At 64.6% G+C, this 43,382-nt stretch carries 38 protein-coding genes; 18 read left to right on the top strand and 20 right to left on the bottom strand.

Annotation, left to right across the window (positions count from 1 at the left end; genetic code table 11):
- From RUH75_RS14570 to RUH75_RS14560, 3 genes are all read left to right on the top strand, one after another.
- Window positions 1-418 (top strand): helix-turn-helix domain-containing protein (locus RUH75_RS14570; RefSeq protein WP_313807196.1); only part of this gene is annotated, 418 nt, incomplete at its 5' end.
- A 48-nt stretch (window positions 419-466) separates the two neighbouring features.
- Window positions 467-664 (top strand): hypothetical protein, encoded by a 198-nt coding sequence (locus RUH75_RS14565; protein ID WP_313807194.1) that lies wholly within the window; start codon window positions 467-469, stop codon window positions 662-664.
- Window positions 661-897: a hypothetical protein gene (locus tag RUH75_RS14560; RefSeq protein WP_313807192.1), complete on the top strand. Its 237-nt coding sequence runs from the start codon at window positions 661-663 to the stop codon at window positions 895-897. Before RUH75_RS14565 ends, RUH75_RS14560 begins: the two co-directional genes overlap by 4 nt.
- 58 nt (window positions 898-955) lie before the next feature.
- On the opposite strand, the gene RUH75_RS14555 is transcribed toward RUH75_RS14560, so the two are convergent.
- The 4 genes from RUH75_RS14555 to maiA form a co-directional block, all read right to left on the bottom strand.
- Complete coding sequence (locus tag RUH75_RS14555) at window positions 956-1,840, bottom strand: XdhC family protein (RefSeq protein WP_313807190.1); 885 nt, start codon at window positions 1,838-1,840, stop codon at window positions 956-958.
- A 194-nt stretch (window positions 1,841-2,034) separates the two neighbouring features.
- Window positions 2,035-2,583 carry a pseudouridine synthase gene (locus tag RUH75_RS14550; protein ID WP_313807205.1) on the bottom strand — a complete coding sequence of 183 codons (549 nt, stop codon included), beginning with the start codon at window positions 2,581-2,583 and terminating at the stop codon, window positions 2,035-2,037.
- A 41-nt stretch (window positions 2,584-2,624) separates the two neighbouring features.
- Window positions 2,625-3,770 (bottom strand): cupin domain-containing protein, encoded by a 1,146-nt coding sequence (locus RUH75_RS14545; protein ID WP_313807203.1) that lies wholly within the window; start codon window positions 3,768-3,770, stop codon window positions 2,625-2,627.
- Window positions 3,771-3,833: 63 nt separating this feature from the next.
- Window positions 3,834-4,469 carry a maleylacetoacetate isomerase gene (gene maiA / locus RUH75_RS14540; protein ID WP_313807201.1) on the bottom strand — a complete coding sequence of 212 codons (636 nt, stop codon included), beginning with the start codon at window positions 4,467-4,469 and terminating at the stop codon, window positions 3,834-3,836.
- Between the two features lie 239 nt (window positions 4,470-4,708).
- Here maiA and RUH75_RS14535 point away from each other — a divergent pair, with 239 nt between their 5' ends.
- The 5 genes from RUH75_RS14535 (at window position 4,709) to RUH75_RS14515 (ending at window position 11,268) form a co-directional block, all read left to right on the top strand.
- Window positions 4,709-6,622, top strand: coding sequence for a TonB-dependent receptor plug domain-containing protein (locus tag RUH75_RS14535; protein WP_313807188.1), 1,914 nt, complete (start codon window positions 4,709-4,711; stop codon window positions 6,620-6,622).
- Window positions 6,610-7,254: a YfiR family protein gene (locus RUH75_RS14530; protein ID WP_313807186.1), complete on the top strand. Its 645-nt coding sequence runs from the start codon at window positions 6,610-6,612 to the stop codon at window positions 7,252-7,254. The genes RUH75_RS14535 and RUH75_RS14530 overlap by 13 nt, the downstream gene beginning before the upstream one ends.
- Window positions 7,251-9,008 (top strand): ATP-binding protein, encoded by a 1,758-nt coding sequence (locus tag RUH75_RS14525; protein WP_313807184.1) that lies wholly within the window; start codon window positions 7,251-7,253, stop codon window positions 9,006-9,008. The genes RUH75_RS14530 and RUH75_RS14525 overlap by 4 nt, the downstream gene beginning before the upstream one ends.
- A gap of 80 nt (window positions 9,009-9,088) precedes the next feature.
- Window positions 9,089-10,645, top strand: a complete 1,557-nt coding sequence (locus RUH75_RS14520; protein WP_313807182.1) for a right-handed parallel beta-helix repeat-containing protein — start codon at window positions 9,089-9,091, stop codon at window positions 10,643-10,645.
- A gap of 59 nt (window positions 10,646-10,704) precedes the next feature.
- Window positions 10,705-11,268, top strand: a complete 564-nt coding sequence (locus RUH75_RS14515; RefSeq protein WP_313807180.1) for a DUF4337 domain-containing protein — start codon at window positions 10,705-10,707, stop codon at window positions 11,266-11,268.
- Between the two features lie 40 nt (window positions 11,269-11,308).
- On the opposite strand, the gene RUH75_RS14510 is transcribed toward RUH75_RS14515, so the two are convergent.
- From RUH75_RS14510 to RUH75_RS14485, 6 genes are all read right to left on the bottom strand, one after another.
- Complete coding sequence (locus RUH75_RS14510) at window positions 11,309-12,247, bottom strand: Gfo/Idh/MocA family oxidoreductase (RefSeq protein WP_313807177.1); 939 nt, start codon at window positions 12,245-12,247, stop codon at window positions 11,309-11,311.
- Between the two features lie 22 nt (window positions 12,248-12,269).
- Complete coding sequence (locus RUH75_RS14505; RefSeq protein WP_313807175.1) at window positions 12,270-13,115, bottom strand: class III extradiol dioxygenase subunit beta; 846 nt, start codon at window positions 13,113-13,115, stop codon at window positions 12,270-12,272.
- Window positions 13,115-13,519 (bottom strand): protocatechuate 4,5-dioxygenase subunit alpha, encoded by a 405-nt coding sequence (gene ligA / locus RUH75_RS14500; RefSeq protein WP_313807171.1) that lies wholly within the window; start codon window positions 13,517-13,519, stop codon window positions 13,115-13,117. The genes RUH75_RS14505 and ligA overlap by 1 nt, the downstream gene beginning before the upstream one ends.
- 26 nt (window positions 13,520-13,545) lie before the next feature.
- A complete protein-coding gene (locus tag RUH75_RS14495; protein WP_313807169.1) occupies window positions 13,546-14,568 on the bottom strand; it encodes an amidohydrolase family protein in 1,023 nt (340 codons plus the stop codon).
- A 52-nt stretch (window positions 14,569-14,620) separates the two neighbouring features.
- A complete protein-coding gene (locus RUH75_RS14490) occupies window positions 14,621-15,490 on the bottom strand; it encodes a DUF1932 domain-containing protein (RefSeq protein WP_313807199.1) in 870 nt (289 codons plus the stop codon).
- A 64-nt stretch (window positions 15,491-15,554) separates the two neighbouring features.
- A complete protein-coding gene (locus RUH75_RS14485; RefSeq protein ID WP_313807167.1) occupies window positions 15,555-16,706 on the bottom strand; it encodes a LysR family transcriptional regulator in 1,152 nt (383 codons plus the stop codon).
- A gap of 106 nt (window positions 16,707-16,812) precedes the next feature.
- Between RUH75_RS14485 and ligK the strand changes: the two genes are divergently transcribed.
- The 3 genes from ligK to RUH75_RS14470 are packed head-to-tail and all read left to right on the top strand — an operon-like array spanning window position 16,813 to window position 19,455.
- On the top strand, window positions 16,813-17,487 hold the full coding sequence (gene ligK / locus RUH75_RS14480; protein WP_313807165.1) for a 4-carboxy-4-hydroxy-2-oxoadipate aldolase/oxaloacetate decarboxylase: 675 nt from the start codon (window positions 16,813-16,815) through the stop codon (window positions 17,485-17,487).
- On the top strand, window positions 17,480-18,574 hold the full coding sequence (locus RUH75_RS14475; RefSeq protein WP_313807162.1) for a 4-oxalomesaconate tautomerase: 1,095 nt from the start codon (window positions 17,480-17,482) through the stop codon (window positions 18,572-18,574). Before ligK ends, RUH75_RS14475 begins: the two co-directional genes overlap by 8 nt.
- Window positions 18,571-19,455 (top strand): amidohydrolase family protein, encoded by an 885-nt coding sequence (locus RUH75_RS14470; RefSeq protein ID WP_313807160.1) that lies wholly within the window; start codon window positions 18,571-18,573, stop codon window positions 19,453-19,455. The genes RUH75_RS14475 and RUH75_RS14470 overlap by 4 nt, the downstream gene beginning before the upstream one ends.
- Window positions 19,456-19,513: 58 nt before the next feature.
- On the opposite strand, the gene acs is transcribed toward RUH75_RS14470, so the two are convergent.
- The 5 genes from acs to RUH75_RS14445 all read right to left on the bottom strand — a co-directional run bounded on the left by acs (window position 19,514) and on the right by RUH75_RS14445 (window position 26,896).
- Window positions 19,514-21,478, bottom strand: a complete 1,965-nt coding sequence (acs, locus tag RUH75_RS14465) for an acetate--CoA ligase (RefSeq protein WP_313807158.1) — start codon at window positions 21,476-21,478, stop codon at window positions 19,514-19,516.
- 9 nt (window positions 21,479-21,487) lie between these two features.
- Window positions 21,488-21,955, bottom strand: coding sequence for a pseudoazurin (locus tag RUH75_RS14460; RefSeq protein ID WP_409592367.1), 468 nt, complete (start codon window positions 21,953-21,955; stop codon window positions 21,488-21,490).
- A 91-nt stretch (window positions 21,956-22,046) separates the two neighbouring features.
- Window positions 22,047-24,329 carry a TonB-dependent receptor domain-containing protein gene (locus tag RUH75_RS14455; RefSeq protein WP_313807154.1) on the bottom strand — a complete coding sequence of 761 codons (2,283 nt, stop codon included), beginning with the start codon at window positions 24,327-24,329 and terminating at the stop codon, window positions 22,047-22,049.
- A 90-nt stretch (window positions 24,330-24,419) separates the two neighbouring features.
- Window positions 24,420-25,799, bottom strand: a complete 1,380-nt coding sequence (locus tag RUH75_RS14450; protein ID WP_313807151.1) for a porin — start codon at window positions 25,797-25,799, stop codon at window positions 24,420-24,422.
- 140 nt (window positions 25,800-25,939) lie between these two features.
- Window positions 25,940-26,896, bottom strand: a complete 957-nt coding sequence (locus tag RUH75_RS14445; RefSeq protein ID WP_313807149.1) for a PQQ-dependent catabolism-associated beta-propeller protein — start codon at window positions 26,894-26,896, stop codon at window positions 25,940-25,942.
- 150 nt (window positions 26,897-27,046) lie between these two features.
- Between RUH75_RS14445 and pedF the strand changes: the two genes are divergently transcribed.
- The 7 genes from pedF (at window position 27,047) to RUH75_RS14410 (ending at window position 34,684) form a co-directional block, all read left to right on the top strand.
- A complete protein-coding gene (pedF, locus tag RUH75_RS14440; RefSeq protein WP_313807147.1) occupies window positions 27,047-27,472 on the top strand; it encodes a cytochrome c-550 PedF in 426 nt (141 codons plus the stop codon).
- Between the two features lies 1 nt (window position 27,473).
- Entirely contained in the window at window positions 27,474-28,325 is an 852-nt protein-coding gene (locus RUH75_RS14435) for an ABC transporter substrate-binding protein (protein WP_313807145.1), read from the top strand.
- 132 nt (window positions 28,326-28,457) lie between these two features.
- On the top strand, window positions 28,458-30,197 hold the full coding sequence (locus tag RUH75_RS14430; protein ID WP_313807143.1) for a methanol/ethanol family PQQ-dependent dehydrogenase: 1,740 nt from the start codon (window positions 28,458-28,460) through the stop codon (window positions 30,195-30,197).
- 12 nt (window positions 30,198-30,209) lie between these two features.
- On the top strand, window positions 30,210-30,980 hold the full coding sequence (locus tag RUH75_RS14425; RefSeq protein WP_313807141.1) for a response regulator transcription factor: 771 nt from the start codon (window positions 30,210-30,212) through the stop codon (window positions 30,978-30,980).
- 517 nt (window positions 30,981-31,497) lie between these two features.
- A complete protein-coding gene (locus RUH75_RS14420) occupies window positions 31,498-31,962 on the top strand; it encodes a YbaK/EbsC family protein (RefSeq protein ID WP_313807139.1) in 465 nt (154 codons plus the stop codon).
- 197 nt (window positions 31,963-32,159) lie between these two features.
- Entirely contained in the window at window positions 32,160-34,376 is a 2,217-nt protein-coding gene (katG, locus tag RUH75_RS14415) for a catalase/peroxidase HPI (protein ID WP_313807137.1), read from the top strand.
- A gap of 113 nt (window positions 34,377-34,489) precedes the next feature.
- Window positions 34,490-34,684 (top strand): hypothetical protein, encoded by a 195-nt coding sequence (locus RUH75_RS14410; protein WP_313807135.1) that lies wholly within the window; start codon window positions 34,490-34,492, stop codon window positions 34,682-34,684.
- Here RUH75_RS14410 and RUH75_RS14405 read toward each other — a convergent pair whose 3' ends face one another.
- The 5 genes from RUH75_RS14405 to adh form a co-directional block, all read right to left on the bottom strand.
- Window positions 34,685-37,342: a GAF domain-containing protein gene (locus RUH75_RS14405; RefSeq protein ID WP_313807133.1), complete on the bottom strand. Its 2,658-nt coding sequence runs from the start codon at window positions 37,340-37,342 to the stop codon at window positions 34,685-34,687.
- Between the two features lie 293 nt (window positions 37,343-37,635).
- Window positions 37,636-39,837: a NahK/ErcS family hybrid sensor histidine kinase/response regulator gene (locus RUH75_RS14400; RefSeq protein WP_313807130.1), complete on the bottom strand. Its 2,202-nt coding sequence runs from the start codon at window positions 39,835-39,837 to the stop codon at window positions 37,636-37,638.
- Window positions 39,834-40,991, bottom strand: coding sequence for an FIST N-terminal domain-containing protein (locus RUH75_RS14395; protein WP_313807128.1), 1,158 nt, complete (start codon window positions 40,989-40,991; stop codon window positions 39,834-39,836). Before RUH75_RS14395 ends, RUH75_RS14400 begins: the two co-directional genes overlap by 4 nt.
- 36 nt (window positions 40,992-41,027) lie before the next feature.
- Window positions 41,028-41,426 carry a DUF779 domain-containing protein gene (locus RUH75_RS14390; protein ID WP_313807126.1) on the bottom strand — a complete coding sequence of 133 codons (399 nt, stop codon included), beginning with the start codon at window positions 41,424-41,426 and terminating at the stop codon, window positions 41,028-41,030.
- A 117-nt stretch (window positions 41,427-41,543) separates the two neighbouring features.
- Complete coding sequence (gene adh / locus RUH75_RS14385) at window positions 41,544-43,064, bottom strand: aldehyde dehydrogenase (protein ID WP_313807124.1); 1,521 nt, start codon at window positions 43,062-43,064, stop codon at window positions 41,544-41,546.
- Window positions 43,065-43,382 lie beyond the last annotated feature (318 nt).

Here is a 43,382-nt window from a genome sequence, read left to right as displayed (position 1 = left end):
GCGCGCGGCGGTGGAAGCGGCCTTGCTGTCGGTGATGGTGCTGGCGCTGCGCCACGGCGCGCTGGCCCCGCAGAGCCATGGCGGCAGCGCGCGGCAGGCGGCGCTGGTCGCGCGGCTGCGCGAGCGGATCGAGCAGCGCTTCCGCCAGCGCGAGCCGGTGGGCGACCATGCGCGGGCGCTGGGGGTGAGCCTGACGGCCCTGCGGCAGGCCTGCGCGCAGGTGGCGGGGACGTCGCCCGCCGCGATGCTGGACGAGCGGGCCTTGCTGGAAGCACGGCGCCTGCTGCTTTATTCCAACCTTTCGGTGACGGAGGTGGCCTATGCGGTGGGATTTGAGGACCCGGCCTATTTCTCGCGCTTCTTCTCCCGGCATGTGGGACAACCGCCGCGCGGCTATCGGACAGCCAATGAAAGTTGAAACCGCCACGGCGCGTGCCTATCAGCGGACCATGGCACGGCGCGCATCATGACGGACGGGATCAGGGACATTCTCGACCGTTTGCGCGCGCCCGCCGACAATGTGGTGACACGGGCGCGGCGGATGGTCGAAGCCCATGTGCCGGAGGAACGGCGCGGGCCCGGATGGGACCGGCACTGGCGGGAACTGGAGGCCTATCTGGATCTGCCGGGCCAGTGGTCATCCGGGGACAAGGAAAAAGAATGACGACCGACAAGCTTATCGACCTGATCGTGGCGCGGCTGGTGCGCGATCATGGACGGAGCAAGCACCACTGGCGCAAGGTAGTGGGGCCGATCCGGCTATATGCCCGTGAAACCCATCCGCATTGCAACTGGACCGCCAATCCGAACGGAACCTTTCAGGAAATCGCGGCGATTGAATCGATGCTGGACGATTTGCGCATGTGCTATCCGCTGCTCTCCTCTACTGTCGCCTGAATGGGCGATCCGCGGCTCATGCGACCATCTGCCCGACCGATGATCCTGCCATAGTGGGTCACCCGATTCCGGCGCGGTCCCGCCCTTCTTCATGGAAGGCAACGACTTCGGCCAGCACCGACAGGGCCAGGGTGCGGGCGTCCCTGGCATGCGGGACCAGCCCGATCGGGCTCCGCACGCGGGCAACGGCTTCTTCGCCATGGCCGGAAGCCTCAAGCGACGCCCTGCGCCGTTCCCGCGTCGATTGCCCGCCTTGCGCGCCGATATAGAAGGCGGGCGTGTCCAGCGCCCATTCCAGCAAGGCGGCTTCCCATTCATGATCGTGGAACAGGATGGCGATCGCCGTCCAGGGGTCGACCGACAGCCCTTCAGGCCTGCGCCCCAGCGCCAGGCCATCGCCCGGCCCGACAAGTTCCACATCCGTGCCATAGGCTTTGGCGACCCGCGCCAATTCATATGCTTCGCTTCCCGCGCCCAAGATCATCAGGCGCAGGGATGGAATGAAGCGCCGCCCGGGCAGCAGAGCGGCACCGGCCGGCGCAAGCGGCAAGGTGACGGCCTGCCTGCGATCGAGGGCGCGGACCGCGCCAGCCAGCGCCGCGCGATCGGGAAAGGGGTCCACCAGAATATCCAGCCCCGATCCGCAAGGCAGCCTGAAGTCGACAATGGACGATCCCTTGCCGTAGCGCAGCAGCCTTGGCGCGCCCATCGCCCGCGCATGGGCGGCCTGCGCTGCCAGTTCCTTTTCCAGACAGCCATCGGCGATGCAGCCGATCACGGTCCGGCCGTCCGCGGAAACAGCAAGTTGCGCCCCAAGCCGGCGGGAGAAGGAACCCTCAATGCCGACTATGGTGCATAGGGTGGCATCCCGCTCCGCCGCGAAGCGCAAGGCCGCCTGGTCGAGATCGGCGGCTGCCGCGATTTCGATCCCATCCTGGTTCATTGACACCCCATTCCATCAGGCGTTCCGCCGGATACCGGGCATCAATTCCGAGAGGGATTGCGCTCGACCGGGTGCCGCCCATAGCCGCTCGAATTCAACAGTCGCTTGGTTCATGGCGTCTACCGTGAACAAGCTGACAAGTACACAGGTCCGTGACGCGCGGTGACCGACAGTGCGATGATCTCACAAGGCGTTCATAGAGGGATTTCCCGGCATTCTCCGGGCCGGACGCCCTCTATCGTCCAGTCCCCGATGCTCCACCGCACCAGCCGAAGCGTCGGATGACCGATTGCCGCGGTCATCCTGCGGACCTGTCTGTTGCGCCCTTCCCGGATCGTAAGCCGGACCCAGCAATCGGGGACGGTCTTTCGAAAGCGCACGGGGGGATCGCGGGGCCAGAGCGATGGGGCCGCGATGCGTTCCGCTTCAGCGGGCAAGGTCATGCCGTCTTTCAGACGGACGCCACGTCGCAACCGGTCCATCGCGGCCTGCTGCGGATCGCCTTCGACCTGGACGAGATAGGTTTTGGGCATCTTGAATTTCGGATCGGCTATGCGGGCCTGCATCCTGCCGTCATCGGTCAGGACAACCAGCCCCTCACTGTCGAGGTCCAGCCGGCCAGCGGGATAGACGCGCGGCACATCGATGAAATCGGACAGGGTCGGGCGAACCGTCGGAGAACGCGCATCCGTGAATTGCGTGATCACGCCATAAGGCTTGTTGAACAGGATCAGCCGCGGCATGGCGATGTCTTCCCCTGCCCCCTCATCAGCGCGTTGCGCACTCAATCCTCCTGTTCGAAAGCCACGCTGCCCTGATTGACCAGCGTCGCCAGCAACCCCGACGCTGCCGCCGAACGGATGAGGGCAGGCGCCAGTCGCACATGCCCCGCAGCGCATATCTGTTCCGCCAGAAGCGCGGTTTCGCCGGAACATGCGAAACTCTGGCCGTCGACGAACAACAGGACCGACCCATCGCTCTGCCGGATGAAGGAAAAGCGGCTTGCCGGATTGCGGCGCAGCGGGATGGCGGCCGCCAGCAAATCCGCAAGCCCGGCGCTGTCGATCGGTTCGTCGGGCTGCCAGTCGATATCCGGATATTTGCGGGTGCTGTTATATTCGCCGAACCAGCGGGCGAAGGCGTCGCGATCCTGCATTTTCTCCATGATCATCGCATGCAGCCGCGCCAGCGCCGGGGCGGAGATTTCCCCGGGATTGTCCTGCGCCTGCAAATCCGGATCGCCGTAACGATCGTCATCCTGCATCCCTTCGACAAGATGATCGCACCAGTCCGCGATCAGCTCGCTTCGCGACGGCGCGCGAAAGCCGATCGAATAGGTCATGCAATCGTCGCCGATCGCGACGCCGTCATGAGGGAAACCGGGCGGCACATACAGGATATCGCCCGGTTCAAGCACCCATTCGCCCGTCGGCTCGAACTGCGCCAGCAAGCGCAGATCATCATGCGGCCGCAACGGGGTGGACTGGTCGCAGCGGGCGCCGACCCGCCAGCGGCGCCTGCCCAGTCCCTGAAGCAGGAACACGTCATATTGATCGAAATGCGGCCCCACGCCGCCCTGATCCGCGGCATAGCTGACCATCACATCGTCGATGCGCCAATTCGGAATGAAACGGAACCGCTCGATCAGCGCGGCCACTTCCGGCACATGGTGATCCACGGCCTGGACGAGCAAGGTCCATGGCTGCTTGCCAAGCCGTTCATAGCGGGTCGCGTCGAACGGGCCATGGGCCAGGCCCCAGCCATCGCGCGCCTGTTCGATCAGGCGCGATTCGACACCGTCCTCGCACGCAAGGCCCGCCAGTTCATCGGGGCTGAGCGGGTTGACCCAGTTTCCCCAGGGATTCCTGATCAGCACCGGCCGCTTTTGCCAATAGTCGCGGAGAAAGCCGTCGAAATCGTCAATCTGCATCATGTCTTGCATGCATTGCCGCCATTGGATGCCGGAGTCAAAGGCGGCTTTCTCCCGTCCTTGTCATTCCGCGTCCGGCTGGTTCTGCGGCGCCGCCTTGCTGAACGCGTCGAGCGCCATGCAGGCCTGCTCCACCTCCAGCAGACGCGGCCAACGCAACTCCACGCCGAAACGCCGCGCATTCACCAGCTGCGCCACCAGGCAGATATCCGCCAGCGTCACCCGATCGCCAAAACAGAACGGCCCCTGTTCACCGGCGATCAGCCGGTCGAAGGCGTCCAGCCCCTCATCGATGACCTGGGCGGCCCAGCCCGTCACCTGCCGCTCGTCCAGGCCCAGGCCGCGCAGCCGGTCGAGGACCTTGAGGTTCTGGACCGGGTGGATGTCGCAAGCGATGAGCTGCGCTGCCGCCCGCACCCTGGCGCGGCGAACCGGATCGCCGGGCAGCAGCTTACGCCCCGCCACCGTCTCGTCCAGATATTCGCAGATGGCGAGGCTCTGCGTCAGCACGGCCCCATCAATCTCCAGCGCGGGCAGCAAGCCCTGCGGGTTCAACGCCAGATAGGCCGGCGCCCGCTGCTCCCCCTTGCGCAGATGGTGGAAGGCGTCGGCATAAGCCACGCCCTTCAGATTGAGCACGATCCGCACCCGATAGGATGCGGTTGAACGGAAATAGCCATGCAGAACCGGCTTGGTCATGGACGCCACGCATTCAACTCCCTGGGATATGCACTTTCCTCTGCGCCGCCTTGCCCGGATGACCGGGCAGGACAAGGTCGCCATGTCCGGGCAGCCGCAGTCGTGCCATGAAGCTATGACGAAAATATCGCGCGAGTGAAGGTCTGTTTTCCCGCCCTCCGCCGTCGCGGAACTTTTTCCGCGCAGTTGCGTAACGATTGCTGCGCGCGATATATGTCGCGGGCACAGGGGGGATGAAGATGCGATCAGCAGCGCCGGCCATTTGCAATGTCTTGTGGGCGGCCGCCGGGTTGCTGCTGCTTCATCCCGCGCAAGGGAAGGCGCAGAGCATCGACGAACTGCGCGACATGCCGATCTCGGCGCTTTCGAAGATCGACGTCACGTCCGTCACCCGCACCACATCCTCCCTGGCGGAAGCGCCGGCATCCATCTATGTCATCACGCATGACGACATTGTCCGGTCGGGCACGCTGACCCTGGCAGGCATATTGCGGCTTGCGCCCAATCTTCAGGTCATGCGGGGCGGCCCGAACGAAACCGTCATCACCGCGCGCGGCCTGAGCGGCAATGACGATGCGCAGAATTTCTCGAACAAGCTGCTTGTCCTGATCGACGGCCGCAGCGTCTATTCGCCGCTTTTTTCGGGCGTCTATTGGGACATGCAGGATGTGCTGCCCGAGGATGTCGAACGCATAGAGGTCATCTCCGGCCCCGGCGCGACCCTGTGGGGTTCCAATGCCGTCAACGGCGTCATCAACATCATCACGCGGGATGCGGGCGCTTCCCAGGGGCTTTACCTGACGGCCGTTGGCGGCAACCGGACCTATGATCTGGGCCTGCGCTATGGCGGGCAGGCCAGCGGAACGGTGAACTATCGCCTGTTCGCCAAGCGCCATGAAAATTTCGAAAGCGCCGAAGGACTGGACGATGGCAGCCGCCGCACGCAGATCGGCTTCCGCGTCGACTGGAACGCGTCGTTCCGGGACGCCGTCATGGTGCAGGGCGATGCGCATTATGGCTCGCTATCCCAGGGCGCTTCCCCGGACGAGAAATATTATGGCTATGACATGCTCGCGCGCTGGCGGCGCACCGCCGCCTCCGGCGCGACAGTCCAGTTGCAGACCTATTATGATCATACCGCGCGCGAGATCGACGATGATGGCGGGCGCTTCGCCATCGACAGCCTTGACGTCGAGGCGCAATATTCCCTCTTGCCCGGCGGCGGGCACAGCATCGTGCTGGGCGGCGGCGCGCGCGTCAGCCGCTATGAGATAGAGAATATTCCGGGCCTGCTGTTCGTGCCCGACCGGCGCTCCCTGTTCCTTGGCAATCTGTTCGCGCAGGACAGCATCGCATTCACCCCCACCCTGACCGGGACGTTCGGCGTCAAGCTGGAGAAACGCACCTATAGCGGGCTGACCGTGCTTCCGAGCGCGCGACTTTCCTGGAAGCCGGGCGCATCCGCCCTGGTCTGGGGCGCCGTATCGCGCGCCGTGCGATCCCCCACGCCGTTCGACCGCGACGTCGTGGAATCGATCGGACAGACGGTCTTCCTCACCGCCCTTTCCAGTTTCCGGTCGGAAAAGCTGACGGCCTTCGAGCTTGGCACCCGCATGATGCCCTCTCCGCGCGCCTCGCTGTCGCTGTCCGCTTTTTATAATCTCTATGACGACCTGCGCACGGTCGAACCCGCGCCCGGCACTTTCCTGCCCTTACGCTGGGGCAATGGCATTAAGGGGGACAGCTACGGCCTGGACGCCTGGGCCGACATCAGGCTGGCCGATTGGTGGCGGCTGAAGCCCGGCTACAGCCTCCTCATCCAGAAATTCCGCTTCACGCAGGGCTCCACGCCATTGCTGGGCATTTCCCAGGTCGGCAACGATCCCCGCCATCGCGCCACGTTGCGTTCGTCGATGGACATCGGGCGGAACATCAATGTCGATGCGGACCTGCGTTATGTGAGCGCGCTGCCCGATCCCCATGTCCCCGGCTATGTCGAGCTGGGCGCGCGCATCGGCTGGCAGTTCGATGATCGGGGAGAGTTGTCGGTTTCCGGTTTCAACCTTCTGCACGACAGCCATCGGGAACTGCCGGCCTCGCAAGCCAATCCGATAAGGCGCAGCGTGTTCGTGGCCCTGAAATGGACCATCTGAGCCTTCTCTGGCTCCACCCCCCCGAGCACTGGTCCGGGAGCCGGTTCGGGCGCTGGTTCAGGGGCTGGTTCAGGGGCTGGTTCAGGGGCATGGGCCGTCTGTGCATGGTGCTTGCGGTGCTTTTTCCCGCGAGCTCGAGCAGCGCCGCCAATCCCTCCGCCTCGCTGGAACAGGCGGTCAAGGCAAGCTTCCTCTTCAAATTCGCCCCGTTCGTGGAATGGCCGACATCGGCCTTCACCGTCGCGGACAGGAATTTCGTGATCTGCGTGGCGGGTCAGGACCCCTTTGGCGGCGTTCTGGACGATGTGGTGCGGGCCCAGAAAATGGCTGGCAGGCCGATAACGGTGCGACGCCCTGCTCCGGGGACCGGCGCCCTGGCCAATCCGGCCGCCTGCCACATTTTGTTCGCGGGGCAGTCGGCAGAAGCCGACTATGCGCCCTTCGCGTCCCTGTCAGGTCAGCCGGTGCTGACGGTGTCGGACAAGAGCGGCGGTCCATCAGGCGCCATGATCCAGTTCGTCATGCAGGGCGGACGCGTACGCTTTCAGATCGACGATGCGGCGGCCCGCGCCAGCGGCCTCCGGATCAGTTCCAAATTGCTTGGCCTTGCCTTTTCGGTGGACAGAAAATGACCGACCCTTTGCAAGCACATGCCCCGAACCGGATGCGCGCCGGGGGGATCGTCGCGCTGATGGCGACGCCGCTCATGGCGGTGATCATCGCCATCCTCCTGCTGGGCGCCGGTCTTGCGTTCACCTTGCAGCTTGAAGGGATCGGCCAGACGGAAAAGTTGCGGCAGACCACCACCCAGGCGCAAACGCTGGCAAGCGGCATCGCCGCTGCGCTGGCGTTCGACGATGACGTGGCGGTGCGTGAATATCTGAATGCCCTGCGCGCCGATCCGCAGATCACAGCCGCAGCCGCCTATGACGGCGACGGCAGCTTCGTCGCCGGATATGCCCTCCCCCCCGCCCGGGTACCCCCGCGCGACCAGGCAAGGCAGTCGGGGATTTCGGGAAACAGCCTGATCGTCACGGTGCCGGTGATGCAGGGCGATACCCGCCTGGGCAGCGTCTACCTGCAATCCACGCTCGACAGCTGGTCCCGGCGCGCGGCGCGCTATATCGGCATCGCGGCGATCGTGATCCTGGCATCGCTGCTGATCGTCGTCCTTGCCGCTTCCTATTCCACGCTGCGGAGCGCGCACCAGACGCTTCAGGCCGAAATCACCGGGCGGCAGCAGGCCGAAGAGGCGCTGCGCCAGTCCCAGAAAATGGAGGCGATGGGCCAGTTGACCGGCGGCGTCGCGCATGATTTCAACAACCTGCTGATGATCGCGTCGGGCGGCCTCGACCTCATGGAGCGGACGGACGATCCAGCAAAGCTGGAGCAATTGAAGGCAGGAATACGTCAGGCGGTCGATCGCGGGGCCAAGCTGACCCGGCAATTACTGGCCTTTTCCCGCCGTACGCCGCTCAAGCCCGAAGTCATCGACCTGCGCGAACGCATTCGCGGCATGGATGCCCTGCTGGAACGCTCGCTGGGCGAGGGCATCACCGTGGCCATGCATCTGCCGGGCGATCTCTGGCCGGTGGAGGTGGATGCGTCGGAACTGGAAGTCGCGATCCTCAACATCGCACTCAATGCGCGGGACGCCATGCCCAAAGGAGGCATCATCACGCTGGAGGCATCCAATGTCATCGGCGACGGCGGCAGCGGCAACCGGGTGCATCTGGCCATAGCCGATACGGGAAGCGGCATCGCGCCCGAGCTGGTGTCGAAAATATTCGAGCCCTTCTACACCACCAAGGCGGTGGGTCAGGGGACGGGCCTGGGCCTAAGTCAGGTCTATGGCTTCGCGCGCGCCTCCGGCGGAGAGGTGCATGTCGACAGCCTTCCCGGCAAAGGGACCGCCATCACCCTGCTGCTGCCGCGATCCCTGCTTTCGCCGGAGGGAAAGGATGCCCAGATCGACGCCATAGCCGCATCCGGCAAGCAGCGCATCCTGCTGGTCGAAGATGACGACACCGTGGCCGATACGGTGGGCGGCATGCTGGATGCGCTGGGCTATGAGATCGAGCGAGCGATGAACGGCGATGCCGCGCTGAGCAGGCTGGAGCGATCAGCCGATTTTTCCCTGGTGCTGTCGGACATGGTCATGCCCGGGGAGCGGAGCGGCATCGACCTCGCCCGGCTTGTCGGAGAATATTGGCCCAGCCTGCCCATCATGTTGATGACAGGCTACAGCACGGCGGCCGCTTCGGCGGCGAAGGAAAATCTTCGCCTTTTGTCCAAGCCCTTTTCCATCCAGGACCTGTCCGTCCAGATCGCGCTGGCGCTGGACGAAAGGCGAGGCAGGCGCGATCACCGTCCGGCGCTGCGCTGAATTTCCGCGCGACAGGCCTTAACATTGCCGGTGGAGAGGAATAGCGTGATACCGACCATGTCGCGCCGAAGGATCGTAACGTGCTGAAGCCACGCCGGGCGTTCATTCTTCCAGCATTGCTCTTTTCGCCGGTTCCCGTCGCATCGGGCCTGATCGCGACGGCCCATGCCGAAACCTATTATGTCGATTCCCGTCTTGGCGACGACGGCTTCAGCGGAACGGGCGCCGATCGGCCCTGGCGGTCGCTCGCGCGCCTGAACGACCTGTCGCTTCAACCCGGTGACCGGGTGCTGCTGGCGGCAGGATCGGTCTGGAAGGAGCCGCTGACGATCACGCGGCCGGGCAAGGTCGGATCGCCCATCACGATCGGGGCGACAGGCCCGGGACCCCGACCGCGCATCGATGCCGGCGGCGTTTCCGAATATGCCGTGGGGGTCATCAACGCGGATTATGTCGAGCTGGAAGGGCTGGAAGTCACCAATGACGCCCCCTCCCCCGCGCCGCGCATCGGCGTGTTGGTGCAGGCCGAAAATCGCGGCGTGACGCGGGGAATCCGCATCAGCGACATCTATGTTCATGATGTCCGCGGCAGCAACGATCGCAAGGATAATGGCGGAATCCTGTTCCGCGCCACCGGAAAAATCCGGGCCACCCGCTTTCAGGACCTGAGGATCGAACGGAACATAGTGTGGCGCGTCGACCGGTCGGGCATCGCCGGGATCAGCGACCGGGTGTCCTATTCGGACTGGTTCCCCAGCAGGAAAGTCGTCATCCGCGACAATTATCTGGAGGATATTGGCGGCGACGGCATCGTGCCGCGCGGCACCGACGGCGCGCTGATCGAGCATAATATCGTCCTTTACGCCGGCAGCCGCGCGCCGGGCTATAATGCGGGCATCTGGCAATGGAGCACGGACAACAGCCTGATCCAGCTGAATGAGGCCGCCTTTACGCGGACCCGCTATGACGGCCAGGGCTTTGATTCCGATTATAATTCGCGGCGGACGGCCCTGTTCTACAATTACAGCCACGACAATGCGGGCGGGTTCCTGCTGATCTGTTCGCCCCGGCGCGATGGCAAGGACAATCTGGGCAATCGCGGCACGGTCGCCCGGTTCAATGTCAGCCGGAATGACGGGACCCGCATCTTCCAGCTGTCGGGCAATGTGTCGGATGCCCGCATCGAGAAGAACGTCATCCATGTCGGCCGGGCGATGGATGTCCAGATGGTCGTGGCGACCCAATGGCAGGGATGGGCGCGCAATGTCCGTTTCGCAGATAATTTCTTCAAAGTGGCGGGCACGGCGCGCTATGGCAGCGAGAGCGGTCGCAACGGCCCCGATTATCTGATCCGGGCCGGTTTTTCCCCCGCCACATCCATCCGGTTCAGGCGCAACAGCTATTGGGGCAGCCATGTCGACCGGCCCGAAGACGGGATCGGCCGGCCCGACATGCCATATCAGGAAACCGCGTCCGACTGGGACGTGCCAAGGTTCGATCCCGCCATGCCGGACGGCTTCGCCGAATTCCTCGTCCGCCATCGCGCCTGGATGCTGACGATGCTGGAGCGGGAGTTGCAAGCACCCGTCACGCTGAAACAGCCGCGCCGCAATTCCATCTTCAACGAAAGGCGATGACATGCCGACTGCGGCAGTCGCCCCCCGCATCGTCTTTCGCGCGTGCATGAGGAGCGGTCATGGAAATTGAAGTCAGCGCGGAGGCCAAGGACAGGCGGATCAACCGGACGGTGGCGATCACCGTCGTCATCCTGTCGGTCTTCACCGGGTTGTGCACCATCAAGGACGGCAATATCGTGCAAGCGATGGACCGGGCGCAGTCCAATTCCGTGGATGCATGGGGCCAGTATCAGGCGACCAGAACCAAGCTGCATCTGGCGCAGGATGCAAGGACGATGCTGGACGCGATGGCAAACGGTCCTTCGACGGGCAAGGCCGGGGCCGCGCTTGCGAAACTCGACGGAGAGGTCGCCAAATATCAGGCGGAAGCACCCGTGCTGGAGCAGCAGGCCAGGCGGTATCGACAGGATTATGACGCGCTCAACGTCCATGACGACCAGTTCGACGCGAGCGACGCGTTGACCGCCACCGCCATATCGCTGGCGGCGGTCGCGGCGCTCTGCGAAAGCATGGGGCTGCTGTTCGCGAGCTGGGCCTTTGGCGCGATCGGGCTGTTCATGGGAATTTGCGGCTTTGCGGGATGGGGATTCCACCCCGACCTGCTGAGCAATTTCCTTGGATGAAAGGCGGGCCGTCATGACCGCCCGCCCTCCTCTTGCAGGATCAGCCGAGCTGCTTTTCCAGATCGCCCAGCACCCGATAGCAGTCGAACACCTTCGCGACGCTTGAATTGGGGTCGCGGCCTTCGCGAATGGCGCTGATGAATTCGCGGTCCTGCAATTCAATGCCGTTCATCGACACGTCGACCTGGCTGACGTCGATCTTTTCTTCCTTGCCGTTCACCAGATCGTCGTAACGGGCGATATAGGTGCCGCTGTCGCCGATATAGCGGAAGAAGGTGCCCAGCGGACCGTCATTGTTGAAGCTCAGCGACAGGGTGCAGATCGCCCCGGTTTCGCTCTTCAACTGGATCGACATGTCCATGGCGATGCCGAGTTCGGGATGGATCGGCCCCTGCATGGCGTGCGCATCGACGATCCTGCCTGCCTGATAGGCGAAGAGATCGACGGTGTGGGCCGCATGGTGCCAGAGCAGATGGTCGGTCCAGCTGCGCGGCTCGCCCTTCGCATTGATGTTCCTGCGGCGGAAGAAATAGGTCTGCACGTCCATCTGCTGGACGTTGAGTTCGCCCGCCGCGATCAGATTGTGCACATATTGGTGCGACGGGTTGAAACGGCGGGTGTGGCCGACCATGCAGACGAGGCCGGTTTCCTTCTGCTTCGCAAGCACGGCCTGCGCGTCGGCCCAGCTGTCGGCGAGAGGGATTTCAACCTCGACATGCTTGCCTGCGTTCATGCAGGCGATCGCCTGTTCCGCGTGCATCTGGGTGGGCGTGCAGAGGATCACGACATCGACATCGTCGCGGGCCAGCGTTTCGTCGAGGTCGGTGGTGACATGGCCGATGCCATATTTGGCGGCGACCGCTTTGGTCGGCTCCAGCTCGCGACCGATGATCGAGGTGACGGTCACGCCGTCGATATTCTTGAGGCCATCGAGATGCTTTTCACCGAAAGCACCGGCACCGGCCAGGGCAATGCGCATGGGGGATTCTCCTTGAAAACGGTTAGCGGGCGGGTTCGAGCACCAGATGCCCGACCGCGGTGTTCGACGCAGGCACGTGGTAGTGGCGATGCAGCGTCTTCACCGCCTTGCCCAGCGCGCCGCGCATGATCAGCCACATCACCATCTCGATCCCTTCGGACCCGGTTTCCCGCAGATATTCGATATGCGAAATGGCGCGCAGCGCTTCGCCGTCATCCTCGCTCATCAGGTCGAGGAAGCGGTTGTCCCACTCCGCATTGATGAGGCCGGCGCGCGGCCCCTGCAACTGGTGGCTCATCCCGCCGGTGCCCCAGACCTGGACGTTGAGATCCTCCGGGAAGCTTTCCACCGCCCGCGCGATCGCCTCGCCCAGCAGCCAGCAGCGATTGCCGGACGGCGGCGGGTAAGTGACGACGTTCACCGCCAGCGGAATCACCTGGCACGGCCATTGTTCCGGCTGGTCGAACATCAGGCTCAGGGGCACGGTCAGGCCATGATCGACATCCATCTCGTTGATGATGGTCATGTCGAACTCATCGAGGATCAGGCTCTGCGCGATATGCCAGGCCAGATCGGCATGCCCCTCCACGTCCGGCACCGGGCGCGGTCCCCAGCCTTCGTCGGCGGGCTTGTAGCGGTCGGCACAGCCGATGGCGAAGGTTGGAATGATCCGCATGTCGAAGGCCGAGGCATGATCGTTGTAAACGAGGATCACGACATCGGGCTTTTCCTGGGCGATCCACTGGCGCGACCAGTCATAGCCTTCGAAAACGGGCCGCCAGTAAGGCTCGGCGGTCTTGCCAAGGTCCATGGCGGCCCCGATGGCGGGCACATGGCTGGTCGCGACGCCGGCGGTGATGCGGGCCATCAACGTTTCTCCCTGATGGAACGGACGCCCTGCGGAGAACGGCCCCCGGCGATCATCATCGCCTGATAATCCTCCGGGCTCATGCCGGTCATGGTGCCGACGGCCTGGAGGAAGCTGAGGCCATCGGTCGAAAAGACCTTGGCCAGGAAATAGATATTGCCGCCCAGATCCAGGCAACGGTTGTAATCGCGGTCGAGGATCGCCTGTTTCTGCTCCTCGGTCATCGACCATTCGTCGATATAGGCGCGTTCACCGGCCTGCCACCGCTCGCGATTCTCGGCCTTCATCAGGCTCATCGCGAACTGGTTCATCCAATAGCCCTGCCGCGCGCGCTTGGCCGTATAGACCCGGGTGCCGGGAATATCATCGAACTCGGCCAAATATTCGTGAATATCGCGATTCATGGCATCCTCATATCCGGGCATCCGCCTTACAGGCCCCGCGCCTTCAACTGCGCATCGAGACGCGGGAAGACGCGGCGGGCATTGCCTTCGAAAATGGCGTGGCGCTGCGCGTCGCTGATGTCCAGCGCGTCGACATAACGCTTGGTATCGTCAAAATAATGACCGGTGGTGGGGTCGATCCCCCGCACCGCGCCCACCATTTCGGACCCGAACAGGATATTCCTGTTGTCGATCACGTCCGCCAGCAGATCGACGCCCGGCTGGTGATAGACGCAGGTGTCGAAGAAGATGTTGTTCATGAGGTGCGTGTCGAGGCTGGGCTTCTTCAACATGTCGGCCAGCCCGCGATAACGCCCCCAATGATAGGGCACCGCGCCGCCGCCATGCGGGATGATGAAGCGCAGCGTCGGGAAATCCGCGAACAGGTCGCCCTCCAGCAGCTGCATGAAGGCGATGGTGTCGGCGGCGATATAATAGCCGCCGGTGGCGTGCATCGCCGGGTTGCAGCTGCCCGAGACGTGGATCATCGCGGGGACGTCCAGCTCAACCATCTTCTCGTAGAAGGGATACCAGTAACGGTCGGTCAGCGGCGGATGCTGGAAATGGCCGCCGCCCGGATCGGGATTGAGATTGCAGCCGATGAAGCCCATCGCCACGCAGCGTTCCAGCTCCGCGATGCTGTTCGTCATGTCGGCGGCGGGCGACTGCGGCAGCATGCAGACGCCAGTGAAGATTTCGGGGTAGAGCCCGACCACGCGCGCGATCAGGTCGTTGCAGCGGGTCGCCCATGATCTGGCGACGTCCGCATCGCCGACATGTGGCGCCATGGCCGAAGCGCGAGGCGAAAAGATGGTGATGTCCGCGCCGCGTTCCCTGATGAGCCGCAGCTGATTGGATTCGATTGTGTCGCGAATCTCGTCATCGGAAATCTCGGGATAGGGTGGGGCAGCCACGCCCGCCTTGAAGGCCGCCTTCTGCTGCTCGCGCCAGTCGTCATGCCCCTTGGGAAGCACGGTGTAATGGCCATGGCAGTCGATAATCAGGCTCATGCGTTCTTTTCTCCGAAACCCTTCGTCCTTCCCGCGAAGCGGGCGTGACGGATCATTGCAAACCCGCAAACACCGCTGCGATCTTCCCGCTCAACCCCTCGGGCGGCGTCCCGACCCCCAGCGTGCCGATGGCGCCCTGCCGCTCGACCGTGCCGCGCGTCATGACGGCGCCCGTGCCCAGCCCTTCCAGCGTCTTCACCACCTCTTCCATTTCGGCGGCGCGCCGCAGCCCATGAACCAGCATCCGGTCGAGATTATAGTCGGCCCGCTCTTCCCAAGGCTTCACCTTCTCGCTGGCGTCGAGCGAGGCCAGCACCTCCTCCCGCACCCCGGCAGCCTCGGCGGCGAGGATGCATTCGACGGTCAGCGCCTCTATCCCCTTCACCATGACCGACCGGATCATCTTGATCGAGGAAGCGCGGCCGACGGCGTCCCCGACCACCCGCGTCTTCGCGAAACCCAGCGTCGCAAGACGCGCCGCAGCCTCCTCCGCCTGTCCCCCGCTCAACAGCAGCGGCACGGACAGCCGCGCCGGATTGACCGGCGCCATCACCGCGACATCGACATAATGGCCGCCTGCCGCCTGGATGACGCCCGCCGCCGCCTGCTTGGTCTGAGGGGCGACACTGTTCATGTCGCAATAGATCGCCCCGGCGGGCAGGCATTCCGCAGCGGCCTCCGCCACGGCCAGCGCCTGATCAGCCGTCACCAGCGAAAGGATGAGATCAACGCTCGCCAGCGCATCGTCCAGAAAACGCGCGCCCAGCACATGCGCGGCCTTGTAGGACGCCAGCATCGCCTCACGGTCTGGACCATTGCCCGTCTTGCGGTCGAAGACATGCGCCCGCGCACCCCATTCGCCCGCCACGGCGAAGGTTGACCCCGCCTCGCCAAAACCGATCAGACCGACTTCCTGCTCCATGGGAAGGGGCATGGCCCATCCCCCGCAAGGGCGCCAATCGAATCCGCGCGCCTTCCATAAGAATTTACGAATATATTTTCCCGGCCTCGGCCACAATGACGTCCATGAAGCGGTTTTGCATGCGGGTCGGGCGCCAGTCGGCGCGGGTGGTGAGGCCGATGGTCCGGCTGACCGATCCCGGCGCGGGGCCGATGTCGACCACCAGCCCGACATCCAGTTCCAGCGCGAGCTGATCGACCGACAGCAGCGTCAGATAATCCCCCCCCAACAGCAATTGCCGGATCGTCATCACCGACCCGCATTCGATCGGCACGGACGGCAGGTCGCCGCCCAGCGCTTCGAACATGTGCCGCCACAATTGGCGCAGCGGCGCGCCTTCGGGCGGCAATATCCAGGGGAAGCGGCGCAGGTCGTCGGCAGTCCACCCCCCGTTCAGCGGATGTCCGGCGCGGCCGATGATGATCGGCCGGTTCTCGAACAGGGGCTGTTGCGTCAGGTCGTGGCCGATGGAAGGATCGCGCAGCGCGCCGATCATCATGTCGACCTCCCCGTCGCGCAAGGGGCCGACCAACTCGGCATGGGAACCTTCATGGACGCTGATGTCGACCTGCGGAAAATCGGCGCGAAAGCTGGCGATGACGGCGGGCAGCAGGCGCGCGCGCGACAACGGCATGGCACCGACCACGATCCGCCCGCTCTCCTGCCCCTTGACATGGGCAATATCCTCCAGCCCCGAACGCAGCTCCGCCAGCGCCAGCCGCAGCCGCCGCGCCAGCACCGCGCCCTGCCGGGTCAGCGCCAGCCCCCGGCCGCGACGGTCGGCCAGCCGGTAGCCCATGGCCAGCCCCAGATCGCCCACCGCCCGATGTAGCGAGGGTTCGGTCACTCCCGCCTCCGCCGCTGCCGCCGGATAGCTGCCCGCCCGCGCGAGAGCGACGAAGGCGCGGATCTGCGTGGCCGTCACCCGGCTGCTGCCGATCAGGCGCAGGGCGGCATGGACGCGCGGCGCCAGCGCCAGCGCCGCCTCCGTCGGGACCATGCCGCCTGGCTGCCGTTCGAACAGGGGCAGGCCCAGCTGCGCCTCCAGCTTGGCGATGCCCTGGGTGACGGCCGGCTGCGTCAGATGAACCGCGCGGGCAGCGAGCGAAACGCTGCCCTGCTCGATAACGGCCGCCATGGCGGCGAGATGGCGGATATTGAACTGATCAGGGGACATGTTCAATAATTAGCAAAATTTTATGGTCGGCGCATAGATCGGATTTGTTCGCTCCGCCCGGCTCCTTCATGAGAGGATCAGCTTTGCTTTCGTGGGAGAAGGATCAATGTCCGGCGTCGTCGTCCAGAATATCGAGCGGGCGGAGCTTTCCATCATCGATGGCCTCGCCCGATGCGGCGTCGCCACGGTGCACGAAGCGCAGGGCCGCTCCGGCCTTCTCGCCTCCTATATGCGCCCGATCTACAGCGGCGCGCGGATCGCGGGCAGCGCCGTTACGATTTCGGCGGCTCCCGGCGACAATTGGATGGTCCATGTCGCGATCGAACAGTTGAAGGAAGGCGATGTCCTTCTCCTCGCGCCGACCAGCCCATGCACCGATGGCTATTTCGGCGACCTGCTCGCCACATCGGCGCAGGCGCGCGGCTGCCGCGGCCTGATCATCGACGCGGGCGTGCGCGACGTGCGCGACCTGACGGCGATGGACTTTCCCGTCTGGTCGAAGGCCGTCCATGCGCAGGGCACGGTCAAGAACACCATCGGATCGGTCAACGTGCCGGTCATCTGCGCCAATGCGCTGGTCAATCCGGGCGACGTGGTGATCGCGGACGATGACGGCGTGTGCATCGTGCCGCGCGCCAGGGCGTCCGAAGTGCTGGAAAAGGCACAGGCCCGCGAAGCCGCCGAGGAAGCCAAGCGCGTGCGTCTGGCGGCGGGCGAGCTGGGCCTCGACATCTACAATATGCGTCCGCGTCTGGAAGAGATGGGACTGAAATATGTCTGATCCCGCCGGTTCCGCGCCCGAAAGCGGCGGAAAGCAAACCAGCGCCCGTGTCATGTGGATGCGCGGCGGCACGTCGAAGGGGGGGTATTTCCTTGGTTCGGACCTGCCTGCCGACGCCGACGCCCGCAACGCCTTCCTGCTGCGGATCATGGGCTCCCCCGATCCGCGACAGATCGACGGCATGGGCGGCGCCGACCCGCTGACCAGCAAGGTCGCGGTCGTGACGAAGTCAGAGCGCAAGGGCGTCGATGTCGACTATCTTTTCCTCCAGGTCTTCGTCGATGCGGGCATCGTCAGCGACGCGCAGAATTGCGGCAATATCCTTGCAGGCGTCGGCCCCTTCGCGATCGAGCGCGGCCTGGTCGCGGCGCAGGCGCACGAAACCCGCGTCACCATCTTCATGGAAAACACCGGGCAGATCGCCGTCGCCACCGTCGAAACGCCGGACGGCAAGGTCCGCTATGATGGCGAGGCGACGATCGACGGCGTGCCCGGATCGGCCGCGCCGATCCCGCTGGAGTTCCGCGACACCGCCGGTTCATCCTGCGGCGCGTTGCTGCCGACCGGCAACGCGTTCGATGAGGTAGAGGGCGTGCGCGTGACCCTGATCGACAATGGCATGCCCTGCGTCGTCATGAAGGCCCAGGATGTCGGCATCACCGGCTATGAGGATCGCGACACGCTGGATGCTGATGCGGCGCTCAAGGCGCGGATCGAGGCAATCCGCCTTGCCGTGGGCGAGCGGATGAATCTGGGCGACGTCAGGGAAAAATCGGTGCCCAAGATGATGCTGGTCGCGCCACCCCGCCATGGCGGCGCGGTCACGGTGCGCAGCTTCATCCCGCATCGCGCCCATGCCTCGATCGGCGTGCTCGGCGCGGTCAGCGTCGCCACCGCCTGCATGATCGAAGGATCGCCCGCCGCCCAGGTCGCGAGCATCCCCGAAGGCAGCCGCAAGACGCTGTCGGTCGAGCATCCGACCGGTGAAACCACCTGCGTCATGGAACTGGACGAGAAAGGCGCCGTCATCAGCGCCGCGATGCTGCGCACCGCGCGCAAGTTGATGGATGGAGAGGTGTTCGCATGAATGACCGGCTTATCTCATGGCACGGCAACCCCTCTGTCCCCGCCTTCACGCCGCCGCCCGGCGCGGTGGACGCGCATTGCCATGTGTTCGGACCGATGGCGGAATTCCCCTTCAGTCCCAAGGCCAAATATCTGCCTGAAGATGCGGGGCCGGACATGCTGTTCGCGCTGCGCGACCGGCTGGGCTTCGCGCGCAATGTGATCGTGCAGGCAAGCTGCCACGGCACGGTCAATGCAGCGACCCTGAACGGGATCGCGAAGTCAGATGGCAAAGCGCGCGGCGTCGCCGTGGTCGATCCCGCGATCAGCGACGCGGAACTGGAAAAATTGCATGAAGGCGGGATGCGCGGGGTGCGCTTCAATTTCCTGAAGCGGCTGGTGGAGGATGCGCCCAAGGACAAGTTCATCGAAGTCGCCCGCCGCATCCAGCCGCTCGGCTGGCATGTGGTCGTCTATTTCGAGGCGGATATTCTGGAGGAGATGCGCCCCTTCCTCGACGCGATCCCCACGCTGATCGTGATCGACCATATGGGCCGCCCGGATGTTTCGCAGGGTCCGGACGGCGCCGATATGCTGGCATTCCGCGCACTGCTCGACAGCCGCGACGATATCTGGACCAAGGTAACCTGCCCCGACCGGCTCGACCCCAGGGGCGCGCCCTGGAACGATTTCGCCCGTTCGGTCGCGCCGCTGGTCGCGGACTATCAGGACCGGGTGCTATGGGGCACGGACTGGCCGCATCCCAATATGGAAAAGGCGATCCCCGACGACGGCGCGCTGGTCGACATGATCCCGCGCATCGCCCCGACGGCGGAGTTGCAGCGCAAGCTGCTGGTCGACAACCCGATGCGGCTTTACTGGCCGGAAGAGGTGGCGGGATAACCTTCCTGAACCGTCATTCCCGCCTCTGCGGGAATGACGGGTAAAAGCCAGCGGGCTTCTACCCCCCTCTTCCCTGCACCAACATCTCCACCACGCCCGGATCGGCCAGCGTCGACACATCCCCCAGCGCTTGCGCGGACGTCTCGCCCTCCGCGATCTTGCGCAGGATGCGGCGCATGATCTTGCCCGAGCGCGTCTTGGGCAGGCCCGGCGCGAACTGGATCACGTCGGGCGTCGCGATCGGTCCGATCTCCTGCCGCACCCATGCCACCAGCGTCTTGCGTAGCCCTTCATCGGCAACCTCGCCGCTGTTGAGCGTCACATAGGCGTAGATGCCCTGCCCCTTGATATCGTGGGGGAAACCGACCACCGCCGCCTCCGCCACGCTCTCATGGCTGACGAGCGCGCTTTCGACCTCCGCCGTGCCCATGCGATGGCCCGACACATTGATCACATCGTCCACGCGGCCGGTGATCCAATAATCGCCGTCCGCGTCGCGCCGGCACCCGTCACCGGTGAAATACAGCCCCGGATAGGTGGTGAAATAGGTCTGGAAGAAGCGCTCATGATCGCCCCAGACCGTCCGCGCCTGCCCCGGCCAGCTCCGCGCGATGCAGAGATTGCCCTCGCCCGCGCCCTCCACGGCCACGCCGTTGCCGTCCACCAGCAGCGGCGCGACCCCGAAGAAAGGCTTGGTCGCGGCGCCCGGCTTCAGGGCCGTCGCGCCCGGCAAGGGGGTGATCATATGCCCGCCCGTCTCGGTCTGCCACCAGGTATCGACGATCGGACAGCGCCCTTCGCCCACCACCTGATGATACCAGCGCCACGCCTCCGGATTGATCGGCTCGCCTACCGTGCCCATCAGGCGCAGCGATGCGCGGCTGGTGCGGGTCACATATTCGTCCCCCTCCTTCATCAGCGATCGCAGCGCCGTCGGCGCGGTATAGAGCGTCGTCACCTGATGCCGGTCGACCACTTCCCAGATGCGCGAAGGCGTCGGCCAGTTCGGCACGCCCTCGAACATCAGCGTCGTGCCCCCATTGGCCAGCGGCCCATAGACGATATAGCTATGCCCCGTGACCCAGCCGACATCGGCGGAGGACCAGAACAGCTCGCCGGGACGATGATCGAAGCTGATGTCGAAAGTCATCGCCGCCCAGAGCAGATAGCCGCCGGTCGAATGCAACACGCCCTTGGGCTTGCCCGTCGATCCGGACGTGTAGAGCAGGAACAGCGGATCTTCCGCGTTCATCGCTTCGGCCGGGCAATCGTCGGAAACGCGCGCGGCCAGTTCATCATAATAAGCGTCGCGACCCGGCTCCATCGCCACGGCACCCCCGGTCGCGCGGACGACGATCACGGTCTTCAGCACCGGGGCCATGGCGGCCGCCGCATCGACATTGCGCTTGAGCGGCACCGCCTTGCCGCCGCGCCGTCCTTCATCGGCGGTGATGACAAGCTTGCTGTCGCAATCGATGATCCGCCCCGCCAGGGCTTCCGGCGAGAAGCCGCCGAAAACCACCGAATGGATCGCCCCGATCCGCGCGCAGGCCAACATCGCGAAGGCCGCCTCCGGAATCATCGGCAGATAGAGCGTCACCCGATCGCCGCGCTCCACTCCCGCGCCCTTCAGCACATTGGCGAAGCGGCACACTTCCGCATGCAGCTGGGCGTAGGTAAAGCGCCGCGCCGGTTCCGCCGGATCATCCGGTTCCCAGACGATCGCCGCCTGATCCCCGCGTTCCGCCAGATGCCGGTCCAGGCAATTGGCCGACACGTTCAACATGCCGTCGCTGAACCAGCGGATGCCGAAATCGCCCTCGGCAAAGCTGCTCTCATCGGCACGGGTGGGCGCGCGCAGCCAATCCAGCCGCTCCGCCTGTTCCAGCCAATAGGCTTGCGGGTCCTCCAGCGAGCGGCGATAATCGGCGGCATAGCCAGCCGCGTCGACCTTTGCCTCGGCCGCCCATTGCGGCGGCACGGGGTAGAGATCATCGCTCTTTTGTGCGTGCGTCGTCAGCATCGGCCTGCCTCATTTCACCTTGGCGAGCGCGGCGGTCATCCGCTTGGCGGCGAAGGGCGGCAGCTTCACCGCCCGGGCAGCGGCGAGATCGGCGGGGCTTGCCTTGCCCACCTGCACCAGCGCGACCATGCCCATGGAATAATGCGGCATGCACTTGATGCCGTAGAGGCCCGGCCTGGTCACGGTCAGCACCGCTTCCTTGTTCATCGCGCCCTTCATCGGCGTGGCGCCCGCTGGCAGCATGTTGGCCATGGTTTCGGCATTATGGCTGGGGTTGGTCGGCTGAAACCGGATGGTGTCACCCACCGCCGCCTTGATGAAGGAAGGCTCGAACACCATGGCGCCGTCGGCGCCCTGATTTTTCATATGGACCACGATGTCCTTCGCCTGCGCGGTCAGCGGCGCCAGCGTCAGAAGCGCAGCGGCGGCGAGGCCGCCCAGGGTGATGCGGATGTCGGTCAAGATTCTCTCTCCCATCAAATGTCTCTTGGCGTTGAAATGACGCAGTGGGAGGGAATGCCGCAATTGACCTTTGGTCCTAAAGAGACGACGGACTGGATAGCCCCTGTCAGAATTTCGCCCTTACCCCCGCATACCACCGCCTCGGCGCGCCCGGTCCATAGGCGCGCGGATTGGACGCGCCCGGCGCCTCGGCCATTTCCACCGCACCCACATCGGCAAAAGTCCCGAAGGTCGCATATGTCCGGTCGAACGCATTGCGCAATTCCCCAAACAGCGTGACCCCCCGCCCGATATCTATGCTGGCGCGCAGATCGACCACGGCATAGCCCTTCAGCCGCGCCTGATCATTGCCCTCATCCCCCACCAGATATTGGCTTGAGCGCGCGATCACATCGCCGCCGACGGACCAGCCCCGCCCCGCATAATCCAGCGACAGCGTCGCGCTATGGCGCGGGATGCCGGGCAACCGGTCGCCGGGCCGGACGAAGATCACGCCATCCGCATCCGCCGCCGGATTGGCAGGGCTGGAAAGCGCCAGATCATGCCGGTAGGTCGCGTCGGTGAAGGCATAGCTGAAGCCCCCCGCAAAGCCGCCACGTTTCGCCTTCAGGCTGAACTCCACGCCCTGCCGCCGGGTGGCGCCGATATTGCGGAACCAGGCCCGCCCTCGAATGGCCGACGCCACATATTGAATGTCGTTGCGGTTGCGCGTGCGATAGGCCGACAGCAGCCATTCGAGCTGAAACCCGCCCCACTGCCCCCGCCCGCCAGCGCCGGTTTCCCAACTCCTGGCGACGACCTGCTTCAGCGGCGGATCGGCGATGAAGAAATTGGCGAGGCTGCACGGCGCATTTTCATCAGCGCAGGAGAGTTCGGCGGGCGTCGGCGCGCGATTGCTCTGCGCATAGCCTGCGCGCAGGCTCAGCCGATCCGACAGCCGATAGTCCAGTTCCACGCCCGGATTGAGCCGTTCGAACCGATGTTCGCCGTTGAGCGCCGTGCCGATCAGGTCGCGCATGCCGATCGCGGCACGATTATAGCGCAGCCCGATCTCCGCCGAGAGCCGCTCGGTCAGCGGCAGCCGGTCCTGCGCGAACAGGCCCCAATAGCTGGCATGGGCAATCAGCCCCACTGGCCCGATCGCGCCGTCCTGTTGCACGATGGCGGGACCCAGTCCTTCGACGCTACGATCCTCTGTCAGTTCCCCCAGTTCTGCCGAGGTGCCGAAACGGCTGCGGCTGGTGTCGTAACTGACGCCGATGGCGAGGTGATTTTCTTCGCCCAGCAAGGGCCGCTCATCAATGATCTGCACCAGAGCGCCCATCGCCCGGCTATTCAACCACCCTCGATTGAGCACGCCATAGCCTTCGCCACCCAGGCTGTCGGCGATCGCATGACCATCCGCATCCGTCAGCAGCGTCGCTTCCCCGCCATCCATGCTTTCCAGGCAGAGCAACCCGTCCTCGCACCCCTCGATATCGGCGGCGTCGCCATTCACCGTGCGCAGCTTCACCTGCTGGGCGTAGAAAGTGCCTTCGATCCGCGTCCGATCGCTGAGTGCCACCCATGGATGCAGGCTCACCCGGCCATAGCGCGCGCTCGCATTGTCCGGCCAGGTGAAGACCGCGCGCCGATCCGCCGCCAGCAACTCCACCGGCGCGACACCATTGCCGGTCAGGTCGGTGTCCGCACCGACCCACTTCAGATGCAGTCCGCCGGTCGCGGTATCAAAGCCGAGATCGGCATAGCCATTATAGAGCGTCGAGGGCGAATGATCGCGCCAGCCATCCTCATGGCGGTACTGGAAAGCCCCGAAAGCGCTGAAATCGCCCCGGTTGAAACCTCCTGCGACGCTCGCCTCCCTCGAACCGAAACGGCCGCCGGTAAGGCCAGCCTCCAGCCCCGGATCGCTCAGGCCCGTCCTAGTGTCGACCACCATCGCCCCGCCCAGGGCGTTGAGGCCATAGACGGCGCTGCTGTCGAAGAGCGTGAAACTGCGGATCGCCGCCTCGGGCAACAGATCGAAGGCGACCGTATCGCCAAAGGGCTGGTTGAAGCGCGCGCCATCGAGATAGACCGCCAGTCCCTGCGCCTGGCCTTGAAGCGGCGAGGCGGTGAAGCCGCGATAGACGAGAGTGGGCTGCCACGGATTGCCCTGCGCGTCCTGTAGCGTGACGCCGGCGATATTGCGGGTGAGCGCATCCAGCAGATCAGGCTTTCCCGCGCGGCTGATGTCAGCGCCGGTCACGCGAAGCGCGTCATCCGCATCGACCGCGCCACCCGGCGCCGTGACGATGATCGGTTGCCGCTCCGCATCGGCAGCATCGGCCCGCGCCTGTCCCGTCATGAACGCCAATGCGGTGCCGGCCATCCACAGGCTTTTCCTCATCCCCAGTCCTTTTTATCAGCCCCCATGAGAAAGGGCCGCATCCCTGTTAGGATGCGGCCCCCCTTTGTGACATTGGTCCTTGGGTCAAGATCAGAAGAACAGGATCGCCCCCGCCGCGACGGCGTCGGAACTCGCCTGATTGCCGTTATGCGCTTCCGACCTGGTGTGGACATATTCACTGAGTAGCGTGACCCAGTTGGTCAGGCCATAGCGGACCTGCCCGACATAACTGCTGTTCTTGTCAACCAGCGTTGGATTGGCCAGCGCATCTGCGGCATTGGCATAATCGAGATTGCTCTCGCCATAGCTGCCGCCGACCGACAATTTGCCGAAGCTCGCCAGGCCCTGCAAATAGAAGCCGTGGCTGTCGCGCCTGTTGCCCAGGCCATCGGTGTCGAAAAGGTTGAGCGCAGTGGTGCCCAGACCCGAAGCGTCATAATAGGTGCCGACCAGCGTCAGCGGCCCCACCGTGACCTTCGCGCCCGCATCCCAGCCCCAGCCGGTATAATCGGGACCAGCGACCACATCATGCTTCTGCCGGATGCCCGCCGCCCAGAGGCGGGTGGCCACGCCACCGAACTTGCCATCATAGACCAGCTTGCCCTGGAAGCCGGGTTCCTTGTTCGATTCATCCGGGCCGGTCAGCGAGGAGAGCGGTTCGAAAATGCCGACGCTCGCGGTGAAGCCGCTGAAGCTGGGCGTGGTGTAGGTGATCTGCGGCTGGAAATCGGTATAGATATAACCGACGCCGATCCGCCCCAGCGTGGTATTGGACGGTGCGACATTGCCCGCCGGCGTGCCCGAGGACAGCAGGGTGATGTCGTTCAAAATCTGCTCCGACGCGAACAGGCCGATGTCGCGGCCGATCTTCACTTCGCCAAAGCCGGGGCGCCCGAAGGTCAGATAGGTCTGCCGGAAATCGATCCCCGCCGTTTGCAGCCCGCGCGGGTTGCCGGGGCTGTTGGCGCCGCCGCCGGCCGCATAGTTGACCGAGTTGATGCCCGGATACATGCCGAAATGCGCGCCAACGTCCCAGCCGCCCTGGTTGGTCGTGACCTCCACCTTCAGGAAGCCCGGCAGCAGGCCGTTGCGAATGGCCGAGCTGTTGCTGCCGACTGTCGCCACGCCGCCGACCACGCTGTTGGTGGCGCTGGGCGCCTCGCCATTGTCATGGACGTAGAAGCCGTTGACGGAGCCCGAAAATTTGAGCGTCACATCACCCACTTGCAGCCCTACGCCGCTGCCGGCGACGCGGACGACGGTCTTGTCGTCGGACGATGCCGAGGCTGCGGGCGCGGCGACGGTTTCCGCGCGTTCATTCCCGAGCAGCTCCTGATATTCGTCGTCGGACAATATGCCCTTTTCGTGCAGGCGCTTCAGCAGATCGGCCGTGGTTCCCGCCATGGCCGGCGTGGCAGTAGCCGCGAGCAGTCCCAGTGCCGCGCAGCCAAGGAGCAGCGTCCTTTTCATGTCATCCTCCCTCTTATATGCCGGTCAAAGCCCCCGGCGTGAGGGGGAAAGTGGGGTGGACGGGACGGAGCGGAAATTGAACTTAGGGCTTCCTTCCTTGGACCTATACCTCCCCTGTGCGGAAGGCGAATAACCGGGGTTCAGGGAACCGCCACGATCCCCCAGGGCGCGGACCCCACCGGGATGGTCCCCGTCACCCTGGCACTGGCCAGGTCGATCACGCTCACATTGTCCGAAAGTCCATTGGCGGCATAAGCCCGCGCACCGTCGCTGCTCACCGCGACATGCCACACCCGCTTGCCGACCGGCACATAGGCACGCGTCTTGCGCGTCGCCACATCGACCAGCGCGACATGATCGCCCCTGCCCAACGCGATCACCGCCGTCCTGCCGTCAGGCGTGAAGCGGATGCCGCAGGGCAATATCCGATGCTCCGCGACGCCCGGAATGGCGAAGTGCAATGTCTCCACCACCTTGCGCGAGGCGGTGTCGATGATCTGCACCGTGCCGCCTACCTCCGCCGCGACCCAAAGTTGCTTGCCATCGGCGGTGAACTCGACATGACGGGGGCGCAGGTCGACCGGCGTGGTGTCCACCATCTCTTTCTTCGCGACGTCGATCCAGTTGACGACATTATCCTCCTCGGAGGTGACGGCGACCCACTGGCTGTCGGGGCTTTGCGCGACACCCTCAGGCTCGCCGCCGACATCAACCTGAAAGGCGACGCTCCTCGTCGCCAGATCGATGGCGGTCAGCGCCGCATCATCCTCATTGGCGACAAACAGCGTTTTCCCGTCGCGCGAAAGGAAGAATTGCTCGGGATCTTCGCCCGAGGGCAGTTCCGCCGCCACCTTCCCCGTCGCCCGCTCGATCACCTGCACCGCATGGTCGGTCGAGGCGCAGAGATAAATGTAGCGCCCGTCCTTCGACACCGCGATCCCACGCGGCCGACCACCCACGGCCCATGTCGCCATCACCTTCGCACTGGCGGCATCGATCACCGTGATGCTGTTGCCGCGCTCATTGGAGACATAGAGCGTCTCCGCCTGCGCGGCTGTCGGGATCAGCATCAGCCCCGCCAGAATGATGCGTTTCATGCCCTGAAATCCTCTCCAGCCTGCTCTCATCCCCAAGGTCTACCGGGCAGGCACCGCCATCGGGATAGTACCAATGGCCTATGGGGGCACAAGCCGCGCTGGCTTACAATCGGAGGCAATCAGGGGACATACCGGGTGAGGATTTCAAGCATGAAACTGGGACGCATTTCGCTGCTGGGCGCCATCGCCATTTTGGGCGCGACCACGGCAACCGGCCTGATGGCGCACGGCAATGTGACGCCGCAGGCCGTCGACACTTCCGCCTTGCCGGAAATCGGCGCGGAATGGCTTCAGAAAAATCCCTATAGCGGCAATGCCAAGGCGATCGAGATCGGCCAGTCGGCTTACGGCCAGAACTGCGCCCGCTGCCACGGTCTGGACGCGGAAAGCGGCGGCATCGCGCCTGATCTGCGCTATCTGGAGCAGGGTGAGTCGGGCGACCAATGGTTTGTCGAGCGCTTCCGCCACGGCTCCAGCCATGATGGAAAGGTCTATATGCCGCCCTTCGGCGACGTTCTGGGTCAGAAGGCCGGCTGGGCGATCCGCGCCTGGCTCGAAACCAAGCACGAAGGCTGAAATGATCAGCCGCCGGACCCTCCTTGGCGGAAGCGCCGCCTTTGCGCTGGGGCTGCTGCCGGGGATGACCCATGCAGCGCCGCTGGGCAAGGTCAAGGAATCGGGCGTGCTGCGGGTGGTGGTCTATAAGGACAACCGCCCCTGGTCCTGGGAGGAAGGCGGCAGGCTGGTCGGGCTGGACGTCGATCTGGCGCAGACCATTGCGTCCAAGCTGGGCGTGCGCGCTGATGTCGCCGAACTGGTGGCCGACGAAAGCGTGGACGACGATCTGCGCCATGGGGTGTGGAAAGGCGGGCTGCTGGGCTTCGCGCCGGGCGACCTGATGCTGCACATCCCCTTCGACCGGACCTTCGCCGCGCGCAACGATCAGGTGGCGATCATCGCACCCTATTATCGCGAGAGCTTCCGTTTTGCGGGTACGCAAAATGCCATCGATCTGGAGGCGCCGCCGACAGGCTGGCGCGGTCATCGGCTGGCGGCGGAGCTGGATTCGATCCCCGATTTCTACCTGATCGGCGCCTTCGGCGGAATTTTGGCGAAGGATGTCGCGCACTATCCCAGCGGCTCCGACGCGGTGGCGGCGGTGGCGGCGGGCAAGGCCGATGCGGTGCTCGCCAGCCGCGCGCAGATCGAGGAAGGGCTGCATCGTGGCGCGACGCTGGCGGTGCGCAAGGGACCGCTGCCCGCCTTTACCTCGCCGGGCTGGGATATCGGCATGGCGGTCAAGGAGAATAGCCGCACGCTGGGCGATGCGGTGGAGGAGATCATCTCCGCCATGGCTTCGAGCGGCGAGATGAAGGCGCTGTTCGCGCCTTATGGGGTGGAATGGGCGCCGGCGCTGGCGGCGGGATGACGCATGTTCCGCCCTTCAGGAGAGGGGCTGGAGAATCGGCCGACCCAAGGTCCAATTGCTGCGCACAATGGCTGCAATAATCTGATGATGTCAGGGGCGTCACGAGCGCCCCTTCAACAGAGGGAGGATGGAATGAAAGGACGTATGATGCGTGCGCTATCGGGTGCCGCAATGCTGACGCTGGCGGTTGCCGCCGCGCCGCTGCTGGCCGAAGGGCCGACCGATGCCGAGTTGATGAACGACGCGGCGACGCCCGGCGACGTTCTGACCTATGGCATGGGTCCGCAAGCGCAGCGTTTCAGCCCGCTTAAGGCCATCAACGCCTCCAACGTTGCCAGGCTGGTCCCCGCCTTCGCCTCGTCTCTGGGCGGCGAAAAGCAGCGGGGCCAGGAAGCCCAGCCGATCGTCTATGACGGCACCATCTACGTCACCGGCAGCTATTCGCGCCTGTTCGCCTTCGACGCCCGCACCGGCGAGGAAAAATGGCAATATGACGCCCGCCTGCCCGAAGCGATCATGCCCTGCTGCGACGTGGTGAACCGCGGCGCGGCCATCTATGGCGACAAGATCATCTTCGCGACGCTGGACGCGCATATGGTGGCGCTGAACCGTCACACCGGCAAGGTTATCTGGAACAAGCAGACCGCCGATTATCAGGCCGGCTATTCCGCCACCGCCGCGCCGATGGTGGTGAAGGGCAAGGTGATCTACGGCAACTCCGGCGGCGAGTTCGGCATCGTCGGCGCGGTCGAGGCGCGCGACGTCAACACCGGCGAACTGGTCTGGCGCCGCCCCACGGTCGAGGGGCATATGGGCACCCTCAACGGCAAGGATAACGGCATCACCGGCAAGACCAATGCGAGCTGGACCGGCGACCTGTGGAAGACCGGCGGCGGCGCGACCTGGCTGGGCGGCACCTATGACCCGGAAACCAACCTGCTCTTCTTCGGCACCGGCAACCCCGCGCCATGGAACAGCCATTTGCGCCCCGGCAACAATCTCTACACCAGTTCGACCCTCGCCATCGATCCCGATTCCGGGGTCATCAAATGGCATTTCCAGACCACGCCGCATGATGGCTGGGATTTCGATGGCGTGAACGAGTTCATCCCCTTCGACGCCACCATCAACGGCAAGGCGATGAAGCTGGGCGCAAAGGCCGACCGCAACGGCTATTTCTTCGTGCTGGACCGCACCAACGGCAAGTTCATCAGCGCCAACAGGTTCGTCGCCCAAACGACATGGGCCACCGGCTTCGACAAGAACGGCAAGCCCCAGACGATCGACGCGGGCCGCCCCGGCGCGCCGACCACGGAAAAGGGCAAGCCGGTCTTCGCCAGCCCCAGCTTCCTTGGCGGCAAGAACTGGATGCCCATGGCCTATAGCCAGGACACCGGGCTGTTCTACATCCCGTCGAACGACTGGGGCATGGATATCTGGAACGAGCCGATCGCCTACAAGAAGGGCGCGGCCTATCTGGGCGCGGGCTTCACCATCAAGCCGATTGCCGAGGATCATATCGGCGTGCTGCGCGCCATGGACCCCAGGACCGGCAAGATCGCCTGGGAATATAAGAACAAGGCGCCGCTCTGGGGCGGGGTGCTCTCGACGGCGGGCAATCTGGTCTTCACCGGGACGCCGGAAGGCTATCTGAAAGCCTTCGACGCCAAGACCGGGCAGGAGTTGTGGAAGTTCCAGACCGGCTCCGGCGTGGTCGGCAGCCCCGTGACGTGGGAACAGGATGGCGAACAATATGTCGCCGTCATGTCCGGCTGGGGCGGCGCGGTGCCGCTTTGGGGCGGCGAGGTCGCCAAATCGTTCAGGGACATCAATCAGGGCGGTTCGCTCTGGGTGTTCAAGCTGCCGAAATAAGGAGCATCGGTCATGATCGTCATGGGACGCGGCAACCATATCCACCAGCCTCCTCCGCCGGGCGCGATGCGGCTTGCCACGTCCCGTGACTTGTCCGATTATCCGGGTCGAGGGGTGGGCCAGTTCATGAGTGACGAAGCGATCATGGAGCGGGTGCTGATCGTCGACGATCACCCCCTTGTGCGCGACGGGCTTCGCAGCGTGATCGCAATCAGCTTCGACAATTGCGAGATTTTCGAGGCGGCGAGCATGGATGAAGCCGTCGCCACGCTGGAAAAGCAGGATAATTTCGACCTGATCCTGCTGGATCTCAACATTCCCGATGTCCGCCGCCTTGATGGCCTGAAACTGCTGCGGGATCGTTTCCCGATCCTTCCCGTGGTGATGGTTTCAGGCGCCTTCGACCGCGCTATCGTACAGGAAGCGCTGGCCGCGGGCGCGGCGGGCTTCATCCCGAAATCGCTGAAGCGCAGCGCCATTGTCGACGCGCTCCATCGGGTGGTGTCGGGCGAGATCTATCTTCCCGAGGCCATGGGCGAGAGCGTCGCGCCGACCGCCGAGGAGGATGAGATCGTCCGCCGCATCGACAGCCTGACGCCGCAACAGAAGACGGTGCTGATGCATCTGGTGCGCGGGCGGCTGAACAAGCAGATCGCGCATGATCTGGGCGTGTCGATGACGACGATCAAGGCGCATGTCTCGGCGATCCTCCAGAAGCTGGGGGTGCTCAGCCGGACGCAGGCGGTGATCAAGGCCAATCTGGTGAATTTCCGGGCGGATTAGGGTTTGAGGCCCCAGGGCCGGGTGACACAGGTGACACGATGCTGGCGCGAAGGACCGCGCCTTTCCTTAGGTTTTCCTACAGGGTCAAAGAGCCGGTTTTCGGCTTAGAAGGAAAGTTCCGCTGTAGGACAGGAAAATCCGCGGGGAGGCAGATGGTGGACCCGGCTGTAACCGCCATGGGCAAGGATGGTCGGGGCAGCCGGGTCCAAAGATCGCGCCGTGGGGGACGGCGCGATGCCGCAGCCTCCCCGAGCGGTCAGCGGCAGCGCCATATTAGCGGAGGCCGTGCCGCACGGCATCTGCCCAACATGCTGATTCGCCAGCGATTGAGGAGGAGGGCGCATGCGCCTTTGGAGGCATGGACGAAAGTGTCGCGCGACGCTTTCGGGAGGGGCCATGACGATTGGTTATCGGGGTGGAATCTGCTATTCCTGATCCATTGGATGGCACTGGCCAGACTATCGCGCGTGACGCCCGGCTGACCATGCCCCCGGCATTTGGGTCGATGGAGGATGTCATGGCGATTTCCCAAAGATTGCGCGGTTATATGGACCGTTGCGGCACGAGATTCGACGAATGGCCGCATGAACCCGCCACGGAAATGGCGCGGGCGGCGCAGGCGGCCCATGTGCCGGGGCGGCAGGTGGCGAAGGCGGTGCTGGTGCAGGCGGGCGACGAATATATGCTGGCCGTCCTGCCCTCTTCCAAGCATGTGAGCTTCAACTTCCTGCAACAATGGCTGGCGCGCGACGTCTCTCTGGCGGAGGAGCATACGACGGCGGCGCTCTTCCCCGATTGCGAACTGGGCGCGATCCCGCCGATCGGCGCGGCTTATGGGCTGAAGACCCTTATCGATGACGACATGCTGATGGATCAGGACGTGTGGTTCGAGGGTGGGGATCACAGCACGCTCATTCACATGAATGCGGAAAACTGGCGGCGGCTGCAAAAGGGAGCCGGGCATTTCGCGTTCAGCATCTAGGGGGGCCACATTCCCCACAGCGGTTCGGACGAGGTCCATGCCCCGTCCGAACGGCTGTGCGGGGGGGCAAGCGCCCCTGCCCTCTCATGCAATAAATTCCACACTGTTATCGGAAAAATACACCGTCTTCCCATGTTCCCCCCGCGCAGGGCATCGCCTAAAATCGCGGTCCCGGAGAAGCTGAAAGGAATCGCGCAATGGACGCAAAGACGAGCAACGATCCGCTGGCCTGCCCGATGAAGGAACCGGCCGCTCTGCGGTCCCTGCTGGGACGCACCAATCGCGACTGGTGGCCCAACCAGCTCTCCCTCGACATTCTTCAGCAGAACGGCCTGTCCGGCAATCCGCTGGGCGACGATTTCGATTATGCCGCCGCGTTCAAGTCGATCGACTATCAGGCGCTGAAAAAGGACCTGACCGCGCTGATGACCGACAGCCAGCCCTGGTGGCCGGCCGATTACGGGCATTATGGGCCGTTCTTCATCCGCATGGCCTGGCATTCGGCAGGCACATACCGCACCGGTGACGGTCGCGGCGGCGCATCCTCCGGCTCGCAGCGCTTCGCGCCGCTCAACAGCTGGCCGGACAATGCCAATCTGGACAAGGCGCGCCGGCTGCTCTGGCCGGTGAAGCAGAAATATGGGCAGAAGCTGAGCTGGGCGGACCTGATGATCCTGGCGGGCAATGTCGCCATCGAGTCGATGGGCGGCCCGGTCTTCGGCTTCGGCGGCGGCCGCGCCGACGTGTTCGAGCCGGAAAAGGACATTTACTGGGGCACAGAGGAGCTATGGGTCAACCAGCCCGGCAACCAGACGCGCATCCAGCCGGAAAAGAACATGGTATTGGAAAGCCCGCTGGCGGCGATCCAGATGGGCCTGATCTACGTCAATCCGGAGGGGCCGGGCGGCAATCCCGACCCGCTGCAATCGGCGCGCGACATTCGCGAAACCTTCCTGCGCATGGGGATGAATGACGAGGAAACCGTCGCGCTGACGGCGGGCGGCCACACGTTCGGCAAGGCCCATGGCGCGGGCGATGCGTCGAAGGTCGGCAAGGAACCCGAGGGCGCGGACATCGCGCAGCAGGGGCTGGGCTGGCAGAGCGGCTATGAAAGCGGCGTGGGCGACCACACCATCACCAGCGGCATAGAGGGCGCGTGGACGCCGACGCCCCGGACCTGGGACCACAGCTTCTTCCACATGCTGCTCGATTATGAATATGAACTGGTGAAGAGCCCCGCCGGGGCCAAACAGTGGCAGCCGGTGAACCAGAAGCCGGAGGATATGGCGCCGGGCGCGCACAGTCCCGACAGGCGCGTGCCGACGATGATGACGACCGCCGACATGGCGTTCAAGATGGACCCGGAATATCGGAAAATCTCTGAGCGGTTCCGGGACGATCCGGCGGCGTTCGAGGACGCCTTCGCCCGCGCATGGTTCAAGCTGTGCCATCGCGACATGGGGCCCAAGGCGCGCTATCTGGGCCCCGAAGTCCCGGCCGAGGACCTGATCTGGCAGGACCCGATCCCGGCGGTCGACCATCCGTTGGTGGAGGCTTCCGACATCGCCTCGCTCAAGCAGAAGATACTGGCTTCGGGCCTCAGCGTCGCGGAACTGGTGCAGACGGCCTGGGCGTCGGCATCGACCTATCGCGGATCGGACCATCGCGGCGGCGCCAATGGCGGGCGCATCCGCCTGGCGCCGCAAAAGGACTGGGACGTGAACCAGCCCGAGCAGCTTTCCCGTGTGCTGGGCGCGCTGGAGACGATCAAGGCCGAGTATGACGGCGCGGGGGCGAAGAAGATTTCGCTCGCCGACCTCATCGTGCTGGCCGGATCGGCGGCCATCGAAAAGGCGGCGAAGGATGGCGGGCGCAGCATCGATGTGCCCTTCACCCCGGGCCGCACCGACGCGTCGCAGGAGCAGACGGACGTGCAGAATTTCGAGGTGCTGGAGCCGAAAGTCGACGGTTTCCGCAACTATCTGCCCGTGCCATTCAACGTGCCGGTGGAGGAATTGCTGATCGACCGCGCGCAATTGCTGACGCTGAGCGCGCCGGAAATGACGGTGCTGGTCGGCGGGCTGCGCGTGCTGGACGCCAATCATGGCGGCTCCGGCCATGGCGTGTTCACCGACAGGCCGGGGACGCTCAGCAACGACTTCTTCGTCAACCTGCTCGACATGGGCACGGCCTGGAAGGAGACGGAAACCAGCCTGTTCACGGGCACCTGCCGCAAGACCGACGAGCCAAAATGGACCGCCACGCGCGTCGATCTGGCATTCGGATCGAATTCGCAGTTGCGCGCGCTGTCGGAAGTCTATGCTTCGGCCGATGCGGGCGACAAATTCGTGAAGGACTTCGTCGCGGCGTGGGTGAAGGTGATGAATGCGGACCGCTTCGATCTGGCGGCCTGAAAGAAGGGAAGGCCGCTTCTTCGGCGGCGGCCTTTGCCCGTTGAAGTAACGGTTTTCTATTTAATTGAGGCTGCGTAACTTTCATGCGATATTGTCTCCGTTGGAGACTCGTCGTGCATGATCATCTGAAAGATGCTGCGAACGCGTCCGATCTCTCGGACGGGCAGCTCTTCACCATCCGTCGCAGGATCAGCGATCGGAAGAACCTGACCGGATTCGAACAGGCCGTGCTGGATGAAATGGAAAGGCGGCATTTGACCCCGGGGGCGGTGACTTCATCCCCCTTCCCGCAGGCGGGAGGGGTATGATCACCCGTCCAACAGTCCCCTGATCTGTCCCGCCAAATCCCCCAACGCAAAGGGCTTGGGAAGCAGCGCGATCCCGGCCTCCAGCCGTCCGTCGCGCATCACCCCATCGCGGGGATAGCCGCTGGTGAACAACACCTTCAGCTCCGGTCGCAGCGCCCGCGCCCGTTCGCCAAGTTCGCTGCCTGACATGCCCGGCATGACGATGTCCGTGAACAGCAGGTCGATCGCCTGGCCCGGCTGTTCCACCAGTTCCAGCGCCGCAACGCCGTCCGCCGCCTCCATCACCCGATAGCCCAGCTCGCGCAATATTTCGGCGGAATAGGCGCGCACGCCCGCATCATCCTCCACCACCAATATGGTTTCACCCTTTGCCCGCTCGCCGGTGCGCTTCTTGCGCTCGCCCGCCGCCGCAACCACCTCTCCAGTGAAGCGCGGCAGATAGAGCTGGACCGTCGTTCCCTGCCCTTCCTGCGACTGCACCTCGATATAGCCGCCGGACTGCTTGACAAAGCCGTAGACCTGGCTGAGTCCCAGGCCCGTGCCCCGTCCGATCTCCTTGGTGGTGAAGAAGGGTTCGAAGATCTTCGCCAGCGTCGCCTGGTTCATGCCGGTGCCGGTGTCGGCCACCGCGATCATCACATAATCGCCGGGCAGCACATAGGGATGCCGCGCCACATAGCCATCGTCCAGATGGACGTTCGCCGTCCCGATGATCAGCGTGCCGCCCTCCGCCATCGCATCGCGCGCGTTGACCGCAAGGTTCAGCAGCGCGCTTTCGATCTGGTTGGGATCGGCCTCCACCGCCCACAGCGCAGCGCCCCGGCGAATTTCCAGCCGGATCAGCTCGCCCAGCGCGCGCTTCAGCAGGTCCGCCAGATCATCCGCCATCTGCCCAAGGTCCAGCGGTTTGGGCATTAACGGCTGGCGGCGGGAAAAGGCCAGCAGCCGCTGCGTCAACGCCGCCGCCCGCTCCGCCCCCTGCATCGCATTGGCCACCGCGCGCCGCGCCTTTTCCCCGCCATCGGATTCTTGCAGCGCCCGCTCGGCCAGTTCGATATTGCCGGTGATCACCGTCAGCAGATTGTTGAAATCATGCGCGATCCCGCCGGTCAGCTGGCCCACCGCCTCCATCTTCTGCGCCTGGCGCAACTGATCCTCGATCGCGCGCTTTTCGGTCAGGTCGCGCATCACCTTGGCAAAGCCGATCAGCCGGCCATGATCGTCATGCACCGCGTCGACGACCACGCTCGCCCAGAACTCCGTGCCATTTTTGCGTACACGCAAACCCTCCGCCTCGAAACGTCCGGCGAGTGCCGCCACCTGGAGCGTCCGGGCGGGCATGCCCGCGTCGCGATCAGCCGCCGTATAGAAGATCGTGCTGGACTGCCCGATGATCTCCTCCGCGGCATAGCCCTTGATCCGTTCCGCCCCGACATTCCAGCTGGTGACGATGCCCGACGCATCGAGCATGCAAATCGCATAGTCGGTGACGCCCTGCACCAATATGCCGAAGCGCTGTTCGCTTTCCTGAAGCTGGTGGAAGGCGCGCTGGATTTCCGCCGTGCGCGCCTCGATCCGCTGTTCCAGCGTAGCGTTGAACTGGCGTAGTTCCGCTTCGGCCCTGGCGCGGGCATCGATTTCCCGCCGTGCCTGCTGGTGCAGCCGGGCATTGTCGATCGCCGTCGCGGCATGGCCCGCAATGCCGAGCATGATCTTCTCATGCTCGGCGCTGAAGCGGGCGGGCTTGTGATGGCCGAAGAAGAGGCCGCCATGCACTTCGCCGCTATGCGAGATCACCGGCACGGCGAGGTAGCTGGTTACCGGCAGATGCCCCTGCGGCATGCCGTGATGGGGCGGACTATGCCCGTAGCGCGCGTCCTGCCGGATGTCGTCGGAGCGCACCACCCCCCGGCCCGAAAAGGTCGCGTCAAAGACCGGCGTGTTGCGCGGCATGGGGAAATTCGCAAAGGCCTGCCGGGACACGCCCGAGAGGCTGTAGAGCATATAGCTTTCTCCATCCTCCGCCACGCGGTTGTAGAAGAAGGCGCCGAATTCCGCGCCGGTCAGCTCGACCCCGGCATCGGTGACGGTCTGGACGATCCGCTCCAGATCCTGGTCGGAGGCCACCATGGCGCCGGTCTTGTTGACGATCTCGAACGATGTCTGGAGCGCCACGTTGCGGATCGCCGCGCCCACCAGCCGCGCCAATTGCCCCAGCAGTTCCACCGCCGGATCGCCGGGCGCATCCTTTTCCGCCCAATAGGCGCCAATGGCGGCTTGCGCGTCGCCGGCATCGACCGGCATCATCACCAGGCTTTTGACGAAGGTTGCGCGATAGGCCGCATGGGGGACGCGGGGGTCGGCGTAGATGTCGGGGATGACCGCCGGCTGCCCATGCAGCATCACCCAGCCGGAAATGCATTGGGTCAGCAGGAAGCGCTGCCCGGCCCAGAGCGGCGCGATCGCATCCTCCGCGACATAATGGCAATGATCGCCCTCGCAGGTGACGAAGCAGATGCCCTGCGCGCCGATGATGCCGCGCGCGGTCGATCGCACGACTTCCACCACGTCGTCCAGCGACCGCGCCTTCGCCAGCCGCTCGGCGGCTGCGAACAGACGTGGCCACGGCGCGGCCATCTCCTCCTTCACTTTCTGCATCAACAAACGGACCTTTGCGGCCTGATCCCCGCCTGAGCATAAGCTATTGTTTTTCAGTGACCAACCGCAACGATTGCAACAGTGGAACAATTGGTCGAATTTTCGTGCCTTGCCCCGGAATTCCCCCGCCGTCTTGCACCGTTCGGACATATTTTGACATTCGCGCGCAGCATTTGGCGGCCAGAAGCCCTGCGTCGGCGGCATCCCCCTCCCCCTTGGCCGTCGACCCCTGAACCTTGGCCCCCAGCTTCTGCTGGGGGCTTTTTACGTCCATGAGGTGGACCTGCGAAGCGCTATTTCAGCATCGTCCGCAACAATGCGCGCAGCTGCGCGGGCTTCACCGGCTTGTTCAGCAGCGGAATCCCCCGCGCATCCAGCTTCGCCTTCAACGCCTCGCCCCGGTCGGCGGAGATCATCACGGATGGCACCGCCCGTCCGAAATGCCGGTACAGCCGGTCGATCACCTCATCGCCCGTTTCGCCGTCATTCAGATGATAGTCGACCAGGATCAGGTCAGGCGCCTTTCCTTCCGCGAAGGGCGCCACCGCCTCCTCGAAGCCGCCCGCCGTCGTCACCGTACAGCCCCATCCGCCCAGCAGCGTCGACATTCCCGTCTGGATCGCGCGTTCATTGTCGACCACCAGCACGTTGAGGCCCCGCATCGACCGGTCGCTGCGGGGCGGGCTGCCCCCCTCCCCTTCATCCACCACCGCCTGCCCTGCGGGCACGATGATGGAAAAGGTCGCCCCCTGCCCCGGCACCGATTCCAGCGTCACTTCATGACGCAGCATGTCGCTGGCCCGCCGCACGATGGCGAGGCCCAGCCCCTTGCCGGCGGTCCGGCTGTCCAGACGGCGGAACTCCTCGAAAATCAGCTGCTGCTTGTCGATCGGGATGCCCGGCCCGCTGTCGGTGACGCTGAGGCGGATATTCTGGGCGCCGGGCGCGCAGACGACGCGCACCGACCCGCGCTGGGTGTAGCGCAGCGCGTTGGACAGGAAATTCTGGAGGATGCGGCGGAGCAGGCGGATGTCCGAACGCACCCAGACCGGTCCCTCCGATGTCAACGTCTCCACCGTCAGCACAAGGCCGGAGGATCGCGCCATGGGCGCGAATTCCGTGCGCAGGGTGTCCAGCAGCCGATCAATGCGGAAATCGCTGATCTCCGGCTGGATCGCGCCGGCGTCGAGGCGGCTGATCTCCAGCAGCGCTTCCAGCAGGTCCTCCACCGAATCGAGCGCGGTGGAGGTCTGGTTGACCAAAGCCCGCGTCGGCAGCGCCAGCCGCCGGTCGCCCAGCGCCGCGACGAACAGCCGCGCCGCATTCAGCGGTTGCAACAGGTCATGGCTGGCGGCGGCGAGGAAGCTTGTCTTGGACAGGTTCGCCTTTTCCGCGGCGGTTTTCGCGTCCAGCAACTGCGCCTCGATCTCGCGCCGTTCCGTGACTTCCGCTTCCAGTTCGGAAGTGCGCTCGGCGACGCGTCGTTCCAGCGTCTCGGCCGTTTCGCGCAGCGCCGCCTGCGCGCGCAGCATGTCGGTGACGTCGGTGAAGCCGATCACCTGCCCGCCGCGCGCCATGGCATTGCTGCGGACTTCGAAGCGCCGCTCGCCCGCCTCGACCAGTTCGGCACGATCCGCGCCCCAATCAAGGCAGCCGCGATCCGCCATGCCCAGCCGATCCCGGCACCAGCCCGCCAGAGCGGCGTGCTGCCCCATGTCCTGCGCCCAATCCTCCGGCAGTTCCAGCAACCGTTGCAGCGCCTCGTTCCAGGCCGCCACGCGCCCTTCCGCGTCGAACAGGCAGACGCCTTCGGAAAGATTGTCCAGCGTCGCCTGCAACACGATATTGCGCTCGGCCAATTCGCGCGCGCGAGCGCGGGCATCCTCCGCCTTCACTTCGGTGATGTCGGTATAGATGCCGACGATGCCACCCTCGCTGGTGCGCAGTTCGTTGATCTGCACCCAGCGGCCGTCGGAGAGCGCCTGGACATGGCCACCCTCCGCCACGCTGTGCCGGGCGAGCCGGTCGGACACCCAGCGGTCCTGCCCCACCGGACGATGATGCGCCGCCGCCAGCCTGGCGATCTCATCGAAATTCATGCCCTCCCGGATATGGTCCACCAGTTCCGGCCAGAAGCCGAGATAGGCTTCGTTGAACAGGACCAGCCGATCCTCCGCATCGAACAGGTCGAAACCTTCGTTAATGGAATCGATCGCGTCGCGCAGCCGCGTCTGCGCGGCCTCTGCCGTGGCATGGGCGGCGGCAAGGTCGGCATTGGCCTCCGCCAGCTTGGCCAGCGCCTCCTCCAGCTGCATGGTCCGCTCGCGCACCATGGCTTCCAGCGAGATCGCCGTCTCGAACATGGAAAAGGCATTGCCAGCCATGTCGCTGGACCGTTCGACCCGGTCGATCAGGGCCGCATTGATCTTGCGCAGCTTGCGGTTTTCCTGCCTGAGCGCCTCCAGTTCGGCGGAAGAGAGGTCCGCGTCATTCATCGGCCGATGGCGAGGCCGCTGAAGGTCTGGTTGACGTGCAGCGCATGATATTGCTCGCCATAGGTGTTGAAGCCGATCACCCGATGGCGTCCGTACAGTTCCGACACGGCGCGGCTGATCTGGCGCTGTTCGGCGTCGATGCGGTTGAGGACGCAGTCAAAGGCGATGATGCGGTCGACCTGACCCACCTGCGCCGCAATATCCTGAAACAGCGTCTCCATGCCCGATATGCGCTCCACCGGCTCGCCCACGGTCATCACGATCCCCTCATCGATGGCGCAATAGAAGGTGAGGCTGCCGTCGGGGTTCGCGCTCTGGACCGAGCGCACATGATAATCGCCCCCCGCCCGCACCATCAGCGGATGCGCGGCGTAGAAGGCCAAGCCCAAAGCCTCGCCCGCATGGCCCGCCAGCCGCAGATATTCCTGCGCGGCGGGTTCGGCGTTGATCTCTGTCACGATGCGGTCCTGCGGGATGGCGCCGGTGACGACCATCCTGGCCTCGCCCGGGCGGTAATGCTGCGCCTTGAACACATGGAGCGGGCGCGAGGTCGAGAGGATCGCCACCACGGCGGCACGGGCATGGAAACGCCCGCCATCGAAGATCGCCGTCTCGCGAAAGGCCATGCCGTCGCCCGACGATCCGCCGATCAGCGCGATATCGCCCAATCCGTCCTGAATGGTCATGGTCAGCAATTCCTCGCGATGCGAGAGGCCGTCGACCAGGAACAGCGCGACATGATTGACCCTGTCGCCCAGATGGCGGCTGTCGCGATCGGCGCGGGTGGCAAGCGCGCGCACCGCCTGCCGCGCGGCGACGGGGTCGAAATCCTCTATATCGTCGAAGCAGAGCGAGGTCATGTGGAAGGCGGTGGCGGGAAAGCCGATGACGCTCAGGCTGTCCTCATCATAGCCATTTTCCGTGAGTTCGCCCGAACTGGTGCAGCCGATGGCGACCACGGCTTCGCCCCCCATCTTCTCCTTCTGCCGGTTGACGGCGCGCGCAAGCGCCTCCCGATCGAAGCGATGCGAGCAGAACAGCAGCATCCCGGCGAGCGGCTCTTCCCGCAATTGCCCGGCGACTTCCGCCATGGCCATGGCCGGATCACCCGCATGGCTCGACGCAAAGGCGATTTCCGATGCCAGCATCGTCATGTTCCTCTCCCCGCATTTTCTCCCTTTTTCTTCTATTCAGTTTCCATCGCCTCGCAAAGGTTCTCCTGCCGCGGCGAGCGCTTCCGCCTCCTCGTCCGTGAACACTCGCGAACGGACGATGAAGCGCACTCCCTCCGGGCTTTCCAGCGACATGCCCGCGCCCCGGCCGGGGACGACGTCGATGGTGACCTGCGTGTGGCGCCAATATTCGAACTGCGCCGCGCCGATCCACACCGGCACGTCGCCTGCGACATGACCCAGCAGGACGTCCTGGCCGCCGGTCCTGAACTCGCCGCGGGGGAAGCACATCGGTGCGGAACCGTCGCAGCAGCCGCCCGACTGGTGGAACATCAGCGGGCCGTGGCGGGAGGTGAGGCGGGCGATCAGCGCTTCGGCTTCTGGCGTGGCAAGGATGCGGGGCGGAATTTCAGCCATGATCGACCTTTCCCCGGGGAAACGGAAAAAGGCGGGCACCCGTCCCCGAGTGCCCGCCGAAACCAAAGGCGTTGAAAGAGGAGAGGCCCGCCTTCGGCATGGTGCGACCCGTCGCCTTTAGAAAAATCCCAGAGCCTTGGTCGAATAGCTCACCAGCAGATTCTTGGTCTGCTGATAATGGTCCAGCATCATCTTGTGGGTTTCGCGGCCGATGCCCGACTGTTTGTAACCGCCAAAGGCTGCGTGGGCCGGATAGGCGTGGTAGCAGTTGGTCCAGACGCGGCCCGCCTGAATGTTGCGGCCCATGCGATAGGCGGTGTTGCCGTTGCGGCTCCACACCCCGGCGCCAAGGCCGTAGAGCGTGTCATTGGCGATGGCGAGCGCGTCCGCCTCATCCCGGAAGGTCGTGACCGACAGCACCGGGCCGAAAATCTCCTCCTGGAAGATGCGCATCCTGTTATGCCCTTCCAGCACGGTCGGCGTCACATAATAGCCGTCCGCCAGTTCGCCGCCGAGATTTGCGCGGCTGCCCCCGGTCAGCACCCGGGCGCCCTCTTCCCGGCCGATGTCGATGTAGCTGAGGATCTTCTCCAGCTGGTCGTTCGACGCCTGCGCGCCGATCATCGTCGCGGGATCGAGCGGGCTGCCCTGCACGATCTTCTGCACGCGGGCGACCGCGCGCTCGATGAATTTTTCGTAGATGGATTCCTGCACCAGCGCGCGGCTGGGGCAGGTGCAGACCTCGCCCTGATTGAGCGCGAACATCGCAAAGCCTTCAAGGCATTTGTCGAAATAATCGTCGTCCGCGTCCATCACGTCGGCGAAGAAGATGTTGGGCGACTTGCCGCCCAGCTCCAGCGTCACCGGGATGAGGTTTTCCGACGCATATTGCATGATGAGGCGGCCGGTGGTGGTTTCGCCGGTGAAGGCGATCTTGCTGATCCGCTTGCTGGTGGCGAGCGGCTTGCCCGCCTCCACGCCGAAGCCGTTGACCACGTTCAGCACGCCCTCGGGGATCAGGTCGCCGACCAGGTCCATCAGCACCATGATCGACATGGGCGTCTGTTCGGCGGGTTTCAGCACCACGCAATTGCCCGCGGCGATCGCGGGGGCCAGCTTCCACGCCGCCATCAGGATCGGGAAGTTCCACGGGATGATCTGGCCGACGACGCCCAGCGGTTCGTGGAAATGATAGGCGACCATGTCATGGTCGATCTCCGCGATCGAACCTTCCTGAGAGCGGACGCAGGCGGCGAAATAGCGGAAATGGTCGATGGCGAGCGGAATGTCGGCGGCGGTCGTCTCGCGGATCGGCTTGCCGTTGTCGATCGTCTCGGCCATGGCGAGCAGGTCGAGATTCTCCTCCATACGCTGCGCGATGCGATTGAGGACATTGGCGCGTTCCGTGGCGGAGCGCTGGCCCCAGCTGTCCTTCGCCCTGTGCGCGGCGTCGAGCGCCAGTTCGATATCCTCCGCCGTCGAGCGGGCGACCTTGCACACGGCCTGGCCGGTCACGGGCGAGATATTGTCGAAATAATCGCCGCGGGTGGGCTTCACCCACTGACCGCCGATGAAGTTCTCATATTTATCGCGGATCAGGGTCTTGCCCGCGAACCGCGCCATTGCCTGCTGTAACATCCATCCTCTCCCGGACTCGTCTGAAGTTGAGGGACAGGATGAACCTTTTGGGGACAGGGACAATTAGACCTTGGGTCGGGCCCTTTGTCGGGCAAGGTCATTTGCCGCCGTTGCTTCGGCGGCACTGTCGCGATAGGTGACAAGGGTGACACGATAGAGGCACGGAGGAGCGTCCTTCCGTGCGGAATTGCTATCGGGGCTTTACGGTTCAAAGAGCCGGTTCGCCTTAACCCGGTCGTAAGCTTGTAGGACAGGAAAATTTGAGGCGGGTTTCGACCATTTGTGGACATTCCCACCCTCGTCACCCCGGGCTTGACC

It is taken from the genome of Sphingobium sp. (genome assembly GCF_032153725.1).
Classification (GTDB): Bacteria; Pseudomonadota; Alphaproteobacteria; order Sphingomonadales; family Sphingomonadaceae; genus Sphingobium.
This window is presented reverse-complemented; position numbering and strand designations above follow the sequence as displayed.

Coding starts and splice junctions, on each gene's coding strand:
- RUH75_RS14475 (WP_313807162.1), top strand. CDS start 17,480: ATGTCTGATCCCGCCGGTTCCGCGCCCGAAAGCGGCGGAAAGCAAACC.
- pedF (WP_313807147.1), top strand. CDS start 27,047: ATGAAACTGGGACGCATTTCGCTGCTGGGCGCCATCGCCATTTTGGGC.
- RUH75_RS14535 (WP_313807188.1), top strand. CDS start 4,709: ATGCGATCAGCAGCGCCGGCCATTTGCAATGTCTTGTGGGCGGCCGCC.
- RUH75_RS14490 (WP_313807199.1), bottom strand. CDS start 15,490: ATGGAGCAGGAAGTCGGTCTGATCGGTTTTGGCGAGGCGGGGTCAACC.
- RUH75_RS14425 (WP_313807141.1), top strand. CDS start 30,210: ATGATCGTCATGGGACGCGGCAACCATATCCACCAGCCTCCTCCGCCG.
- RUH75_RS14420 (WP_313807139.1), top strand. CDS start 31,498: ATGGCGATTTCCCAAAGATTGCGCGGTTATATGGACCGTTGCGGCACG.
- RUH75_RS14435 (WP_313807145.1), top strand. CDS start 27,474: ATGATCAGCCGCCGGACCCTCCTTGGCGGAAGCGCCGCCTTTGCGCTG.
- RUH75_RS14405 (WP_313807133.1), bottom strand. CDS start 37,342: ATGCAGAAAGTGAAGGAGGAGATGGCCGCGCCGTGGCCACGTCTGTTC.
- RUH75_RS14550 (WP_313807205.1), bottom strand. CDS start 2,583: ATGCCGCGGCTGATCCTGTTCAACAAGCCTTATGGCGTGATCACGCAA.
- RUH75_RS14400 (WP_313807130.1), bottom strand. CDS start 39,837: ATGAATGACGCGGACCTCTCTTCCGCCGAACTGGAGGCGCTCAGGCAG.
- RUH75_RS14505 (WP_313807175.1), bottom strand. CDS start 13,115: ATGGCCCGCATCACCGCCGGCGTCGCGACCAGCCATGTGCCCGCCATC.
- RUH75_RS14495 (WP_313807169.1), bottom strand. CDS start 14,568: ATGAGCCTGATTATCGACTGCCATGGCCATTACACCGTGCTTCCCAAG.
- ligK (WP_313807165.1), top strand. CDS start 16,813: ATGTCCGGCGTCGTCGTCCAGAATATCGAGCGGGCGGAGCTTTCCATC.
- RUH75_RS14395 (WP_313807128.1), bottom strand. CDS start 40,991: ATGACGATGCTGGCATCGGAAATCGCCTTTGCGTCGAGCCATGCGGGT.
- RUH75_RS14545 (WP_313807203.1), bottom strand. CDS start 3,770: ATGCAGATTGACGATTTCGACGGCTTTCTCCGCGACTATTGGCAAAAG.
- RUH75_RS14530 (WP_313807186.1), top strand. CDS start 6,610: ATGGACCATCTGAGCCTTCTCTGGCTCCACCCCCCCGAGCACTGGTCC.
- RUH75_RS14390 (WP_313807126.1), bottom strand. CDS start 41,426: ATGGCTGAAATTCCGCCCCGCATCCTTGCCACGCCAGAAGCCGAAGCG.
- RUH75_RS14450 (WP_313807151.1), bottom strand. CDS start 25,799: ATGAAAAGGACGCTGCTCCTTGGCTGCGCGGCACTGGGACTGCTCGCG.
- ligA (WP_313807171.1), bottom strand. CDS start 13,519: ATGAATCGCGATATTCACGAATATTTGGCCGAGTTCGATGATATTCCC.
- RUH75_RS14560 (WP_313807192.1), top strand. CDS start 661: ATGACGACCGACAAGCTTATCGACCTGATCGTGGCGCGGCTGGTGCGC.
- maiA (WP_313807201.1), bottom strand. CDS start 4,469: ATGACCAAGCCGGTTCTGCATGGCTATTTCCGTTCAACCGCATCCTAT.
- acs (WP_313807158.1), bottom strand. CDS start 21,478: ATGCTGACGACGCACGCACAAAAGAGCGATGATCTCTACCCCGTGCCG.
- RUH75_RS14430 (WP_313807143.1), top strand. CDS start 28,458: ATGAAAGGACGTATGATGCGTGCGCTATCGGGTGCCGCAATGCTGACG.
- RUH75_RS14515 (WP_313807180.1), top strand. CDS start 10,705: ATGGAAATTGAAGTCAGCGCGGAGGCCAAGGACAGGCGGATCAACCGG.
- RUH75_RS14455 (WP_313807154.1), bottom strand. CDS start 24,329: ATGAGGAAAAGCCTGTGGATGGCCGGCACCGCATTGGCGTTCATGACG.
- RUH75_RS14485 (WP_313807167.1), bottom strand. CDS start 16,706: ATGTCCCCTGATCAGTTCAATATCCGCCATCTCGCCGCCATGGCGGCC.
- RUH75_RS14470 (WP_313807160.1), top strand. CDS start 18,571: ATGAATGACCGGCTTATCTCATGGCACGGCAACCCCTCTGTCCCCGCC.
- RUH75_RS14445 (WP_313807149.1), bottom strand. CDS start 26,896: ATGAAACGCATCATTCTGGCGGGGCTGATGCTGATCCCGACAGCCGCG.
- RUH75_RS14510 (WP_313807177.1), bottom strand. CDS start 12,247: ATGCGCATTGCCCTGGCCGGTGCCGGTGCTTTCGGTGAAAAGCATCTC.
- RUH75_RS14565 (WP_313807194.1), top strand. CDS start 467: ATGACGGACGGGATCAGGGACATTCTCGACCGTTTGCGCGCGCCCGCC.
- RUH75_RS14460 (WP_409592367.1), bottom strand. CDS start 21,955: ATGGGAGAGAGAATCTTGACCGACATCCGCATCACCCTGGGCGGCCTC.
- RUH75_RS14555 (WP_313807190.1), bottom strand. CDS start 1,840: ATGAACCAGGATGGGATCGAAATCGCGGCAGCCGCCGATCTCGACCAG.
- adh (WP_313807124.1), bottom strand. CDS start 43,064: ATGTTACAGCAGGCAATGGCGCGGTTCGCGGGCAAGACCCTGATCCGC.
- RUH75_RS14525 (WP_313807184.1), top strand. CDS start 7,251: ATGACCGACCCTTTGCAAGCACATGCCCCGAACCGGATGCGCGCCGGG.
- katG (WP_313807137.1), top strand. CDS start 32,160: ATGGACGCAAAGACGAGCAACGATCCGCTGGCCTGCCCGATGAAGGAA.